This window comes from Providencia sp., from assembly GCF_052096715.1.
Taxonomy (GTDB): domain Bacteria; phylum Pseudomonadota; class Gammaproteobacteria; order Enterobacterales; family Enterobacteriaceae; genus Providencia.
This window is the reverse complement of record NZ_JBQDNB010000026.1, coordinates 17,249-59,168: the sequence shown is the minus strand read 5'-3', so window position 1 is coordinate 59,168 and position 41,920 is coordinate 17,249. Positions and strand designations below refer to the sequence as shown.

The window sequence follows — 41,920 nt, the reverse complement described above, 5'->3', positions numbered from 1 at the left end:
AGGCACTAGGTTTTGATCCTAGCATCCCCAGGTTCGAATCCTGGTACCCCAGCCATCTTCTAAACATATTCCCCTTTTAAAAAAACACCCAAATTTATAAAATATATTTCTAACTAACCTTTCCATACACCGTTAACCACAAATTCATTATTCATAACGTTAGCTTGTTGAAACCTAACCATTCAATATTTAATATCCTTTCTCAGGTTTGATCCCCAACTCGATCTATCTTTTATATTTTTATCATTTGATTTCATATAAATAGCGTAAATCTCTTTTCATAATCTGTTTTATTTAATACTGCAATTATAATTTAGCTAGCCCTTTGTCGTCCTGTTTCATTCCATATCAACATTTCGCATACATTATTTACCTTTACATAACTTTTCTGTCAATTATGTGACTTTAATCATTTCAATTTAACGAGCTAAAATGGTAATCTGCCCTCGAATTGTAGTTAGGTAAGATTAGTGGTAAGTAAAACCAAAACGTTTTCACCATTATAAATTTCTGTCCAATCTTCCATTCCCTAAAATCAGATCTCAAGCGCTAAAATTAGTTAAAAAACCTAATAATTATAAATTGCCATCACGCAATATTTTTACAGAGAAAATTTATGCGAAACATAATAAAACAACCATTATATAAAATCTTATATGTGCAGGTCATTGTTGCCATCGCGCTGGGTATCGCGTTAGGTCACTTTTACCCAGATATAGGAGAATCATTAAAACCGCTTGGTGATGCATTCATCAAAATCGTTAAAATGATTATCGCACCTGTTATCTTTTTGACTGTTGTTACTGGCATATCAGGCATGTCAAATATGAAGGCTGTGGGTAGCGTTGCGGGTAAATCAATGCTTTATTTCATTACCTTCTCCACGATTGCATTGGTTATCGGTCTTATCGTTGCCAATATTATCCAACCGGGTTCAGGTTTGAATATTGATCCCGCAACGCTAGATAGCAGCAAGGTTGCTGGCTATGTAGCAAAAGCACATGAATCATCCATTGTGGGCTTTTTGATGAATATCATTCCTGATACGGTTATCAGCCCATTGGTGAATGGTAATATTTTACAAGTTCTATTTATTGCGGTTATTTTTGGATTAGCGTTAGCAGCTACGGGTAAGCACGGAGAGCCAATCGTCCAACTGCTGCAAAACTTCTCTGAGCCAGTCTTCAAAATGGTTGCGATGTTGATGAAACTAGCACCTATTGGGGCATTTGGTGCGATGGCCTTTACTATCGGTAAATATGGAATTTCATCCATCGGCAACCTAATGATGCTGATCATGACTTTCTACATCACTTCTTTATTATTTATTTTGGTTGTCCTTGGCGCTGTCGCGAAATACAACGGTTTCTCAATTATTGATTTGATTAAATATATCAAAGATGAATTGTGGCTTGTGCTAGGGACTTCTTCTTCGGAAGCGGCATTACCAAGTCTGATGAGAAAAATGGAACACGCAGGTTGTGAGAAATCGGTTGTTGGATTAGTGATACCAACCGGATATTCATTTAACCTCGATGGTACCAATATCTACATGACCATGGCGGCGCTTTTTATTGCGCAAGCGACTAATATCGAGCTCACTATCTGGGAACAAGTTTCATTGTTACTGGTTGCAATGATAAGTTCTAAGGGTGCAGCAGGTGTCACCGGCGCAGGTTTTATCACCTTAGCCGCTACATTGATGGTTGTGCCAAGTATCCCAGTTGCAGGTATGGCGCTGATACTCGGTATCGACCGTTTCATGTCTGAGTGTCGTGCGTTGACCAACTTAGTCGGAAACGCTTGTGCGTGTATCGTTGTGGCTCGTTGGGAAAAAGAGTTAGACACTGAAAAATTAGCGCATGCATTTTCAGCTAAAAATGAAACTCTCGACTCAGTTCTTACTGAAGAAAGCACCATCAGTACTAGTGTAAAAGACACTTCAACTGTTGAACTTCCTAATAATAAATAACATCTATTAAACTAAAATAAGCCGCAATTGCGGCTTATTTTTTATATCAAAAAACAATTAACTACAAACCTAATGCATATTTCAGCGCAAGTTTCTTTGCCTCGCCCGCTCTTTGCGCAGCCATCAATCCTAGGTTTCTCAGTATTTTCAAGCCCGCTATATTTTCACTAAATGCCATATAGAAAATATCCATACCTGCTTGCATGACTAAATTATCCGGTAAACGTCGACGCTGATAACGTTTTAAAACGTCCAAACTAGACCACGGCTCAAGATATTCTCGCGCACGGCTTACTACACTTAAAAGTGCATCCACATCACGATAACCAAGATTAACCCCCTGTCCTGCAAGTGGATTAATGGTATGCGCTGCATCGCCTATCAATGCTAATCCATCAATAACATAGCGATTAGCATGATGGCGTGTTAATGGGAATGCGCCTGAGGCAATTACAGAGACAGGACCTAAACGCTCAGGAAACGCACCACACACGGCGTCATTGAGTTGTTCTACGGTCATTGCCTGTAATCTTCTGATTTTCGCTGGACTGTCATACCAGACCAATGAGGCCCAATTATCATATAGTGGTAGAAATGCTCTTGGCCCTGAAGGGAAAAATTGCTGCCACGTTTTATCTTGCTGCGGTTGTGCCGTTTGTATCGTAATTAACATACACGACTGACGATACTGCCAACCACGGCTACCAATACCCGCCAATTTACGAACCTGAGAGTTAGCACCATCTGCGCCGACGACTAATTTTGTCTGTAGCTCCCGATTATCATCAAGCTCAACCATCCACTCTTTTTGCCCTTTCGGTTGAGACAAGTTAATCAACTGAGCAGGGCAAATAATCTCGAGATTGCTATATTTTTCACATTCCTGCCACAAGGCTAATTGCAAAACGCGATTTTCAACCATAAAGCCCAGTTCGGGTAACCCTAAACTTTGAGCATCAAAAATCACATTACTGCCCGGCTCTTCCCATGTTTCGAGTGCTCGATAAGGCGCACTGCGCATCGACTCAACATGTTGCCATGCACCTAATTGTTTAAGTAATTCAACTGATGAGCTGCTGATAGCTGAGATACGAACATCTGGCGCACTTTGTGAATCAAAGGCGCCAGGTTTTGCTTTTTCAAGTAAAGCGACTCGCAGTCCTTCTTGGGCAAAACCCAATGCTGCCGCTGCGCCGGTCATTCCTGCGCCAACAACGACAACATCATAAAATTCTGTTAATTTATTCATCATGTTAGCTACTGTTAACTGTTTGATTTATGTAGTGTACCGAAAAATTGTTCCCCTCACAGGGAATATCTGCGCCTGAACGCTAGTCACTGATGCCGCAAATGAATACAATACTCGTCAATGTTTAAAACAATAGGCGAATAGCCTGCCCTTAAATACCTCGTAATGATATTATTTAGACAATGCGATTACAGGGTAAATGTTGCATTTACATCATCATTTCATGATGTCTATACACGAAATAATTCAAGATGCGTGTAGGCACCATCTAATGATAACACCCCTACAACTCGAAGTATGACGGGTATATGAAATAAATGCATACAAGCTCTCATAATAGGGTAGGACTTTGGATTTACAACGCGTTTCGGAGTCCATTACTTGCCACTTCGAAAACACCGGATACACGACATGTCGACGAATAAAAAGTTATATATTAAAACTTGGGGTTGCCAGATGAATGAGTATGACTCATCCAAAATGGTTTCTTTATTAGAAAATACCCACGGATATCAGTTAACTGATATTCCAGAAGAAGCTGACCTTTTGTTGCTAAACACCTGCTCTATCCGTGAAAAAGCGCAGGAAAAAGTTTTTCATCAATTAGGCCGCTGGAAGTTTTTCAAAGATAAAAACCCCGATATTATTATCGGTGTTGGCGGCTGTGTCGCATCACAAGAAGGTGATTTTATTCGCCAACGTGCGCCCAGTGTAGATATCGTCTTTGGCCCACAGACACTTCACCGCTTACCTGAAATGATTAATCAAGTTCAAGGTACTCGTAGTCCTGTTATTGATATCAGTTTCCCTGAAATTGAAAAATTCGACAATCTACCTGAACCTAAAGCAGATGGCCCAACCGCCTACGTTTCCATTATGGAAGGCTGCAATAAATACTGCACATTCTGCGTTGTTCCTTACACTCGTGGTGAAGAAGTCAGCCGTCCTTGTGATGATATTTTGTTTGAAATTGCACAATTAGCAGCGCAAGGCGTACGCGAAGTCAATTTATTAGGTCAAAATGTAAATGCCTATCGCGGTGCTACTTTTGACGGTGAAATTTGCTCATTTGCAGAATTACTACGTCTCGTTGCCGCTATCGATGGTATTGACCGTGTCCGCTTTATGACAAGCCATCCTATTGAATTTACAGACGATATTATTGAAGTTTACCGAGACACACCAGAACTTGTCAGCTATTTACACCTTCCGGTACAAAGTGGCTCAGATCGTATTTTAACGATGATGAAACGGGCACATACCGCGCTAGAATTTAAAGCCATCATTCGTAAATTACGTGAAGCACGCCCAGGTATTCTGATTAGTTCTGACTTCATTGTTGGCTTCCCCGGCGAAACCACTGAAGATTTTGAAAAAACCATGAAACTGATTGCAGACGTTAATTTCGACATGAGTTTCAGCTTTGTTTACTCACCTCGCCCGGGTACGCCAGCAGCTGACTTACCTGATGACGTCAGCGAAGAAGAGAAAAAACAGCGTTTACATCTGCTACAACTTCGCATTAATCAGCAAGCCTTGAGCTTTAGCCGTGCAATGCTAGGTTCTGTTCAACGTGTTTTAGTTGAAGGAATTTCACGTAAAAATGTAATGGAAATCTCAGGTCGTACCGAGAACAGCCGTGTCGTGAATTTTGAAGGCACACCGGATATGATAGGTAAATTCGTCGATGTAGAGATTGTCGATGCCTTTGCCAACTCCCTACGCGGTAAAATTATCCGCACAGAAGATGAGATGGATTTACGCTCTCAAGAATCTCCGGCGTCTGTTATCGCACGTACCCGTAAAGAAGATGAGCTTGGTGTAAGTAACTACCAGCCTTAATGATAGGATACTCAGTGACCAATCAAAAAACGTTGCAAATCGCAACACAAGAAATTTTTTTAGAGCCCGCAGATAATCAACGTTTAATGAGCCTTTGCGGGCCATTTGACGATAATATCAAGCAGCTTGAACGTCGCCTCGCAATCGAAATTAATCGCCGTGATAATCGTTTCAAATTATCAGGTAAGCCGCTTAATATCCAAGCTGCGAGCAAGATTTTGCGTCAACTTTATGTTGATACCGCGCCCGTTCGTGGTGTGACACCAAACATTACCACTGAAAATATTCATTTAGCAGTAGTCGACAGCCGAGTGCTAGAGCAATCTGCCGATAGCGTTCCTGATTATGGTAAAGCAGTCAACATTAAGACCAAACGTGGTGTCATCAAGCCACGCACTCCAAATCAGGCGCAGTATATTGCTAATATTTTGGATCACGATATTACTTTCGGTATTGGTCCTGCGGGAACGGGTAAAACCTACCTTGCAGTTGCCGCAGCAGTCGATGCTTTAGAGCGTCAGGAAGTACGTCGTATTATGCTAACCCGCCCAGCGGTTGAAGCAGGTGAGAAACTCGGGTTTCTACCCGGTGATTTAAGCCAAAAGGTAGACCCTTATTTGCGCCCACTTTACGATGCACTGTTTGAAATGCTTGGTTTTGAAAAAGTTGAAAAGCTCATCGAGCGCAATGTTATCGAAGTGGCGCCATTAGCTTATATGCGTGGTCGTACGCTCAATGATGCATTTATTATTTTAGATGAGAGCCAAAATACCACCATCGAACAGATGAAAATGTTTTTAACCCGCATTGGTTTTAACTCAAAAGCGGTTGTTACTGGTGATATTACACAAGTCGATTTACCTCGTGGCAGTAAATCAGGTCTAAAACACGCGATAGAAGTGCTATCCGATGTGGATGACCTCAGTTTTAATTTCTTCCATAGTGAAGATGTTGTGCGCCATCCAGTGGTAGCGAAAGTTGTAATTGCCTATGAAGCATGGGAAGAACAAGACAATAAACGCCGTCAACAGCTAAGAGAAGAAAAAGAACAAAGAGAATTTGAAAGGCAGGAAACTAACTAAATGAGCAACGTTATTCTTGATTTACAAATAGCTTGTGAAGATGCGGAAGGTTTACCTTCCGTAGCCTTGTTTCAACATTGGCTAGAAGCTGTTTTGCCTAAATTTCAAGCAGAAAGTGAAGTTACGATCCGCATAGTTGATGAAGCAGAAAGTCATCATTTAAATCTAACATATCGAGGAATGGATAAGCCCACAAATGTGCTTTCATTTCCTTTTGAAGCACCACCTGAAATCGAGCTATCTTTATTAGGTGATTTAATTATTTGTCGTCAGGTCGTTGAAAAAGAAGCAATGGAACAACAAAAAACTACCGAAGAGCATTGGGCTCATATGGTGGTGCATGGTTGTTTGCATTTACTTGGCTATGACCATATTGAAGATGATGAAGCAGAAGAAATGGAAACATTAGAAACTGAAATTCTCGCTGAACTAGGCTATGCCGACCCCTATCTTGCAGAAAAAGAATGATCTAACTATAATTTTTCAAGAACTGCTTTAAAAATAAAGCATTTTTTTACAAAAAACTGACTGGATTTCTCATGATAAACAGTCAGTTTTATGCTAAAAAGTATATATAAACTATTTTATTAACTAACCGATATTCTAAGTACTTCAATAATATATCTAAGCGCAGCAAAAACGCTGAGAGTAGCCAATAACGCTACAGTTCGAAAGTTGACGAGTCAATACTCTAAATAATTCGAATTGTAGCTAGGCCGGCAAGCGAAGATATCCCGATGAACATATATAAATATGTGATTCGGGTAGCTGAGAGTAGCCAACAACGCTACAGTTTGAAGTATGACGAGTATAAACTGAGGAATAAGAAATTAACCGCCATGAGCGACGATAACTCTTCGAGTAACGATAACCCTGGCCCTAAGAAAGGGTTCTTTGCACTTTTAAATCACCTTTTCCACGGTGAACCTAAAAATCGTGATGACTTAGTCGAATTCATTCGCGACTCTGAACAAAACGATTTAATCGATCCTGATACCCGAGAAATGCTTGAAGGTGTGATGGATATTGCGGATCAACGCGTACGCGACATCATGATCCCGCGCTCCCAAATTGTTACCTTAAAACGTAATCAAACACTTGATGAGTGCCTTGATGTCATTATCGATTCCGCACACTCACGCTTTCCGGTGATCAGTGAAGATAAAGATCATATTGAAGGGCTATTGATGGCAAAAGATTTACTGCCATTTATGCGTACAGACGCCGAACCTTTCAGTATTGATAAAGTGTTACGTCAAGCGGTTGTTGTACCTGAAAGTAAACGAGTAGACCGTCTACTCAAAGAATTTCGCTCTCAACGCTACCACATGGCTATCGTTATTGATGAGTTTGGTGGTGTGTCTGGCTTAGTCACCATCGAAGATATTCTTGAATTAATCGTGGGTGAAATTGAAGATGAATATGATGACCAAGGTGACGTCGATGTACGTCAATTAAGCCAACATTCATATTCAGTTCGCGCCTTAACGCAAATTGAAGACTTCAATGACACTTTCGGCACTAATTTTAGTGATGATGAGGTTGATACTGTTGGTGGTTTGGTGATGCAAGCATTCGGACATTTACCTTCTCGAGGTGAAAGCATCACGATCGGCAATTATCAGTTTAAAGTCGCCATGGCTGACAGTCGTCGAATTCTCCTATTGCATGTGAAAATTCCTGACGATGCCCCAATTCCTACTTTGGAAGAAGAACAGGCTTAATGAACTTACCGTCAATCTATCAAAGCCAGTGGTTACGACTGCTTCTGGCTTTATTATTCGGGGCCAGTGGAACACTGGCTTTTTCGCCTTTTGATCTCTGGCCTGCTGCGCTTCTGTCCATTTTATTTCTCCAACTATTAACGTTACAAAGAAATGCGAAGCAATCTTTTGCTATCGCATTTGCGTGGGGATTTGGTTTATTCGGTAGTGGTGTCAATTGGGTTTACGTCAGTATCGCTGACTTTGGTGGCATGCCTGAAGCCGTCAATATATTTATCGTTATCTTATTGGCGGCATATTTAGCTTTATATCCGGGGCTATTTGGTGCATTACTTGCTCGCTTATCACCAAACCCAAATATCTGGCGATTTGCCTTTGCTGCCCCCGCACTTTGGCAATTAACTGAATTTTTACGTGGTTGGGTTCTCACCGGTTTTCCTTGGTTACAATTTGGTTATAGTCAAATCGATGGACCGATGAAAAGTTTGGCACCGATATTTGGTGTTGAAATGATGACGTTACTGTTATTTAGCATCAGCGGACTTTTGGCTCTCGCCATTGTTCGTAAGAAGTTTATCGCGCTCGCGGCAGCCGCAGTAATCTTATTTGCGCCACTACTTATTAAAAATGTTCAATGGTTCACCCCACTTGAATCAAACAAAATGCAAGTTGCATTAGTGCAAGGCAATATTCCCCAATCAATGAAGTGGGAAGCCGGATTCTTGCAGCAGACCAAAGATACCTATATGGCACTTTCTAGGCCTTATATTGGTAAAGCGTCATTAATTATTTGGCCTGAATCGGCAGTACCTTCTGTCGAATTAGATAATCAAGTTTGGTTAAAATCTCTTGATAAGCTGCTACTCGAATCGAATACTCAATTAATTACTGGGATCGTCGATGCTAGGCCTATCGATGGTGAGTATGAATTTTATAACACTATCATTGTACTTGGTGATAAGAAACCGTATCTCTATCCGTCTAAAAATCGCTATAACAAACATCACCTAGTCCCTTTTGGTGAGTTTGTACCATTAGAGGATATTTTAAGACCAATTGCGCCTTTCTTTAACTTGCCAATGTCAGGTTTTAGTCGCGGTGATTACGAGCAAGCTCAGCTAGCCGTTGGTAATATTCATCTGACAGCCGCAATTTGTTATGAAATTATTTTGGGTTCCCAAGTTAGAGATAACTTTAAACCCGACACCGATTACTTACTGACAATTTCGAATGATGCGTGGTTTGGACAATCAATCGGTCCATGGCAACACTTTCAAATGGCGAGAATGCGCTCTCTAGAACTTGGTCGTCCATTATTACGTTCAACGAATAATGGCATAACCGCAGTAGTTCGTGCTGATGGTACAATTCAAGATATGCTGCCACAGTTTAAAGCCGCCACACTTGCCACTGAAATTACACCAACAACGGGGCTAACCCCTTATGCACGTTGGAGTAACTACCCTATGTGGGGAGTAGTTGTTATTTTTGGTATTATTGGTTTTGCATTTAATCGACGCCAAAAACGTTAGTGTAGAATTGATTTAATTGATAATTGGTTAGATAAAATTAAAGCCTAAATTAGCATTATAGAATTACCCCCAATAATTAATTATCCAACTATTGGGGGGAATTCATTGAGTTGATGCAAAAAGGTCTCCAACCATAAGATTGCTCACCTTTTTATTTTAGAATGATGCAATCCACATGCGAGCTCTAAGTCCTAATGAGCTTGTCCAACCTGATGTAAAACTCACTAGCTCACCGTTATCGATAATCATAAATGTCGGTGTTGCACTTACACCAACAATATTAGCAAGCTGTCCATTGATGTCATTAATAACGGGGAATACTAAATCCTTTTTTTCCATTCCAGCCAATAATCGTGAAGTTTCCCCCGAACGAATAGCAATAGAAATAACGGGCACTCCTGATTTAGCTAAATCGGAAACCGTCGGCGAGGTAATTTTACAAATTCCACACCACGTTGCCCAAAAATAAACCAAAATAGGTTTTTCTTTACTCAGTTCAGCCAACGAAACCGTTTCACCACTCGCCAATGTTTGCGATTCCAATAATGCAGGGGCTAGGCTTTGCGGTTTACGCCAAAGATCCATCACTGTAAAAACAACAAATAAAATAATTGCTAAAACAATGAGTTCTTTAGACCACTTTTTTAGTCTAGTCATCATAATAATTAACCATTAATAAATTAAATTATTCAAATCATAGATACACTAAAGCCAAACATCTCAAAAAATGAATGTTTGAATATTGTACTAATATTTGAAATGCAACGAAGCTCCAACCCTCTAAGATTTATCCTCTAAATAATTAGAGTTGTAGGATTCTCTATAAATTTATCCTCTAAATAGTTCGAGTGGTAGGTAGGCGGCAAGTAAAACTAAGCCCTAGGAGCATACATAAGTATGTGACTAGGGTTAGTTAAGCGCAGCCAACACCCCTACCGCTCGAAATATGACGAGGATTCAATTCTCTAAATAGTTCGAGTGGTAGGTAGGCGGCAAGTGAAACTAAGCCCTAGGAGCATACATAAGTATGTGACTAGGGTTAGTTAAGCGCAGCCAACACCCCTACCGCTCGAAATATGACGAGGATTCAATTCTCTAAATAGTTCGAGTGGTAGGTAGGCGGCAAGTGAAACTAAGCCCTAGGAGCATACATAAGTATGTGACTAGGGTTAGTTAAACGCAGCCAACACCCCTACCGCTCGAAATATGAAGAGGATTTATTTGAGCTTAGCCAGCTGCTCCTTAACTATGCTCTCAAACTGCTGAGCATCAATCGCTCCGGGGATCAACTCATCGCCCACCAATGTTGCTGGCGTTCCGTTTACACCTAGTTTCTCTGCTAACATCATATTACTGCGAATGCCTTCACGACTCTTATCACTAGCTTTGAGGTTTTCATTGCCTGTGGCTTTGAGCGCTTCTTTGATATTTGCATCCGTTAGCATGCCTTGCTTTTGCATAAACTTATGATGCAGTGCTTCAAACGCTTTTGGATTTTCTTGCCATAGGGTCATTACTAGTTGAGAGGACTCTAAAGAAGTTTGTCCTTTGAATGGCAAATATTTGATGACCACTGCAACATCTGGATTCTTTTCCACCAGCTCAATTAATTGTGGATCAAAGCGCTTACAGAATGGACAGTTAAAATCAGTAAAGTTAACAAGAACAAGCTTTGCATCCTTTGATCCAATTCGTGGACTTGTTGGATCATTAAATAACGCATTGTGCTCTTCTTTGAGCGTTGTTTTCATTTGAGCTTGTTGCTTTTCACCTTGCTTAGCTTGTAACGCTGCTATTGCCTCTTCGAGGATCTCTGGATTTTCAACTAAGGTATCACGAACCAATTTACGAACTTGTGCTTCTTGATCTGCCGTTAATGGAGCCGCATGCGCGGTTGCACCTAGCATTAGCGATGAGAATAGAACAGCTAAAATTGTTTTTTTCATTTTTCGGCTCCTTTGGCCTCTTTCATAATTGATAATAATGATTCACGATCAAGTATCGTTGACAGTATTTTTCCCTCTGTCAAATTAGGGCCATAAATTTGATTAAATGGAACCGCGACTTGCCCACGCTTTTGTAAAAATGCAGTAATTTCAGGTGATGGTTTAGTCCAATCACCTCTTAATGCAACAATGTCGGGCGCACTCAATGCTTGCTGAACTTCATCTCTTAGCAATACATTATATTTATTTGCCTTACAGGTTACGCACCAATCAGCAGTAACATCAATAAATACACGCTTATTGTCAGACAACGCTTGCACAATCGCTTGCTCAGTTAATGGCTGCCAGTTAACACTGTCTTTAACCATAGACTGACTTCCACTTTTTTGCTCAAGGACCATCCAGCTAAAACCACTCGCAAGCAATGCAAATACAATGAACGGAAGGATAGCTTTACGTAATCCATTATTTTTTGCGATAAATATGATTAATAAAACTAAAAAGGCAATCGCGATAACAAGTGTATAAGTTGCACCAAAATGAGGAATTAGTAAGCTTATTAACCATAAACTTGATATCAACATCATCATACCAAGTACAGCGCGTAGCTTACTCATCCAAGCACCAGGCTTTGGTAACAGTTTTGCAATAGCAGGAAAAGCAGCTATCAATAACCAAGGTAAACTCATCCCTAACCCGAGAGCGGTAAATATTAGCCATAGCTCACTCATTGGTGCCGCAAGTGCGAATGCTACCGCCGTTCCCAAAAAAGGTGCTGAGCACGGTGTTGCCAGTAAGGTCGCAAAAACGCCTTGCCAGAAATGCCCTCTATTACCATGACCACCCGCGGTAGCTAAACGCGTATTCGTCTTACTTCCGAGATTAATTTCAAATAAGCCAAATAGATTAGCGGTAAAGAGTGCAGTAACTAACACCATAAATCCAATAAACCACGGGTTTTGAAATTGAATTCCCCAACCAACCGCTTGTTGACCGACTCTCAATAGCGTCATTAACAGAGCAAGTAACCAGAAAGAAACAAGAATTCCGGATGAAGATAATAAGAATTGACGACGAATCGTTTTTTGCTCACCTTGAGGCACCATCAAGACAGAACCAAGTTTCATGGCGAGAACAGGTAAAACGCAAGGCATCAGGTTTAAAATAAGCCCACCGAGTATTGCAAATACGATTATCTGCCACAGTGGAATAGATGTCCCACCCTCTGATATACCTGAGCCAGTATAAGGTGTAACTTTGGCGATAATTTGTTGAGAAACATCACCATCAGTGACAACAAAAGAGATATCTTTACCGATTAAATTAGGCGATTCACCACCCCAATCATCATTCACTTCTATTGATGCGATTAAACTATTTCCTGATATTTTAATTTTGGGTACGCCAAGCGCTGCCCCGTCAATAACATCAGTGAAAATATTGGGTTTTCCCCACTCAGCATCAGTACTCTTTTGTAATTCAACAATTAACTTATTGCCCGAAAACCCAGCTAACACTTGTTCAACAAGGCCACTGGTTGGCGGTACGCCACCTTTGGCTTGATTGAAAGCCCAAGTAAAATCAGCAGAGACGGGTTCGGTTAAATCGAGTTCAAATGGATAGTCGGTCAAAATACAGACATTACTGCAAGTCGACAGTGTTAAAATGCCTGACAACTTGTCGAGCTTTTCGTCACTGGTGACGGTAATGGGAAAGACGATATCCCCCATGTAGCCTTGTGTTGATACACCAGCAACATCAAAGCGCCCCGGTGCTGGCCATTGCCAATCTACCGAGCTAACAGGTGATGTCCACTTAATTTCAGGTGCAACGCCCCCTTCTCCCGGTGAGCGCCAATAGGTCTTCCAACCCTCTTCTAACTTTACATCCAATAATATATCAATCTTGCCATTTTCTTGTGTCGAGCTTAGCAAGCGAACGTCCACATGCCTTGGGCTATTCTCGGTCATCCAACCTGTATTTGCAGGTTGTAACCAGCCCGTATCGGCAGCGTGTAAGCCACTCGAAAAAATAGCAAATAAAATAAATAACGTATTAATCAAAAAACGCATGTTTCCTCCAGAATAAATGATACCACCCAATTAAAAATCGTGGTTTTTTAATTCCGAAGATTACAAAACTGTAAGTGGCGCCGGACTCTGGGAGGGGCATGTTTCTCTTCACGATTTGCTCTATGTATAAATAGGTTAGTGCAAAAAATAGCTAATGCAGCCAAAGAAAGAAACACAAAGAAAAAAGGTTCAATGACCGCAGGTATCAATGTCATTAATGATTTAGCGCTGAGCTCACAGGTTGAAAGATTTGAGTCACTTTGACTTTGTTGTTCAGTATAGGAAAAAGAAGATTCAGCAGTCGATGACATTTGCACAACAGGCGTTGTTACAAAAAAATAGGCGAACAGACGTTCTCCGACGGCTCGTTGATTCATGCAAACCAATACCATCAGACAGGCGAGTAATACTAATCCATTGCCTAATTTAAAATGTCTGTTCATGCGTTTTTTCTATTTACTTTCCTGAAATTACAATCATTCGTTGCTTTTTATTTCAAATCATCAATCTATGCAAGTTACTTATCTATAAGCTAAATACAGGCTACATCTTACACAGCAAAACACCATGCACAAGTGGCATCATCTAACTTTACAAATACGCCTTATTTTTATTTAGTTTTATTCCTATCTTTATCTAAATTTAGGCACAGTAATTGCAACATGAACATTAGAAAACAAAAAGTGAGGATAATTTGCACTTTGTCAGTGCATGACTATCAATTTAAGGCACTTACTCACCATATTAGTGCAGTAATTCAAAAACTGCCCAAATAATATGCGAGATGGCTCCCGAATTTGAAACAATTCATTTTCATTATTTAACAAATTTAATTACTTTTTAACAATAATAAAACATATAGCCGATGACTGCAGTATTTATAAATCTGCGAAACATCAGCAAACACAACATAGCAAAGCCAAAATAATTCAAATTGCGGCCCCAAAGGCTACAAATTGAAATATAACAGTTATACACCGATGTTCTAAAGGAGCAGTAATTATGCGTATAAGTAAGCTTGTATTATCAATGATGATTTTGGGTGCTACCTGCGCAGTTCAAGCAGACGAATTAAACGGTACTTTGAAAAAAATTAAAGACAATGGCGTGATTGTTGTTGGTCATCGTGAGTCATCAGTTCCGTTCTCTTACTACGATAACAGCCAAAAAGTTGTCGGTTATTCACAGGATTACTCAAACGAAATCGTTGATGCTGTGAAAAAGAAACTCAACATGCCTGACTTAGACGTCAAACTTATTCCTATTACCTCACAAAATCGAATTCCTTTGCTTCAAAATGGAACTTTTGACTTCGAGTGTGGCTCAACCACAAACAACTTAGAGAGACAAAAACAAGCCGCATTCTCTAATACCATATTTGTAGTAGGTACTCGCTTACTAACAAAAAATGACTCTGGTGTTAAAGACTTTGCTGATTTAGCTGGAAAAAATGTAGTTGTTACCTCAGGAACCACTTCTGAAATTCTGCTTAATCAACTCAACGATGAAAAGAACATGAAAATGCGCATTATCAGTGCGAAAGATCATGGCGATTCATTCCGTACTTTAGAATCAGGTCGTGCTGTTGCATTTATGATGGATGACGCACTTCTTGCAGGTGAGCGCGCTAAAGCGAAAAAACCTGAAATGTGGGAAATTGTAGGCAAACCGCAAACAGAAGAAGCTTATGGCTGTATGTTGCGTAAAGACGACCCGCAATTCAAAGCGCTTATCGATGAAACTATTGCAAAAGCTCAAACATCAGGTACAGCAGAAAAATCCTTTGACCGTTGGTTTAACCAACCAATTCCACCTAAAAATCTTAATTTGAAATTTACCTTGTCTGATGAAATGAAAGCGCTATTCAAATCACCAAATGACAAAGCATTAAACTAATAAAAAGACAAACAGGGTGTTACTGAAGTAAGAGTTGCAAGGCGGTCGTTCCCGCCTTGCATCCTCTTCACAGTATTCGGGACAATCTAATTGCCCACAGGAAGTGAGATTATGTCTATCGATTGGAATTGGGGGATTTTCCTACAGGAAGCCCCGTTTGGGAATACCACCTACTTAGGGTGGCTAATATCTGGCTTTGAAGTTACTGTTACGCTTTCTATTTGCGCATGGATTATTGCGTTTTTAGTCGGCTCTTTCTTTGGTATTTTACGTACCGTACCTAATCGCTTTTTATCTTTCTTAGGCACCGCCTACGTTGAACTATTCCGTAATGTCCCGTTAATCGTTCAATTCTTTACTTGGTACTTAGTGGTTCCTGAGCTTTTACCAAAATCTATTGGCGATTGGTTTAAGATGGAATTAGACCCGAATTACCAGTTTTTCCTCTCATCCATGCTATGCCTTGGCTTGTTCACCGCTGCTCGAATGACCGAGCAAGTCAGTGCCGCTATTCAATCTCTACCTAGAGGGCAAAAAAGCGCAGCTTTAGCGATGGGGTTAACATTACCTCAAACTTATCGCTATGTATTACTGCCAAATGCCTATCGGGTTATTTTGCCACCTATGACATCTGAAATGCTGAATTTAGTCAAAAACTCAGCCATTGCATCAACAATTGGATTAGTGGATATGGCTGCGCAAGCAGGAAAATTGCTTGATTACTCCGCTCATGCATGGGAATCATTCACTGCAATTACATTAGGTTATGTCGGTATCAACGTTGTCATTATGATTTTAATGACTTTGCTTGAGCGTAAAGTTCGCTTACCTGGCACACTAGGAGGGCGATAAGATGATTTATGATTTTGATTGGAGCTCAATAGCACCAAGTATGCCATTTTTGATTGATGGCTTCATTGTAACTGCCAAAATTACTATAACTGCAATCGTAGTAGGGATTTTATGGGGAACTGTACTTGCAGTAATGAGACTATCTCGTTTTGCCCCTATTCGTTGGTTTGCAGCGCTGTATGTAAACACTTTCCGATCAATCCCTCTTGTCATGGTATTGCTATGGTTTTATTTAATCGTGCCTACCTTATTACAAAATGTTCTAGGCTTATCTCCAAAAAATGATATTCGTTTAATTTCAGCAATGATAGCCTTTTCCCTTTTTGAAGCTGCCTATTACTCCGAAATTATTCGTGCAGGTATTCAAAGTATCTCTAGAGGGCAAGCTTCAGCAGCACTCGCACTTGGTATGACACATATGCAAACCATGAGGCTGATTGTGTTACCTCAGGCATTTAAAGCCATGGTACCGTTACTACTAACTCAAGGCATTGTGTTGTTTCAGGATTCATCACTCGTCTATGTATTGAGTTTGACTGATTTCTTCCGCACCGCTACCAATATAGGTGAGCGTGATGGGACACAGGTAGAGATGGTATTATTTGCGGGTCTGGTGTACTTTATTTTCAGTTTTGGCGCTTCCATGTTAGTGAATTATCTTAAGAAAAGGACTGTTTCATGATAACCCTGAAAAATGTATCCAAATGGTATGGCCAATTTCAGGTGCTCACTGATTGCACAACTGAAGTCAAAAAAGGCGAAGTTGTGGTTGTTTGTGGCCCATCTGGTTCTGGTAAATCCACATTAATAAAAACAGTGAATGGTTTAGAACCTATTCAACAGGGTGAAATCTTTGTTAATGACATTCAAGTCAATAGTAAGAAGACTGACCTTGCAAAACTTCGCTCTAAAGTCGGCATGGTATTCCAACACTTTGAACTTTTTCCGCACCTATCTATTATTGAAAATTTAACACTGGCACAAGTTAAGGTGTTAAATCGAAATAAAAAAGAAGCGGAAGTAAAAGCGTTAAAGCTACTTGAGCGAGTAGGCTTATCAAGCCATGCAAATAAATTCCCTTCACAATTATCCGGTGGTCAGCAGCAACGTGTCGCCATTGCTCGTGCTCTGTGCATGGACCCTATTGCAATGCTATTTGATGAGCCAACTTCGGCACTTGATCCAGAAATGATCAACGAAGTACTCGATGTAATGGTTGAGCTAGCGAATGAAGGAATGACCATGATGGTGGTTACTCACGAAATGGGCTTCGCTAAAAAAGTCGCTAATCGCGTTATCTTTATGGATGAAGGCAAAATTGTTGAAGACAGTAAAAAAGAAGACTTTTTTGCTAATCCAAAAACGGACCGCGCCAAAGATTTCCTTGCTAAAATTTTGCATTAATTAATCTTTAACTATAATTAATTATTATTCATTGTAGTGGTGTTTATTTAAACACCACTACAACATAAAAGCCTATAATATCAATCCGTCCCCCTATCATCTAACATTTATAGTACTGTGTCGTTTAGACCATAAAATGATAAATAGATAATTCAATAATTAAAATATGACAGGCAACGTTGCTTAAGGCTTGTTGTTATTGGGCATGATCCGTTATGCTATAGCGATCTCATTCATAGAAAAGAAATTAACGCTACTTTTGTTGTAGCCTTTACTCGCCATAGGATTATCGGTGCCATGCAAGAACAATATCGTCCAGAAGATATAGAGCCTAAAGTACAGAGTCACTGGGATAAAAAAGAAACATTTAAAGTGACTGAAGACAACAGCAAAGAGAAATACTACTGCCTGTCCATGCTACCTTACCCTTCTGGCCGACTACACATGGGCCATGTGCGTAACTACACCATTGGTGATGTTATCTCTCGCTACCAACGAATGTTAGGCAAAAATGTACTTCAACCTATTGGTTGGGATGCATTTGGCCTGCCTGCTGAAGGCGCCGCAGTTAAAAATAACACGGCACCAGCACCTTGGACTTATGCCAATATCGATTACATGAAAGGCCAACTGAAAATGTTGGGCTTTGGTTATGATTGGAGCCGTGAAGTCACGACTTGTACACCTGAGTATTATCGCTGGGAACAATGGTTCTTTACTAAACTATATGAAAAAGGCTTAGTTTATAAAAAAACCTCAGCGGTTAACTGGTGTCCACACGACCTGACCGTCTTAGCGAATGAACAAGTGGTTGACGGCTGCTGCTGGCGCTGTGATACCCCTGTTGAGCGTAAAGAAATTCCGCAGTGGTTCATTAAAATCACCGATTATGCGGAAGAGCTACTTAACGATCTGGATAAACTGGAAGATTGGCCTGAACAAGTTAAGACGATGCAACGCAACTGGATTGGTCGTTCTGAAGGAACTGACATTACCTTTAATGTTGCTGATCGTGATGAAACTTTAACCGTTTATACCACTCGTCCAGATACCTTTATGGGCGCAACTTATGTTGCTGTTGCCGCAGGCCACCCTCTGGCACAAGAAGGTGCAGCTAACAATCCTGAACTTGCTAAATTTATTGATGAATGCCGTAATACCAAAACTGCCGAAGCAGAAATGGCAACGATGGATAAAAAAGGCATGGCGACTGGTCTTTATGTTATCCACCCATTAACACAAGAAAAACTCCCAATCTGGGTCGCAAACTTTGTCTTAATGGAATACGGCACTGGAGCAGTAATGGCAGTTCCTGCTCACGACCAACGTGACTGGGAATTTGCGCATAAATATAATCTGCCAATTAAAGGCGTTATTGCGGATGCAAATGGCAATGAGCCTGACTTGTCACAAGAAGCAATGACAGAAAAAAATTCCCTGATCAATTCAGGTGAGTTTAGCGGACTAAGCAATGAAGCGGGCTTTAATGCAATTGCCGATAAACTGGTCGCTATTGGTGTTGGCAAACGTAAAGTTAACTATCGCTTACGTGATTGGGGCGTTTCACGTCAACGTTATTGGGGCGCACCAATTCCAATGGCAACATTGGAAGACGGCACTGTCGTTCCAGTTCCAGAAGACCAACTTCCGGTTATTCTGCCTGAAGATGTCACCATGAACGGCATTACTAGCCCAATTAAAGCCGATCCTGAGTGGGCAAAAACCACGATTAACGGACAACCGGCTCTACGTGAAACAGATACCTTTGATACCTTCATGGAATCATCTTGGTACTATGCACGTTATACTTGTCCACAACATCAAGAAGGCATGTTAGATCCTGCGGCTGCAAACTACTGGCTGCCAGTAGATCAGTATATTGGTGGCATCGAACACGCTATCATGCACTTAATGTATTTCCGTTTCTTCCACAAATTAATGCGTGATGCAGGTTTAGTTAACTCTGATGAGCCAGCAAAACGCTTACTGTGTCAAGGCATGGTACTTGCGGATGCATTCTACTATACCGGCAGTGATGGTCATCGAGTTTGGATTTCACCGGCAGATGCTATCGTTGAACGTGATGAAAAAAATCGTGTTATTAAGGCAGTAGACAGTGAAGGCCATGAACTGGTTTATACCGGTATGAGCAAAATGTCTAAATCTAAAAACAATGGTATTGACCCACAGTTGATGGTTGAAAAATACGGTGCTGATACTGTTCGCTTATTTATGATGTTCGCAGCTCCACCTGAATTAACCCTTGAGTGGCAAGAATCGAGCGTTGAAGGTGCAAACCGCTTTGTGCGTCGTGTCTGGCGCCTAGTTCATGAACATTCACAAAAAGGTACAACACAACCTTTAGATATCAGTACATTGACAGCTGAACAAAAAGATTTACGTCGTGACCTACATAAAACTATCGCTAAAGTGACTGACGATGTGGGTCGCCGCTATGCATTTAACACTGCGATTGCTGCTGTCATGGAATTCATGAATAAATTAGTCCGTGCACCTCAAGAAACAGAGCAAGATCGCGCCCTGATCCAAGAATCACTTGAAGCAATTACATTAATGCTATCACCAATTATCCCACACGCTTGTTTCGAAATGTGGCAAGCACTTGGTCATAATGAAGATATTGATTTTGCTCAGTGGCCTATTGCCGATGAAAAAGCCATGATTGATGACACCAAACTGGTTGTTGTCCAAGTTAATGGTAAAGTTCGCGGCCGTATCACTGTCCCTGCAGATGCTAATCAAGATTTCGTTCTTGAAATGGCATCACAAGAGGCCAGCGTTACAAAATACCTCGAAGGCGTTAATATTCGCAAAGTTATTTATGTTCCAGGTAAATTACTGAACTTAGTTGTTGGCTGATAAGGAGGCCAGGTGCGTTATCTGATAACTTTACTATTAAGCCTGTCGGTGCTAGTCACCGCAGGTTGTGGTTTTCGTCTACAAGGGACTACGCAAATTCCTGAAGAATTGAAAACGCTACAACTGAGTTCAAATGATCCTTATAGCTATCTCACCAGAGCATTAAGGGAACAACTTAGACTAAATAACGTCACAATCCTTGAAAATGGTAGTGCAAGTGTACCTATTTTGAAAATTACAACGTCATCTGAAAAAACAGAAACAGTGTCGATTTATCAAGATGGTAAGGCTGCGGAGAAACAACTGACTTTTGTCATGAATGCGCAAGTATTAATGCCAGATGGCTCAATTTATCCGATACAAAGTCAGGTTGAACGAACCTTCTTTGATAACCCATTAGAAGCGCTTGCAAAAGATGCTGAAAATGAATTGGTTAAACAAGAAATGCAGCAACAAGCCGCACGTATCTTAGTCCGTAAATTGTTGGTTGTTCATACGGCCGAGCTTGAAAAAACGAAAGCCAAAGCTGCTGAGCCAGTTTCTACACCATAATGACGCGTATTTATCCTGAACAGCTGGCCTCTTCGTTGCAAGAGTCTCTTAGAGGCCGCTATTTAATTTGGGGCAATGAGCCCCTTCTTATTCAAGAAAGCCAAGATGCCATTCGTAAAGCGGCACAACTACAAGGCTTTGAAGAACATTTTGTCTTTTCATTAGAGCAAAATACTGACTGGGATGAGATTTTTAGCCTCTGTCAGGCACTTAGCTTATTCGCTAGCCGTCAAACACTCACTTTGTTTTTACCTGAAAATGGGGCTAATGCAGCGATGGCGGAAAAGCTAATTCAATTAGCTCAGCTACTTCACCCTGATTTGCTGTTAATCTTACGTGGTCATAAACTCACTAAAGCACAAGAAAATAGTGCTTGGTTTAAAGCCATTAGCCAAGATAGTATTTATATCAGTTGTTTAACACCTGAATATCAACGGCTACCTCAGTGGGTATCTAAGCGTGCTTACAGTATGCAACTAACAATAGATACTGAAGCAAATCAACTATTATGTTATTGCTACGAAGGCAATCTACTCGGGCTAGCTCAAGCACTCGAACGGTTATCATTACTTTACCCCGATGGTAAATTAACCTATCCCCGCGTTGAAAATGCAGTCAATGACTCCGCTCATTTTACTCCATTCCATTGGGTTGATGCACTGCTAGCCGGAAAATCTCGTCGTTCATGGCACATTTTAGAACAACTTCGACAAGAAGATGTCGAGCCTGTCATTCTTCTTCGTTCTATTCAACGTGAACTACTATTACTGATTACCTTAAAACGTCAATCAAAGGTCACGCCGCTAAAAACCTTGTTTGATCAACACAAGGTCTGGCAAAACCGTCGTGGGCTATTAGGCGAAGCATTGCAACGTTTGAGTTTGCAACAATTACAATCAGCATTAAAATTACTCACCCAAGCTGAAATACATATCAAACAAGATTTCAGCCATTCTGCATGGCCCGACCTTCAGACTTTATCCATGTTATTATGCGGCAAAGCACTGGCAGAAAACTTCATTCATAATTTATAAGCTGTCATAACTCGTACACTTTCATAATCTACAGATAAGACGATTGGCAAACTAATGATGACAAATAATCAGCAAGGCCTTCAGGCGTTATTTGGTGGAACTTTTGACCCCATTCATTATGGGCACTTACGTCCGGTTGAAGCACTTGCTAAGCAAGTCAATTTGCAAAAAGTCATTTTATTACCAAATCATGTCCCCCCTCATCGCCCCCAGCCTGAAGCAAGCCCAATGCAGCGGCTCGAAATGGTGCGATTAGCGATTCAAGGCAATCCTTTATTTACTATTGACACTCGTGAACTCGAAAAGAATTCGCCATCATACACTCTTGAAACTTTAATTGCGTTTCGCCAAGAATTGGGTCCAAGGCAACCTCTTGCCTTCATTATTGGTCAAGATTCGTTACTATCAATTCATACATGGTATGGGTGGGACAAGTTATTAGATAACTGTCATTTATTGGTTTGTTCACGCCCCGGTTATGCGACCCATTTTACCGATCCCACTATGCAAAATTGGCTACAGCAACATAAAACGGAAAACCCAGACCAATTACGCCATACTCCCCATGGTTATATCTTTTTAGCCGACACACCTCTCGTCAACATTTCAGCCACTGAAATACGTCAAAATTTAAGCGCGGGTTTAAATTCAGAGAAATCATGTAATGAATTAATCCCAGAAGCGGTCATGAACTATATTAAGCAACAACATTTGTATCAGAAATAGGGTAACTCTCTGACCTGTTCGCAGTTTGGATACGGTTCAAAATAATATTGAGCACTCAAATAATTATCTGGATATTGATTCAGTAATTGTCGTAGCATAGCCAAAGGTAAATTTAGGGATATATTCCCTTCTCGATACTCATCAATCAAACATAATAGGTGTTTTTTTTCATCTTTAGTCGCCTTATGTTTAAAATATCCTTGAATATGGCTCAGTGCATTTATCTGTATATTTCTTGCGGGTGTTTGCGACAAAATGGTCATTAGCTGAGTTTTATATTCAATCAGAAAATTATTTAACTGACTAAGTTCATTTCTTTTACTGCTAATATTTGCAACACTTTTACCTGTTAATTGATAACCTTTTGGCGAGTATGCCATTATTAAATATTTGTATCGGCTATGAAATTGAATGATTTCATGATGAGTCAAATGGAGCGATAATTGCGCTAATCGCAGTAAGGTGTGAATCTGAATTAAAAATCGATCAAGATGTTCAGGGCTCTGCCATTCATCATCAATCAAAATCGGCATATTTTCAGGAAAACTTACCCGCTGCTGCTCATAAACACCGCTGCTACAAATAATACCAACACCATCAAACTCGTTACCGACCGAAATATCCTGAGGCACTAATTCAAAAAATGAAGCTGTTAACTGCTGAACTTGTTCGGATGGAAAATTTATTTCACCTAATAGAATAATTTTTTGTTTTATTAATTGCACAATGTCCCTCTTATCCTAAAATACGTTTAGAGCATAAAAATAGTGGTTAACTTTGTAAAGTTAATACAAATTCCTTGCTCAAATGACGAGATATCCCTATAAATTCCCAACCACGACGAATAAAAAATAATTTAGCCGATTTTTATTAAAATCTAGGGTAAAATGGCTGCGCTTTAAATGGGGCTAATCCCTCACTCACAGCCTTACTATAAGCTATATTTTGCTTTAAGCTGTATTTAACATGATATTTTGTCAATTTGATTAAAAGGTGAACCTTTTGCAAGGAACTGAACTCCAAAAATTTATAATCAACCAACTTGATGATGCTAAAGCTGAAGATATCATCACTATTGATGTTCATGAAAAATCAAGTATTACTGACCAGATGATTATCTGTTCAGGAACATCAAGCCGCCATGTAATGTCTGTAGCCGATAGATTAGTTGACGCTTGCCGTAAAAATGGTCTGATACCTCTAGGCGTTGAAGGACAAGGCGTTTCTGATTGGGTTATTGTTGATCTTGGCGAAGCTATCGTGCACATCATGCAAGACGAAAGCCGTCGCATGTATGAACTCGAAAAGCTTTGGAGCTGAGTTTGAAATTACAACTCATTGCTGTTGGTACAAAAATGCCGGACTGGGTACAGACCGGCTTTATGGATTACCTCCATCGTTTCCCCAAAGATATGCCGTTTGAATTAACGGAAATTCCAGCAGGGAAACGGGGAAAAAATGCAGATATTAAGCGAATTCTAGAAAAAGAAGGTGAGCTTATGCTCGCTGCGGTAGGTAAAGGTAATCGAATCGTTACTCTCGATATTCCCGGTGATAAATGGGATACACCAAAACTTGCTGTACAGTTAGATAAATGGAAGCAAGATGGCCGTAATGTTAGCTTGTTGATCGGTGGTCCTGAAGGCCTCTCACCTGCTTGTAAAGCAGCAGCAGAACAAAGCTGGTCACTATCTGAACTAACGCTACCTCATCCTCTCGTTCGTGTCCTTGTTGCCGAAAGTCTTTATCGGGCATGGAGTATTACGACTAATCATCCTTATCATCGGGAATAGTCAGGTTTTAATATGTTCAATATGGTAATGGGATGAAAACACAACACACCCCTTTTCGCGACCATACCGCTGAGTCTGTCTTATTTATTCGCCGGGCATTAATTGCTTTTGGCATTATTATCATTTTACTCTCTATTCTCATCACCAATTTGTATCACTTACAAATCGTACGTCATGAGGATTACCAAACTCGTTCAAATGACAATCGTATAAAATTAGTGCCTATCCCACCTAGCCGTGGAATTATTTTTGATAGAAAAGGCACCCAACTGGCTCTTAATAGTAGCTTTTATCAGCTTGAAATTGTCCCTGAAAAAGTTGATAACCTTCAAGATACCTTAGAAAAACTAAGGGATGTAGTTGGCCTCACAGATGAAGATATCACCAATTTTGAAAAAGAGCGTAAACGCTCCCGACGCTTTACCTCTATCGCCTTAAAAACTCGGCTAGATGAAGTACAAGTTGCTCGTTTTGCTGTCAATCAATACCGTTTCCCAGGTCTTGAAGTAAAAAGCTATCAACGCCGCTCATACCCCTACGGTTCTGCATTAACCCATGTTATCGGCTATGTTGCTAAAATTAATGATAAAGATGTTGAACGTCTTGATAGAGAAGGCTTATTAGCTAACTATGCGGCAAGCCATGATATTGGCAAATTAGGTATCGAGCGCTATTACGAAGATATATTGCATGGTAAAACAGGTTATGAGGAAGTTGAAGTTAACAGCCGCGGTCGCGTTATCCGTCAGCTGCATGAGCAACCGCCTCAGGCTGGACGCGATATATACTTAACTATCGATCTTGAACTGCAAACTTATATCGAAAAATTACTCACCACTAGCCGCGCCGCCGTGGTCGTCACAGACCCGCGTAATGGTGAGATACTTGCATTAGTTTCTAACCCTAGCTATGACTCCAATCTATTCGTCAATGGAATATCAAATAAAGATTATCAGGCGCTACTGACTAATCCTGATAGGCCATTAATAAATAGAACAACTCAAGGTCTCTATCCACCTGCGTCAACCGTTAAACCGTTTATTTCAGTAGCTGCATTGAGTGAAAAAGTCATTACGCCAAACACCACGATTTTTGACCCGGGTTGGTGGCAACTTCCAGGCTCCGAGAAACGTTATCGTGACTGGAAACGTTGGGGACATGGCAAACTAAATGTGATGAAATCCATCATTGAATCTGCGGATACATTTTTTTACCAAGTCGCCTATGACATGGGAATTGACCGATTATCAGCCTGGATGACGCGATTTGGCTTTGGTACCTATACCGGTATTGATCTACTAGAAGAATATTCTGGCATAATGCCAACTCGTGAATGGAAACAAAATCGCTATAAAAAGCCTTGGTATCAAGGTGATACTATCCCTGTAGGCATTGGACAAGGCTATTGGACTGCGACGCCAATTCAAATGTCTAAAGCATTGATGACGTTAATTAATGATGGGCAAGTCAAAACACCTCACTTACTGTATGGTACCAAATTAGGTAATGCTATGGTGCCATATGAAGATAAAGAAACTACGCAAATAGGTGATATCCATTCTGGGTTTTGGGAACTGGCCAAACAAGGCATGTATGGCGTTGCAAATGCACCAAACGGCACCGGACGTCGTAGCTTTATTGGTACGCCTTATAAAGTTGCGGCCAAGTCAGGTACCGCTCAAGTCTTTAGCTATGAAACCTACAATGCGAGCAAGCTTTCAGAACATTTACGCGACCATAAACTAATGATTGCCTATGCACCTTATGACAAGCCGACTATCGCTGTAGCCATTATCCTTGAAAATGGTGGTGCAGGTCCGGCTGTAGGCGATCTTGTTCGTCAAATATTCGACCATGTACTTTTAGGTGATAATACCACGCAAGTTAAAAGCTCAGAGGCTAGCGCTGAGGAAGACCGTTAACTCTATGATGATAAATGAAATAATATGACAGACGATAAGAAAAAAATATCGCTATCAATGCGTCTCCACATTGATTTGCCTATGTTATTGATCATACTTGCCTTACTCGCCTACAGTGCTTTTATTATGTGGAGTGCAAGTGGTCAAGACGTCGATATGATGGAAAGAAAGTTAGGGCAAATCGCAACTGGCTTTATTGTCATGATTGTTATGGCTCAAATTCCACCACGTATGTATGAAAATTGGGCACCTCATTTATTTATTTTTTGTGTCATTTTATTGATTTTTGTAGATGTATTTGGGCAAATCAGTAAAGGCGCACAACGCTGGCTTGATTTAGGTTTTATTCGCTTTCAACCATCTGAAATTGCAAAAATTGCCGTTCCTCTCATGGTTGCTCGATTTATGAACCGAGATGTTTGCCCTCCTTCATTCAAAAATACGATGATAGCGCTAGTGCTGATTTTTGTACCGACTTTACTCGTCGCAGCACAACCCGATCTTGGTACGTCTATTTTAGTTGCAGCCTCAGGCCTGTTCGTTCTTTTTCTTGCCGGTATGAGTTGGCGATTGATCACTGTCGCGGCCGTCGCACTCGCCGCATTTATTCCTTTGTTATGGTTCTTCTTGATGCATGGCTATCAAAGAGCTCGCGTCATGATGTTACTCGACCCAGAAACCGATCCGTTAGGCGCTGGATACCATATTATCCAATCTAAAATAGCAATTGGCTCTGGTGGATTAATGGGGAAAGGTTGGTTACAAGGAACACAATCACAGCTAGAATTTTTGCCCGAAAGACATACCGACTTTATTTTTGCAGTATTAGCCGAAGAGCTCGGACTGATAGGTGTATTAATTCTACTTGCACTATATATGCTTCTAATTATTAGAGGATTATATATTGCAGCAAGTGCGCAAAACACATTTGGCCGTGTTATGGTTGGTGGCTTAATATTAATTCTTTTTGTCTACGTGTTTGTCAATATTGGTATGGTCAGTGGTATATTACCTGTCGTCGGCGTTCCTCTTCCACTTGTAAGTTATGGGGGATCGGCCTTGATTGTGTTAATGGCTGGGTTCGGTATTATCATGTCTATCCATACACACCGAAAATTTCTTTCTAAAAGTTTATAATATGAGGCTTAGTATGCGTTTACAATGGATTATACTTGGCATCACAGCCACGCTACTGGCGGGCTGTGTCAATGAAGAGCCCAAGCAACCCACAAATGTACCTACAAATGTGCAAACACAAGATGTGCTTGGCGCAGAACCTCATTATGAGCCTTATCACCCAACGGCAAATAGCGACTACCAACGTAATGGTCAACAATATCAAGTTGTTCGCGACCCATCACAATTTTCACAAGTTGGTTACGCCTCTATCTATGGCACTGAATCCGCAGGAAATATGACTGCGATCGGTGAGCGAATTAATCCTGCTGAGCTAACCGCCGCTCACCCAACACTGCCAATACCAAGTTATGTGCGTATCACCAATATGATGAATGGCCGTATGATGGTAGTGCGTGTCAATGACCGCGGCCCTTATGTTCAAGGTAAAAGCATTGCACTTTCTCGTGCTACTGCTGATCGCTTAAATTTGATGCCGACGACACGCATCAAAATTGATGCCATCCAAGTTGCTCAAGATGGTTCATTATCAGGGCCAGGAACCGTGGGTTCTAATTTTATTAAGCAAAGTTATGCGCTGCCAGGTAGACCACAACTCGGAGCAGGCCCAATGGGCACCCCAGTAATGGAAAATTTACCTACACCAGAAAATGCATTGCCTGTTCAACAACCTAGTGAACCTATGCAGCCGACGATGCCTGATATGGCACTGAAAACACCGGAGCCTGAGACTGCACCACAAGCCGCAGCCACTGAAACAGTGCCTGAACGTGGTTTCTTAGTCCAAGCAGGTGCAATTAGCAGCCAAGATAATGCGAATAAAATGCTCAATGATTTGAAAAATCAATTTGGTGTACCCGGACGTTTGCAACCCTATAACGGTATTTATCGCGTTCAATTAGGGCCATTTACCAGTAGAGAAAAAGCGGTCGAAATCCAAGGTCGCCTACAATCTGAAAGAAATCAAGCATCCATGGTGGTTGCCCCTTAGAATGAGTCATATACTCTACATAATTCAAGTTGTATGGCAATAACCAATAAAACCATACAACTTGAAAGATGACAGGTATAAACTAACGTAAAATTATTGGCGCAAAGCAAGTACTTCTTTTATCCATCCCAGCACTTTTGCTACACTGCGCCTCCTTGTGTTTACCGAATTTCGGATGTAATGATACAACCATGAAAAATGTCTCCCCATCACGCATCGCGCGTCAGGCTTTACTGGGTTCTGCGCTGCTGTTTGTTACTGTCACTACTGCCAATGCAAATGAAGCTTTTCCAAATACATCAATACCCGCAGTCCCTAATATTGATGCGGAAGCTTATATCTTAATTGATTATAATTCAGGGAAAGTCCTCGCTGAAAATAATGCGGATCAACGTCGCGATCCCGCCAGCTTAACTAAAATGATGACAAGTTACGTTATCGGTCAAGCTATCAAATCAGGAAAAATCGGTGCCAATGATATGGTTACCGTCAGTGAAAATGCATGGGCAACAGGCAATCCTGTTTTTAAGGGCTCTTCATTGATGTTCCTAAAACCAGGTGACCGAGTGAGTGTCGCGCAACTGACGCGTGGCATTAACTTGCAATCAGGTAACGATGCTTGCGTCGCAATGGCAGATTATGTCGCAGGGGATCAAACTAACTTTGTTCAATTAATGAATGGCTACGTCGGCAAACTTGGTTTAAAAAACACCCATTTTGAAACTGTGCATGGCTTAGATGCTGATGGCCAATATAGCTCTGCTCGTGATATGGCATTGATTGGGCAAGCGCTTGTTCGTGACGTCCCCGAAGAATACGAAATCTATAAAGAAAAAGAATTCACCTTTAACAATATCCGTCAAACCAACCGCAATGGTTTATTATGGGATAAGAGCCTAGCCGTTGATGGCATCAAAACAGGCCATACCAATGCGGCGGGTTATAACTTAGTTGCATCCGCTACCGATGGTGATATGCGTTTAATTTCGGTTGTTATGGGTGGAAAAAGTAGCAAAGGTCGCGATACCGAAAGTAAAAAATTGCTGACTTACGGTTTTCGCTTCTATGAAACAGTAAAACCACTACAAGCTGGTGTTGAATTTGCAACAGCACCCGTATGGTTTGGTGATGACAGTGAAGTGAAATTAGGCGTGACCGAAGATCTGTTCCTGACGATCCCTCGCGGCCGCTTGAAAGATTTGAAAGCTAGCTATGAATTAACTAACACGGAATTAGAAGCTCCACTCACCAAAGGCCAACAAGTGGGCGTGATTAGCTTCCAATTAGATGGTAAAACAGTTGAGCAACATCCGTTAGCTGTCTTAAAAAATGTTGAAGAAGGTGGCTTTTTCAGTCGGTTAATTGATTACATTAAACTGATGTTTCACCGCTGGTTCAGCTAACCCTTGAATTGAGATTAAGTTAACCCCATATATTAAGGTATCTTAAAGCCTGTCATTAAACTGACAGGCGCTATTTATCGAAAATTAGGAGTGCCCATGAAAACCAAATTAGGTGAACTGCTTGATTTCCCATGCCCGCTGACTTACAAAGTAATGGGTGTGGCACATCCTGAGTTAGTTGATCAGGTTGTAGAAGTCGTTCAACGCCATGCTCCGGGTGATTATTCCCCAGAAGTTAAACCGAGCAGTAAAGGCACTTATCACTCTGTATCGATAACTATCAATGCGACACATATCGAACAAGTTGAAACTTTATATACTGAGTTAGGTGCATTAGAACTCGTTAAAGTTGTCCTTTAATTAGTTGGCATTAAAAAGAAAACCGAATAGACCATCTTGGCTATTCGGTTTTTTCGTTATTATCGTCTAATCTAAATTTGCCATCCGCACCCAAATAACAAATTTACAACAAGACAAACTGGCGATATAAATTTTGCAGCGTTATACTGCCCACAAATCACAGATCACAAACCGCTTGGATGTTAAAACTTTGTCAGAAAGAAACATAATCATACGTCAATTAGGGCTTGCGCCTTATCAGGATGTTTCTGATGCGATGCACCAGTTTACGGAATCTCGTCATCAAGATACATGTGATGAGGTATGGCTCGTTGAGCACCCTCCCGTTTTTACCCAAGGCCAAGCTGGAAAAGCAGAGCATGTTATCGCTCCCGGTGATATCCCTGTCATTCAAAGTGATAGAGGTGGACAAGTGACCTATCATGGGCCTGGTCAACAAGTGATGTATGTCATGATTGATTTAAAACGCAATAAAATCGGCGTTCGTGAATTAGTGACTGCACTTGAAAATACCATAGTGAAAACCCTTGCTCATTTTCATATCGAAGCCTATCCGCGCCCCGATGCGCCAGGAGTTTATGTGAATGGTGATAAAATTTGTTCTTTAGGTTTACGCATAAGACAAGGCTGTTCATTTCATGGTTTAGCATTAAATATCCATATGGATCTTGAACCGTTCAATCGTATAAATCCTTGTGGTTATAGCGAATTAAAAATGACACAGATTAAAGCTCTAGCTCCAGAAACATCATTAAATGATGTTCAACCTGTGCTAATTAAACAATTCTGTGACACACTAGGATTTCATATTGTTCAATAATAATGCTATAATTTTTTAACATTTTTCAAATAAATTTTAATGGATAGGTAACAGATCCTTATAAACTCGAATGATCAATACCTATAATTCTAGTCTGGTAAATATAAGCATTAGAACCTGTCCATCAGCTCAAAAAATAACTGGAACCGGCATATTATGAGTAAACCCATTCTGATAGAACGCGGAATTAAATATCGTGACGCCGATAAAATGGCGCTGATCCCAGTCAAAAACGTCGTTACCGAACGTGAAGAGATTCTACGTAAACCTGACTGGATGAAAATTAGGTTACCTGCTGACTCAACTCGCATCCAAGGCATTAAAGCTGCCATGCGTAAAAATGGCCTGCATTCTGTTTGTGAAGAAGCCTCATGTCCTAACCTTTCTGAATGTTTTAATCATGGTACTGCCACATTCATGATTTTAGGCGCGATTTGTACCCGCCGCTGCCCGTTTTGTGACGTTGCCCATGGTCGCCCGAACGCGCCAGATGCCAATGAACCTGCAAAACTTGCACAAACAATTAAAGATATGGCATTACGTTACGTTGTTATCACTTCTGTTGACCGTGATGATCTTCGTGATGGTGGAGCTCAACACTTTGCTGACTGCATTAGCGCTATTCGTGAAAAAAGCCCTAATATCAAAATTGAAACATTGGTGCCCGACTTCAGAGGTCGAATGGATCGTGCATTAGAAATATTAACCGCAACGCCACCTGATGTATTCAATCATAACCTTGAAAATGTCCCACGGGTTTATCGCCAAGTCCGCCCCGGCGCAAACTATGATTGGTCATTAAAATTACTGGAAAAATTCAAAGAAGCGCACCCTGACATTCCGACCAAATCAGGTCTTATGGTTGGGTTAGGTGAAACAAACGCAGAAATTGTCGAAGTTATGCGCGATTTACGTCGCCATGGCGTCACCATGCTGACACTTGGACAATATTTACAGCCAAGTCGTCACCACCTGCCTGTAAAACGCTATGTAAGCCCTGCTGAGTTTGATGAAATGAAAGATGAAGCAATGGCTATGGGTTTTACCCACGCAGCCTGTGGGCCATTTGTACGCTCTTCTTACCATGCTGATCTACAAGCTAAGGGTGAAGAAGTTAAATAATGGGCAAGCCTGTTCATTCAGGCTTTTTAACTACCTACCAATAACGAACTTTTCGCACTGAATTTTAGATAATAAAAAACTCGCTCCGATATTAACCAGAGCGAGTTGATAGCTGTTCGTTTTAGTTGTTTAAATTACAGAGCGACAACGTTAACAGCAGATGGGCCTTTAGCACCTTCAGTGATTTCAAATTCAACTCTCTGACCTTCAGCTAAGGTTTTGAAACCGTCGCTTGTAATAGCAGAAAAGTGAACGAACACATCTTTGCTACCATCTTCTGGAGTGATAAAACCGAAACCTTTAGACTCGTTGAACCACTTAACGTTACCTTTAACTTTAGACATCAAATATTACCTTTAAAATAAAATAGACACACGATGTATCATGCTCAGTACATCAGATATCTAAGTAACTTGTCTACAACCTAGATCACGAAAATTGATAAAAAATGCAAAAAAATATTATTTATAGGTTTAATTGCCTTTAAATCGACCAATTATTCTTATCGATGGTCATTTTATCGCCCATTAAAATCGTCAAGAGTTAATTATTTAGACATTACTTCTCATGATTGAGCAACCAACCTTTAATATCCAACCCTCCAGTATACCCCACTAGCTTTCCATCATGCCCTAATACCCGATGACAAGGGACAATTAGCGAAATTGGATTACGTGAATTAGCCATTCCAACCGCACGGCAATAATTAACAGAACCTAATTTTAGCGCCAAATCTTTATAGCTCCAACGCTCGCCATAAGGTATATCACTAAGATGTTGCCATACTTTTTTTTGAAACTCAGTTCCCTGTGGATTTAATGTCACCGTAAAAAACTTTCTTTTGTGACTAAAATATTCTTTTAATTCTTTAGCGCATAGCTTGGAATGCACGTTTTTTTGCTCTTTTTCCGTTTTTTCATCCACAAAATAGAGGCTGGTTATCCCTACATCATCAGCCGCAATATGTATCCACGGTTTAGGAAATTTTTCCGGTGAAGCTAAATATTGATGATACATATTATCTCCTTAGTTGGATTCAATTACCTGAATGTATATACAGTTATAAACTGTGTCATTTCTACTTTGCAATAATCTTTTTTCTCAGTGTGATTAATTGCACCATCAAGCGCATTATTTTTTATTCTCAATGTTAATAACAACCTAGCTGATAATTAGAATAATTATCATTCAATATTTTATTCGCACTATATATTGTGTGGTTGATAAATTTTAAATCTATATATAGTATTTATCCATAAGTAACACTCTTCCTAATACTTTCAAAAAATGAAACGGTGACTAACATGGCTCAGATTATCATTTATAGTAAACCCAACTGCGTTCAGTGTAATGCTACCTATCAAGCCCTCGACAGAAAAAGCATTCCTTACCAAATTATTGACCTTACTTTAGATATTCAAGCCTTTGAACTGGTTAAGCGATTAGGCTACCAGCAAGTCCCAGTGGTCATTGTTGGCGATCAACATTGGTCAGGTTTTCGTCCTGATATGATAAACGGCCTAGTTTCTTAGGAATTGAAATGACAAACCAATCATTAATCTACTTTTCGAGTCGCTCGGGTAATTGTCATCGTTTTGTTGAAAAACTTGCGATACCCGCTACTCGATTATTAATAGGTGATGAAGGTAAACCACTTATCGCAACTCAACCCTTTGTTTTACTTCTTCCAACCTATGGAGGAGGAGGAACACAAGGCGCCGTCCCCAAAGAAGTTATTCGGTTTTTAAATATTGAATCAAATCGATTACTTATTCGAGGTGTTATTGCCGCAGGCAATACTAATTTTGGCGAGGGCTATGCGATTGCAGGAGACATTATTTCCCAAAAGTGTCATGTCCCCTACCTTTACCGATTTGAACTGTTAGGAACGCAGCGTGACGTCGAATCTGTACGTGATGGACTGCATTCCTTCTGGCTACATACCCAAAACTAGAGTTATTCCCAATGGATAAAATACAAAATACAACGACGGTTGATTATCACGCACTCAATGCCATGCTAAATCTATATGATAGCGAAGGACATATTCAATTTGATAAAGACAAAGAAGCCGCTCATCATTATTTTCGTCAGCATGTTAATCAAAACACCGTGTTTTTCCATGATTTAAAAGAGAAACTTGATTTTTTGGTCAATGAAAATTATTACGAAGCGCAAGTGTTAGCACAATATGACTTTAAATTTATTAAAAAATTATTCAAACAGGCCTACGCTCATAAGTTTCGTTTCCAAACTTTTTTAGGTGCTTTTAAGTATTACACCAGCTACACATTAAAAACCTTTGACGGTAAACGCTATCTTGAACGTTATGAAGACCGTGTTTGCATGGTCGCCCTGACACTCGCCCAAGGTTCTATATCGCTAGCTTCCCTTTTAGTTGATGAAATGATTAGTGGCCGCTTCCAACCTGCGACCCCCACGTTCCTTAATTGTGGAAAAAAACAGCGAGGTGAGTTGATTTCCTGTTTTCTATTACGCATAGAGGACAATATGGAATCTATTGGCCGCTCAGTTAACTCAGCGTTGCAATTATCTAAACGCGGTGGCGGTGTCGCATTTTTGATGACCAATTTACGGGAACAAGGCGCACCAATAAAGTTTATTGAAAACCAATCTTCAGGTGTTGTTCCTGTGATGAAAATGCTTGAAGATGCCTTTTCTTACGCGAATCAATTAGGTGCGCGCCAAGGTGCTGGAGCTGTTTATTTACATGCTCATCACCCTGACATTATGCGATTTTTAGACACGAAACGCGAAAATGCAGATGAAAAAATTCGAATAAAAACACTGTCTTTAGGTGTTGTTATTCCAGATATCACATTCCAGCTTGCAAAAGATAATGAAGATATGTACCTGTTCTCGCCTTACGATGTTGAGCGCGTTTATGGTGTGCCAATGTCTGAAATAAGTGTTTCAGACAAATATTATGAAATGGTCAATAATAAAGCGATAAAAAAATTTAAGATAAACGCCCGAGAATTCTTCCAAACTATAGCCGAAATACAATTTGAATCAGGCTACCCTTATATTTTATTTGAAGATACCGCTAACCGTGCGAATCCAATTGCGGGTCGGATTAACATGAGTAACCTGTGTTCAGAAATACTGCAAGTAAATCGCCCAAGTCTTTATGAAGATGATTTAAGTTATAAAGAAATAGGGAAAGATATTAGCTGTAATCTAGGTTCGATGAATATTGCCAACACAATGGATTCTGACAATTTTGCCATATCTATTGAAACTGCAATTAGAGCACTATCTGCCGTTTCTGACATGAGTGATATCCGTTCAGTACCTTCCATTGCTCAAGGTAACCGACAATCTCATGCTATTGGCCTTGGTCAAATGAACTTGCATGGTTACCTTGCTAGAGAACATATTTATTATGGATCTGAGCAAGCTCTCGATTTTACTAATATTTATTTTTATACCGTCACTTATCACGCTTTGAAAACCTCAAACCAATTAGCGATTGAGCGCCAAGAAGCTTTTCTCGGTTTTGAACAGTCAACTTATGCGACTGGTGAGTATTTTGATAAATATATCAACCAAGTCTGGTTACCAAAGACACAAACCGTTCAAGAACTATTCCGACGTTCGGGTATCGAAATACCAACACAAGAAGATTGGCACAATCTAAAACAGTCAATAATAACTCATGGGATTTACAACCAAAACCTACAAGCGATTCCACCAACAGGATCGATTTCTTATATCAATAATTCAACATCCAGTATTCATCCTATCGTATCGCGTATTGAGATCCGTAAAGAAGGAAAAATTGGACGCGTCTACTATCCCGCCCCCTTTATGAATAATGAAAACCTTGAATACTACCAAGATGCTTATCATATCGGTCCTGAAAAAATTATTGATACCTATGCCGTCGCGACACAGCATGTAGACCAAGGTTTATCATTGACACTATTTTTTAAAGACGATGCAACAACAAGAGATATAAACCGCGCCCAAATTTATGCGTGGAAAAAAGGAATCAAAACCTTGTATTACATTCGGCTACGTCAAACTGCCCTTGAAGGTACTGAAGTTGAAGGTTGTGTGTCTTGCTCACTGTAAAAGGAAAAATAGGTATGACTACCCACACATCTAATGGCCCAATTAAGGCTATCAATTGGAATCGTATCCAAGACGATAAAGATCTCGAGGTTTGGAATCGTCTCACCACCAATTTTTGGTTACCCGAAAAAATTCCGTTATCAAATGATACACCTTCTTGGAATACATTGACTCCCCCTGAACAAAAACTAACCATTCGTGTTTTTACGGGGCTAACGTTATTAGATACACTGCAAAATACGGTCGGTGCGCCTTGCTTAATGGCTGATGCTCAAACCCCTCATGAAGAAGCGGTGTTATCTAATATTAGCTTTATGGAAGCAGTACACGCTCGCTCTTACAGTTCTATATTTTCAACCTTATGCTCCACCGCCGATGTCGATGATGCCTATCGTTGGAGTGAGGAAAATACTGCATTACAAAACAAAGCTAAAATCATTCTGTCTTACTATTGCGACTCACATCCTCTTAAGAAAAAAATTGCCAGTGTATTTTTAGAATCATTCCTGTTTTATTCCGGTTTTTATTTACCTATGCATTGGTCAAGCAGAGGAAAATTGACCAATACAGCAGACTTAATTAGGCTAATTATAAGAGACGAGGCAATACACGGATATTATATTGGCTATAAGTTCCAAAAATCTTTATTACAATATGATGAGACCACTCAGAATGAAATTAAAGACTTCACATTTTCATTATTATTTGACTTATATGAAAATGAAGTTAAGTACACTCAAGAATTATATGACACGGTAGGATGGTCTGAAGATGTCAAAAAATTCCTTCATTATAATGCAAACAAAGCGCTAATGAATTTAGGCTATGAAGCCTTATTTCCGGATACAGTGACTGATGTGAGTGCAGCAATATTATCTGCACTTTCACCTGATGCAAATGAAAATCATGATTTCTTCTCTGGATCAGGCTCTTCATATATCATAGGTAAAGCTGTAAGCACAGAAGATGATGATTGGAATTTTTAATCAATTAATTTAATTGACATCTAAGTACAGAAAAAGCCAAAAATCATATCTTACTGAATAATAAAAATATTATTTGGTAAGATTTTTTTGGCTCAAAAAATAACCTAATATCATCGGTATTTATATATTATTTTGTCAAATAACTCATTTTTAATGAGCTATTTAGGTAAGGAGTGGTGATGTACTAGCTAAATTCGCACAAATAACATTAATAATTTTAATGATTAACGTGATTTGATAAAGTTTTTTACACCTATTAAGTAACACCCTATTTAGATTTTCATTGGTTTAACACCTTATCTAATTCAACAAAAAAAATAAATAATGCTCATTTAATAAATATAAGCTCAACAGCAAGTTATCACTATATATTGATGATACTAGCATTAACTATTTAGTATCTAAATCAATTATTCATATCAATAATTAACACTCAAATAATGAGTGTTTTTTTTGATTAATTATGCTTAACCTAGGGTTGTCAGAGTTTTTTATTATGCTAGGTTATATTGCTGACAAAAATTATTAATACTTTCATGAGAGGAAATTAAATTAAAGCGATAATAGCTAAATAAATAGTAGCTAACTAATAATATAAAAAGGAATCTCTGCCCTGATAATTTTCAAAGATAGAAACAGCAGTTATTAACATTTTTATTTTTTAATCTGTAATTATTGAATTAGTAACATTCGATACAGGCTATCTTTTTCTGTTCAAATGAAAATTGGGTAAATAATGTATGGCAATAAAATTAGAAGTTAAAAATTTATATAAAATATTTGGGGAAGCTCCTGATCAAGCTTTTAAGCTTTTAGAATCAGGTATGAATAAAGATGATATCTTTGAAAAAACGGGTCTAACCGTTGGTGTTCAAGATGTGAATCTGGCGATTGAAGAAGGCGAAATCTTTGTTGTTATGGGGCTTTCTGGTTCAGGGAAATCCACGTTGGTGCGCCTCCTCAATCGCCTGATTGAACCCACTATTGGCCAAGTATTGATTGATGGCGAAGATATTGCCAGTATCTCTGATAAAGCACTTCGAGAAGTCAGACGTACAAAAATCAGTATGGTATTCCAATCTTTCGCACTCATGCCGCATATGAATGTAATTGATAACACTGCTTTCGGTATGGAATTATCCGGTATCTCAAAAGAAGAACGCCATAAAAAAGCTATGGATGCGCTTCTTCAAGTTAACTTAGATAAATGGGCGCACTCCTATCCCGATGAATTATCTGGCGGAATGCGACAACGCATCGGCCTTGCAAGAGCACTCGCAAATGATCCTGATATTCTGTTAATGGATGAGGCATTTTCAGCCCTTGACCCGCTAATCAGAACAGAAATGCAGGATGAACTCCTATCTTTACAAGGCGACAAACAGCGCACCATTGTGTTCATTTCTCATGATCTTGATGAAGCCATGCGAATTGGTGACAGAATTGCCATCATGCAAGGGGGTATCGTTGTTCAAGTAGGTACTCCGGATGAAATTCTTAATAATCCGGCAAATGATTATGTCAGAACCTTCTTTCGTGGTGTTGATGTTAGCCAAGTTTTTAGTGCCAAAGACATCGCTCGTAGACGCCCTAATGCACTTCTTCATGTTGCGCCAGGCTTCGGTCCTCGCTCAGCCCTTAAAGTGCTCAACGATGAAGACCGCTATCACGGGTATTTAATCTCCCGAGGTCATACTTTTGCAGGTGTCGTCTCAGTAGAATCTCTCGAAAAAGCATTGCACGATAAAACCGGTATCGAAGCCGCCATTTTAACAGATATAGATCCCATTCAAGGCGATACTCCGCTTAATGAAGTTATCTCAACAATTGCACAAGCTCCCTGCGCCGTTCCTGTCATCAATGACAAAAATCGCTATTTAGGCGTGATATCAAAAGGAATGCTGCTACAAGCGCTAGATAAAGAGACGCCAAATGAGCAATAAAAATAACGCACAGACCACCGATCAGCAGCAAGTGAATGATTACCAAGATCCATGGGCTGATACGCAAGCAACCACAGCATCACCGCAAACTAATACACAAGAAGCGCCTCCTGCCGACGATCCTTGGTCGTCAAGCTCTGATACAACGAGTACATCAGGTGACGATCCTTGGGGTACAGCTTCAAGTACAGATGCTCCAACAGATACTGGTTCAAGTGATTGGCTAGATGCAGCTCCCACTGACAGCATCACCCCTGAACACTTTAATATTATGGATCCGTTTCAACACACGCTGATCCCTTTAGATTCATGGGTTGCTCATGGTATTGATTGGATAGTGCTGCATTTTCGCCCACTATTCCAAGGAATACGTATCCCTATTGACTTTACCTTAAGTGGTTTTGAACAATTTCTAACATCGATGCCCTCTCCTGTTGCAATCATTTTATTTACGCTCTTAACATGGCAATTAGCAGGTCGAGTGATGGGTGTGACAACCTTTGTCTCAATGATAGCCATAGGCGCTATTGGGGCTTGGTCTGAGGCGATGGTGACTTTATCCCTCGTGCTGACTTCTCTATTTTTTTGTATCGTTATAGGGCTTCCCCTTGGTATTTGGCTAGCTCGCAGCGATAAAGCTGCCAAAATTATTCGACCACTCCTTGATGCAATGCAAACTACACCAGCTTTTGTGTATTTAGTACCCATTGTCATGTTATTCGGTATTGGTAATGTTCCCGGGGTCGTCGTGACAATTATCTTTGCGCTACCACCGATAATCCGCTTAACCATATTGGGTATTAAACAAGTTCCCGCAGATTTAGTTGAAGCGGCGGAATCTTTCGGTGCTAGCCCACGACAAATGCTGTTTAAAGTGCAGCTTCCTCTTGCCATGCCAACCATTATGGCTGGCGTCAACCAAACCTTGATGTTGGCGCTTTCAATGGTTGTTATTGCCTCAATGATTGCAGTTGGTGGACTTGGACAAATGGTACTACGCGGAATAGGCCGTCTCGATATGGGTCTCGCTTCTGTCGGAGGTGTCGGTATCGTGATATTGGCGATTGTATTAGACCGCTTCACACAATCGTTAGGGAAAGATACGCGTAATAAAACATCCACACGCTGGTATCAAAAAGGGCCTATCGGGTTAATTGCTCGCCCATTCTGTAAAAAAGCAGATAAATAGTTAGAAAAGTAACAATTTCCTCCATTCACAATAGGGTCGTTAACACGTCCCTTAGCTTGCAAGCACAAGCTGCGAAATAAAACAGAGGTAACAATAATGTATAAGTTAACAATGAAAAAACCAATAATTATAGCATCTGCACTTACAGCGATCCTTACCGTGCCCCTTGCAGGCGCAGCCGATCTTCCCGGTAAAGGAATCAAAATCAGTCCTGTTCAAAGTACAATTAGCGAAGAAACCTTTCAAACTTTATTAGTGGCTAAAGCACTTGAACAATTAGGCTATGACATCGACTCAATTAAAGAAGTCGACTACAACGTTGCATACGCTTCCATTGCCAATGGTGACGCCACTTATCTCGCCACCAGCTGGGTTCCTTTGCATAATGCTCAATATGATGCCGCGGGTGGAGACAAAGTCTTTTATCGCCAAGGTAATTACGTAACAAATGCTGCTCAAGGCTATTTAATCGATAAAAAAACAGCCGAAAAATACAACATAACCAACGTCGAGCAACTTAAAGATCCTAAAATCGCCAAAATATTTGATGCGAATGGTAATGGAAAAGCTGATTTAACGGGTTGTAACCCGGGCTGGGGTTGTGAAGCAGCAATTAATAATCATTTAAAAGCCTATAACTTAGAAAAAACCGTCGATCATAATCAAGGAAACTATGCAGCGATGATGGCTGATACCATTACGCGCTATAAAGAAGGCAAACCTATCTTTTATTACACTTGGACCCCTTACTGGATCAGTGATGTGCTAAAACCGGGTCGTGATGTCGTTTGGTTAGAAGTTCCGTTCTCTTCAATGCCTAACGGCGAGAAAACTGATACGGCACTACCGAATGGTAAAAACTATGGTTTCCCACCAAATACCATGCACATTGTCGCGAACAAAAAATGGGCAGCAGATAACCCAGCCGCCGCTAAGCTATTTGAAATTATGAAACTACCAATTTCAGATATTAATGCGCAAAATCTAAGAATGCATAATGGGGAATCGTCTCAAGCTGATATTCAACGTCATACCAATGCTTGGATTAAAGCGCATCAATCTACCTTTGATGGTTGGGTTGAGCAGGCTCGCCAAGCAGCGAAATAGTTTAATTTTGACTTAATAATCAAAGCCATTTTCAAATTGAAGATGGCTTTTTTATTATCAACAACCAATCAATAAATATTTCCCCCAAAAAAATCGCCCCATTTCCTCTTTTTATCAATAACAAAAAACGATAATCAAGCTTAAATTATAGATATAATGGATTGTTAAAATTATTACCCTCCTATAACTTGAAGTCAGGGCGATATACATACCCTAAATAATTCAAGTTATAGGTAGGCGGCAAATGAATGAGTCACAAGGAGCATACATCAGTATGTGACTTGGG

Annotated in this window: 38 protein-coding genes; 30 read left to right on the top strand and 8 right to left on the bottom strand. The window is 40.2% G+C overall.

The window, feature by feature from the left end:
* Window positions 1-616 precede the first annotated feature (616 nt).
* A complete protein-coding gene (locus tag ACTH6U_RS16965) occupies window positions 617-1,972 on the top strand; it encodes a dicarboxylate/amino acid:cation symporter (RefSeq protein ID WP_441832693.1) in 1,356 nt (451 codons plus the stop codon).
* 61 nt (window positions 1,973-2,033) lie between these two features.
* Here the strand turns inward: ACTH6U_RS16965 and ubiF are convergent, their stop codons facing one another.
* Entirely contained in the window at window positions 2,034-3,221 is a 1,188-nt protein-coding gene (gene ubiF / locus ACTH6U_RS16960) for a 3-demethoxyubiquinol 3-hydroxylase (protein ID WP_441832695.1), read from the bottom strand.
* Window positions 3,222-3,632: 411 nt separating this feature from the next.
* On the opposite strand from ubiF, the gene miaB reads away from it, so the two are divergent.
* From miaB to lnt, 5 genes are all read left to right on the top strand, one after another.
* Window positions 3,633-5,063 (top strand): tRNA (N6-isopentenyl adenosine(37)-C2)-methylthiotransferase MiaB, encoded by a 1,431-nt coding sequence (gene miaB, locus ACTH6U_RS16955; protein WP_441832692.1) that lies wholly within the window; start codon window positions 3,633-3,635, stop codon window positions 5,061-5,063.
* An 86-nt stretch (window positions 5,064-5,149) separates the two neighbouring features.
* Window positions 5,150-6,145: a PhoH family protein gene (locus ACTH6U_RS16950; RefSeq protein ID WP_294105082.1), complete on the top strand. Its 996-nt coding sequence runs from the start codon at window positions 5,150-5,152 to the stop codon at window positions 6,143-6,145.
* The gene (gene ybeY, locus ACTH6U_RS16945; RefSeq protein ID WP_441832691.1) at window positions 6,146-6,613 is read left to right on the top strand and encodes an rRNA maturation RNase YbeY; all 468 of its coding nucleotides are present in this window, start codon (window positions 6,146-6,148) and stop codon (window positions 6,611-6,613) included.
* A 371-nt stretch (window positions 6,614-6,984) separates the two neighbouring features.
* Window positions 6,985-7,869 (top strand): CNNM family magnesium/cobalt transport protein CorC, encoded by an 885-nt coding sequence (corC, locus tag ACTH6U_RS16940; protein ID WP_441832694.1) that lies wholly within the window; start codon window positions 6,985-6,987, stop codon window positions 7,867-7,869.
* Window positions 7,869-9,401 (top strand): apolipoprotein N-acyltransferase, encoded by a 1,533-nt coding sequence (gene lnt / locus ACTH6U_RS16935; protein ID WP_441832690.1) that lies wholly within the window; start codon window positions 7,869-7,871, stop codon window positions 9,399-9,401. Before corC ends, lnt begins: the two co-directional genes overlap by 1 nt.
* A gap of 156 nt (window positions 9,402-9,557) precedes the next feature.
* On the opposite strand, the gene ACTH6U_RS16930 is transcribed toward lnt, so the two are convergent.
* From ACTH6U_RS16930 to ACTH6U_RS16915, 4 genes are all read right to left on the bottom strand, one after another.
* Window positions 9,558-10,058, bottom strand: coding sequence for a protein disulfide oxidoreductase (locus ACTH6U_RS16930; protein ID WP_294105084.1), 501 nt, complete (start codon window positions 10,056-10,058; stop codon window positions 9,558-9,560).
* 560 nt (window positions 10,059-10,618) lie between these two features.
* On the bottom strand, window positions 10,619-11,347 hold the full coding sequence (locus ACTH6U_RS16925) for a DsbA family protein (RefSeq protein WP_294105010.1): 729 nt from the start codon (window positions 11,345-11,347) through the stop codon (window positions 10,619-10,621).
* Window positions 11,344-13,419 (bottom strand): protein-disulfide reductase DsbD family protein, encoded by a 2,076-nt coding sequence (locus ACTH6U_RS16920; protein WP_441832689.1) that lies wholly within the window; start codon window positions 13,417-13,419, stop codon window positions 11,344-11,346. Before ACTH6U_RS16920 ends, ACTH6U_RS16925 begins: the two co-directional genes overlap by 4 nt.
* A 47-nt stretch (window positions 13,420-13,466) precedes the next feature.
* Entirely contained in the window at window positions 13,467-13,862 is a 396-nt protein-coding gene (locus ACTH6U_RS16915) for a metal resistance protein (RefSeq protein ID WP_441832688.1), read from the bottom strand.
* Window positions 13,863-14,421: 559 nt separating this feature from the next.
* Between ACTH6U_RS16915 and ACTH6U_RS16910 the strand changes: the two genes are divergently transcribed.
* From ACTH6U_RS16910 to nadD, 8 genes are all read left to right on the top strand, one after another.
* Window positions 14,422-15,315 carry an amino acid ABC transporter substrate-binding protein gene (locus ACTH6U_RS16910; RefSeq protein WP_434719595.1) on the top strand — a complete coding sequence of 298 codons (894 nt, stop codon included), beginning with the start codon at window positions 14,422-14,424 and terminating at the stop codon, window positions 15,313-15,315.
* A gap of 111 nt (window positions 15,316-15,426) precedes the next feature.
* Window positions 15,427-16,167 (top strand): amino acid ABC transporter permease, encoded by a 741-nt coding sequence (locus ACTH6U_RS16905; RefSeq protein WP_441832687.1) that lies wholly within the window; start codon window positions 15,427-15,429, stop codon window positions 16,165-16,167.
* 4 nt (window positions 16,168-16,171) lie between these two features.
* Window positions 16,172-16,849: a glutamate/aspartate ABC transporter permease GltK gene (gltK, locus tag ACTH6U_RS16900; protein ID WP_336429712.1), complete on the top strand. Its 678-nt coding sequence runs from the start codon at window positions 16,172-16,174 to the stop codon at window positions 16,847-16,849.
* On the top strand, window positions 16,846-17,571 hold the full coding sequence (locus ACTH6U_RS16895) for an amino acid ABC transporter ATP-binding protein (RefSeq protein WP_294105015.1): 726 nt from the start codon (window positions 16,846-16,848) through the stop codon (window positions 17,569-17,571). Before gltK ends, ACTH6U_RS16895 begins: the two co-directional genes overlap by 4 nt.
* 297 nt (window positions 17,572-17,868) lie before the next feature.
* Window positions 17,869-20,451: a leucine--tRNA ligase gene (gene leuS / locus ACTH6U_RS16890; RefSeq protein ID WP_336429689.1), complete on the top strand. Its 2,583-nt coding sequence runs from the start codon at window positions 17,869-17,871 to the stop codon at window positions 20,449-20,451.
* A gap of 12 nt (window positions 20,452-20,463) precedes the next feature.
* Window positions 20,464-21,003, top strand: a complete 540-nt coding sequence (gene lptE / locus ACTH6U_RS16885; RefSeq protein ID WP_294105018.1) for an LPS assembly lipoprotein LptE — start codon at window positions 20,464-20,466, stop codon at window positions 21,001-21,003.
* Window positions 21,003-22,037 carry a DNA polymerase III subunit delta gene (holA, locus tag ACTH6U_RS16880; RefSeq protein WP_294105020.1) on the top strand — a complete coding sequence of 345 codons (1,035 nt, stop codon included), beginning with the start codon at window positions 21,003-21,005 and terminating at the stop codon, window positions 22,035-22,037. Before lptE ends, holA begins: the two co-directional genes overlap by 1 nt.
* 57 nt (window positions 22,038-22,094) lie before the next feature.
* Complete coding sequence (nadD, locus tag ACTH6U_RS16875) at window positions 22,095-22,763, top strand: nicotinate-nucleotide adenylyltransferase (RefSeq protein ID WP_294105089.1); 669 nt, start codon at window positions 22,095-22,097, stop codon at window positions 22,761-22,763.
* On the opposite strand, the gene ACTH6U_RS16870 is transcribed toward nadD, so the two are convergent.
* The gene (locus tag ACTH6U_RS16870) at window positions 22,754-23,488 is read right to left on the bottom strand and encodes a YbgA family protein (protein ID WP_336429693.1); all 735 of its coding nucleotides are present in this window, start codon (window positions 23,486-23,488) and stop codon (window positions 22,754-22,756) included. The genes nadD and ACTH6U_RS16870 overlap by 10 nt on opposite strands.
* Window positions 23,489-23,756: 268 nt before the next feature.
* On the opposite strand from ACTH6U_RS16870, the gene rsfS reads away from it, so the two are divergent.
* The 9 genes from rsfS to lipA all read left to right on the top strand — a co-directional run bounded on the left by rsfS (window position 23,757) and on the right by lipA (window position 32,311).
* Window positions 23,757-24,083 (top strand): ribosome silencing factor, encoded by a 327-nt coding sequence (gene rsfS / locus ACTH6U_RS16865; RefSeq protein WP_336429695.1) that lies wholly within the window; start codon window positions 23,757-23,759, stop codon window positions 24,081-24,083.
* A gap of 2 nt (window positions 24,084-24,085) precedes the next feature.
* Window positions 24,086-24,556 (top strand): 23S rRNA (pseudouridine(1915)-N(3))-methyltransferase RlmH, encoded by a 471-nt coding sequence (rlmH, locus tag ACTH6U_RS16860; RefSeq protein ID WP_294105023.1) that lies wholly within the window; start codon window positions 24,086-24,088, stop codon window positions 24,554-24,556.
* Between the two features lie 32 nt (window positions 24,557-24,588).
* A complete protein-coding gene (gene mrdA / locus ACTH6U_RS16855; RefSeq protein ID WP_441832686.1) occupies window positions 24,589-26,478 on the top strand; it encodes a peptidoglycan DD-transpeptidase MrdA in 1,890 nt (629 codons plus the stop codon).
* A 24-nt stretch (window positions 26,479-26,502) separates the two neighbouring features.
* Entirely contained in the window at window positions 26,503-27,615 is a 1,113-nt protein-coding gene (mrdB, locus tag ACTH6U_RS16850; protein ID WP_294105027.1) for a peptidoglycan glycosyltransferase MrdB, read from the top strand.
* Between the two features lie 13 nt (window positions 27,616-27,628).
* On the top strand, window positions 27,629-28,606 hold the full coding sequence (gene rlpA, locus ACTH6U_RS16845) for an endolytic peptidoglycan transglycosylase RlpA (RefSeq protein WP_294105029.1): 978 nt from the start codon (window positions 27,629-27,631) through the stop codon (window positions 28,604-28,606).
* Window positions 28,607-28,797: 191 nt separating this feature from the next.
* Window positions 28,798-30,009 carry a D-alanyl-D-alanine carboxypeptidase DacA gene (dacA, locus tag ACTH6U_RS16840; protein WP_294105030.1) on the top strand — a complete coding sequence of 404 codons (1,212 nt, stop codon included), beginning with the start codon at window positions 28,798-28,800 and terminating at the stop codon, window positions 30,007-30,009.
* A gap of 96 nt (window positions 30,010-30,105) precedes the next feature.
* Window positions 30,106-30,369 carry a DUF493 family protein YbeD gene (gene ybeD / locus ACTH6U_RS16835; protein WP_294105031.1) on the top strand — a complete coding sequence of 88 codons (264 nt, stop codon included), beginning with the start codon at window positions 30,106-30,108 and terminating at the stop codon, window positions 30,367-30,369.
* 256 nt (window positions 30,370-30,625) lie between these two features.
* A complete protein-coding gene (gene lipB / locus ACTH6U_RS16830; RefSeq protein WP_434719657.1) occupies window positions 30,626-31,189 on the top strand; it encodes a lipoyl(octanoyl) transferase LipB in 564 nt (187 codons plus the stop codon).
* A 156-nt stretch (window positions 31,190-31,345) separates the two neighbouring features.
* Entirely contained in the window at window positions 31,346-32,311 is a 966-nt protein-coding gene (gene lipA, locus ACTH6U_RS16825) for a lipoyl synthase (protein WP_294105036.1), read from the top strand.
* A 134-nt stretch (window positions 32,312-32,445) separates the two neighbouring features.
* Here lipA and cspE read toward each other — a convergent pair whose 3' ends face one another.
* The gene (gene cspE, locus ACTH6U_RS16820) at window positions 32,446-32,655 is read right to left on the bottom strand and encodes a transcription antiterminator/RNA stability regulator CspE (protein ID WP_294105038.1); all 210 of its coding nucleotides are present in this window, start codon (window positions 32,653-32,655) and stop codon (window positions 32,446-32,448) included.
* 214 nt (window positions 32,656-32,869) lie between these two features.
* Window positions 32,870-33,328: a methylated-DNA--[protein]-cysteine S-methyltransferase gene (locus tag ACTH6U_RS16815; RefSeq protein ID WP_294105040.1), complete on the bottom strand. Its 459-nt coding sequence runs from the start codon at window positions 33,326-33,328 to the stop codon at window positions 32,870-32,872.
* A 287-nt stretch (window positions 33,329-33,615) separates the two neighbouring features.
* Here ACTH6U_RS16815 and nrdH point away from each other — a divergent pair, with 287 nt between their 5' ends.
* The 7 genes from nrdH to proX all read left to right on the top strand — a co-directional run bounded on the left by nrdH (window position 33,616) and on the right by proX (window position 41,634).
* On the top strand, window positions 33,616-33,843 hold the full coding sequence (gene nrdH / locus ACTH6U_RS16810; RefSeq protein ID WP_441832685.1) for a glutaredoxin-like protein NrdH: 228 nt from the start codon (window positions 33,616-33,618) through the stop codon (window positions 33,841-33,843).
* 8 nt (window positions 33,844-33,851) lie between these two features.
* Entirely contained in the window at window positions 33,852-34,265 is a 414-nt protein-coding gene (gene nrdI / locus ACTH6U_RS16805) for a class Ib ribonucleoside-diphosphate reductase assembly flavoprotein NrdI (protein WP_294105044.1), read from the top strand.
* An 11-nt stretch (window positions 34,266-34,276) separates the two neighbouring features.
* The gene (gene nrdE, locus ACTH6U_RS16800; RefSeq protein WP_434719605.1) at window positions 34,277-36,409 is read left to right on the top strand and encodes a class 1b ribonucleoside-diphosphate reductase subunit alpha; all 2,133 of its coding nucleotides are present in this window, start codon (window positions 34,277-34,279) and stop codon (window positions 36,407-36,409) included.
* A 14-nt stretch (window positions 36,410-36,423) separates the two neighbouring features.
* A complete protein-coding gene (nrdF, locus tag ACTH6U_RS16795; protein ID WP_294105048.1) occupies window positions 36,424-37,395 on the top strand; it encodes a class 1b ribonucleoside-diphosphate reductase subunit beta in 972 nt (323 codons plus the stop codon).
* A 740-nt stretch (window positions 37,396-38,135) separates the two neighbouring features.
* Entirely contained in the window at window positions 38,136-39,338 is a 1,203-nt protein-coding gene (proV, locus tag ACTH6U_RS16790) for a glycine betaine/L-proline ABC transporter ATP-binding protein ProV (RefSeq protein ID WP_294105050.1), read from the top strand.
* Window positions 39,328-40,527, top strand: coding sequence for a glycine betaine/L-proline ABC transporter permease ProW (gene proW / locus ACTH6U_RS16785; RefSeq protein WP_294105052.1), 1,200 nt, complete (start codon window positions 39,328-39,330; stop codon window positions 40,525-40,527). Before proV ends, proW begins: the two co-directional genes overlap by 11 nt.
* A gap of 111 nt (window positions 40,528-40,638) precedes the next feature.
* Window positions 40,639-41,634 carry a glycine betaine/L-proline ABC transporter substrate-binding protein ProX gene (proX, locus tag ACTH6U_RS16780; RefSeq protein ID WP_294105091.1) on the top strand — a complete coding sequence of 332 codons (996 nt, stop codon included), beginning with the start codon at window positions 40,639-40,641 and terminating at the stop codon, window positions 41,632-41,634.
* The last annotated feature ends 286 nt before the right edge of the window (window positions 41,635-41,920 follow it).

Excerpts from the sequence above, each read along its gene's own strand:
- ACTH6U_RS16965 (WP_441832693.1), top strand. The coding sequence starts at position 617 with ATGCGAAACATAATAAAACAACCATTATATAAAATCTTATATGTGCAG.
- ubiF (WP_441832695.1), bottom strand. The coding sequence starts at position 3,221 with ATGAATAAATTAACAGAATTTTATGATGTTGTCGTTGTTGGCGCAGGA.
- miaB (WP_441832692.1), top strand. The coding sequence starts at position 3,633 with ATGTCGACGAATAAAAAGTTATATATTAAAACTTGGGGTTGCCAGATG.
- ACTH6U_RS16950 (WP_294105082.1), top strand. The coding sequence starts at position 5,150 with ATGAGCCTTTGCGGGCCATTTGACGATAATATCAAGCAGCTTGAACGT.
- ybeY (WP_441832691.1), top strand. The coding sequence starts at position 6,146 with ATGAGCAACGTTATTCTTGATTTACAAATAGCTTGTGAAGATGCGGAA.
- corC (WP_441832694.1), top strand. The coding sequence starts at position 6,985 with ATGAGCGACGATAACTCTTCGAGTAACGATAACCCTGGCCCTAAGAAA.
- lnt (WP_441832690.1), top strand. The coding sequence starts at position 7,869 with ATGAACTTACCGTCAATCTATCAAAGCCAGTGGTTACGACTGCTTCTG.
- ACTH6U_RS16930 (WP_294105084.1), bottom strand. The coding sequence starts at position 10,058 with ATGACTAGACTAAAAAAGTGGTCTAAAGAACTCATTGTTTTAGCAATT.
- ACTH6U_RS16925 (WP_294105010.1), bottom strand. The coding sequence starts at position 11,347 with ATGAAAAAAACAATTTTAGCTGTTCTATTCTCATCGCTAATGCTAGGT.
- ACTH6U_RS16920 (WP_441832689.1), bottom strand. The coding sequence starts at position 13,419 with ATGCGTTTTTTGATTAATACGTTATTTATTTTATTTGCTATTTTTTCG.
- ACTH6U_RS16915 (WP_441832688.1), bottom strand. The coding sequence starts at position 13,862 with ATGAACAGACATTTTAAATTAGGCAATGGATTAGTATTACTCGCCTGT.
- ACTH6U_RS16910 (WP_434719595.1), top strand. The coding sequence starts at position 14,422 with ATGCGTATAAGTAAGCTTGTATTATCAATGATGATTTTGGGTGCTACC.
- ACTH6U_RS16905 (WP_441832687.1), top strand. The coding sequence starts at position 15,427 with ATGTCTATCGATTGGAATTGGGGGATTTTCCTACAGGAAGCCCCGTTT.
- ACTH6U_RS16895 (WP_294105015.1), top strand. The coding sequence starts at position 16,846 with ATGATAACCCTGAAAAATGTATCCAAATGGTATGGCCAATTTCAGGTG.
- leuS (WP_336429689.1), top strand. The coding sequence starts at position 17,869 with ATGCAAGAACAATATCGTCCAGAAGATATAGAGCCTAAAGTACAGAGT.
- holA (WP_294105020.1), top strand. The coding sequence starts at position 21,003 with ATGACGCGTATTTATCCTGAACAGCTGGCCTCTTCGTTGCAAGAGTCT.
- nadD (WP_294105089.1), top strand. The coding sequence starts at position 22,095 with ATGACAAATAATCAGCAAGGCCTTCAGGCGTTATTTGGTGGAACTTTT.
- mrdA (WP_441832686.1), top strand. The coding sequence starts at position 24,589 with ATGAAAACACAACACACCCCTTTTCGCGACCATACCGCTGAGTCTGTC.
- mrdB (WP_294105027.1), top strand. The coding sequence starts at position 26,503 with ATGACAGACGATAAGAAAAAAATATCGCTATCAATGCGTCTCCACATT.
- rlpA (WP_294105029.1), top strand. The coding sequence starts at position 27,629 with ATGCGTTTACAATGGATTATACTTGGCATCACAGCCACGCTACTGGCG.
- dacA (WP_294105030.1), top strand. The coding sequence starts at position 28,798 with ATGAAAAATGTCTCCCCATCACGCATCGCGCGTCAGGCTTTACTGGGT.
- ybeD (WP_294105031.1), top strand. The coding sequence starts at position 30,106 with ATGAAAACCAAATTAGGTGAACTGCTTGATTTCCCATGCCCGCTGACT.
- lipB (WP_434719657.1), top strand. The coding sequence starts at position 30,626 with ATGCACCAGTTTACGGAATCTCGTCATCAAGATACATGTGATGAGGTA.
- lipA (WP_294105036.1), top strand. The coding sequence starts at position 31,346 with ATGAGTAAACCCATTCTGATAGAACGCGGAATTAAATATCGTGACGCC.
- cspE (WP_294105038.1), bottom strand. The coding sequence starts at position 32,655 with ATGTCTAAAGTTAAAGGTAACGTTAAGTGGTTCAACGAGTCTAAAGGT.
- ACTH6U_RS16815 (WP_294105040.1), bottom strand. The coding sequence starts at position 33,328 with ATGTATCATCAATATTTAGCTTCACCGGAAAAATTTCCTAAACCGTGG.
- nrdH (WP_441832685.1), top strand. The coding sequence starts at position 33,616 with ATGGCTCAGATTATCATTTATAGTAAACCCAACTGCGTTCAGTGTAAT.
- nrdI (WP_294105044.1), top strand. The coding sequence starts at position 33,852 with ATGACAAACCAATCATTAATCTACTTTTCGAGTCGCTCGGGTAATTGT.
- nrdE (WP_434719605.1), top strand. The coding sequence starts at position 34,277 with ATGGATAAAATACAAAATACAACGACGGTTGATTATCACGCACTCAAT.
- nrdF (WP_294105048.1), top strand. The coding sequence starts at position 36,424 with ATGACTACCCACACATCTAATGGCCCAATTAAGGCTATCAATTGGAAT.
- proV (WP_294105050.1), top strand. The coding sequence starts at position 38,136 with ATGGCAATAAAATTAGAAGTTAAAAATTTATATAAAATATTTGGGGAA.
- proW (WP_294105052.1), top strand. The coding sequence starts at position 39,328 with ATGAGCAATAAAAATAACGCACAGACCACCGATCAGCAGCAAGTGAAT.
- proX (WP_294105091.1), top strand. The coding sequence starts at position 40,639 with ATGAAAAAACCAATAATTATAGCATCTGCACTTACAGCGATCCTTACC.